General features: G+C 62.9%; 56 protein-coding genes and 1 riboswitch (2 of these 57 running past the window's edge). Of the genes, 31 read left to right on the forward strand and 25 right to left on the reverse strand.

Going from position 1 to position 56635, the window contains the following annotated elements:
• The 4 genes from ISP15_RS03245 to ISP15_RS03260 form a co-directional block, all read right to left on the reverse strand.
• Positions 1-86: the 5' end (the start) of an NAD(P)/FAD-dependent oxidoreductase gene (locus tag ISP15_RS03245; protein ID WP_404545023.1), read on the reverse strand. It extends 1147 nt beyond the left edge of the window; 86 of the gene's 1233 nt are visible here — the first part of the coding sequence; the start codon lies at positions 84-86; its stop codon lies off the left edge, out of view.
• A gap of 20 nt (positions 87-106) precedes the next feature.
• Positions 107-805 (reverse strand): YoaK family protein, encoded by a 699-nt coding sequence (locus ISP15_RS03250; RefSeq protein ID WP_404545025.1) that lies wholly within the window; start codon positions 803-805, stop codon positions 107-109.
• On the reverse strand, positions 792-1655 hold the full coding sequence (locus ISP15_RS03255; protein WP_404545027.1) for an SDR family oxidoreductase: 864 nt from the start codon (positions 1653-1655) through the stop codon (positions 792-794). Before ISP15_RS03255 ends, ISP15_RS03250 begins: the two co-directional genes overlap by 14 nt.
• 144 nt (positions 1656-1799) lie before the next feature.
• The gene (locus ISP15_RS03260; protein WP_404545029.1) at positions 1800-1976 is read right to left on the reverse strand and encodes a hypothetical protein; all 177 of its coding nucleotides are present in this window, start codon (positions 1974-1976) and stop codon (positions 1800-1802) included.
• Between the two features lie 247 nt (positions 1977-2223).
• Here ISP15_RS03260 and ISP15_RS03265 point away from each other — a divergent pair, with 247 nt between their 5' ends.
• Together ISP15_RS03265 and ISP15_RS03270 are read left to right on the forward strand one after the other, a co-directional pair.
• Positions 2224-3159 carry a peptidylprolyl isomerase gene (locus ISP15_RS03265; RefSeq protein WP_404545031.1) on the forward strand — a complete coding sequence of 312 codons (936 nt, stop codon included), beginning with the start codon at positions 2224-2226 and terminating at the stop codon, positions 3157-3159.
• Between the two features lie 151 nt (positions 3160-3310).
• Entirely contained in the window at positions 3311-5443 is a 2133-nt protein-coding gene (locus ISP15_RS03270; RefSeq protein WP_404545035.1) for an AsmA family protein, read from the forward strand.
• A 36-nt stretch (positions 5444-5479) separates the two neighbouring features.
• Here the strand turns inward: ISP15_RS03270 and ISP15_RS03275 are convergent, their stop codons facing one another.
• Positions 5480-7369, reverse strand: coding sequence for an ABC transporter ATP-binding protein (locus tag ISP15_RS03275; RefSeq protein ID WP_404545038.1), 1890 nt, complete (start codon positions 7367-7369; stop codon positions 5480-5482).
• 213 nt (positions 7370-7582) lie between these two features.
• Between ISP15_RS03275 and ISP15_RS03280 the strand changes: the two genes are divergently transcribed.
• From ISP15_RS03280 to mfd, 6 genes are all read left to right on the forward strand, one after another.
• Positions 7583-8509: a DMT family transporter gene (locus tag ISP15_RS03280; RefSeq protein ID WP_404545041.1), complete on the forward strand. Its 927-nt coding sequence runs from the start codon at positions 7583-7585 to the stop codon at positions 8507-8509.
• A gap of 134 nt (positions 8510-8643) precedes the next feature.
• On the forward strand, positions 8644-9582 hold the full coding sequence (locus ISP15_RS03285) for a 23S rRNA (adenine(2030)-N(6))-methyltransferase RlmJ (RefSeq protein WP_404545043.1): 939 nt from the start codon (positions 8644-8646) through the stop codon (positions 9580-9582).
• 53 nt (positions 9583-9635) lie between these two features.
• Entirely contained in the window at positions 9636-10142 is a 507-nt protein-coding gene (locus ISP15_RS03290; RefSeq protein WP_404545045.1) for a Slp family lipoprotein, read from the forward strand.
• A 59-nt stretch (positions 10143-10201) separates the two neighbouring features.
• On the forward strand, positions 10202-11110 hold the full coding sequence (locus tag ISP15_RS03295; RefSeq protein ID WP_404545047.1) for a cation diffusion facilitator family transporter: 909 nt from the start codon (positions 10202-10204) through the stop codon (positions 11108-11110).
• Between the two features lie 139 nt (positions 11111-11249).
• Positions 11250-11861 (forward strand): GNAT family N-acetyltransferase, encoded by a 612-nt coding sequence (locus ISP15_RS03300; RefSeq protein ID WP_404545048.1) that lies wholly within the window; start codon positions 11250-11252, stop codon positions 11859-11861.
• A 384-nt stretch (positions 11862-12245) separates the two neighbouring features.
• The gene (gene mfd / locus ISP15_RS03305) at positions 12246-15695 is read left to right on the forward strand and encodes a transcription-repair coupling factor (protein ID WP_404545051.1); all 3450 of its coding nucleotides are present in this window, start codon (positions 12246-12248) and stop codon (positions 15693-15695) included.
• A gap of 113 nt (positions 15696-15808) precedes the next feature.
• Here the strand turns inward: mfd and egtD are convergent, their stop codons facing one another.
• Together egtD and egtB are read right to left on the reverse strand one after the other, a co-directional pair.
• On the reverse strand, positions 15809-16786 hold the full coding sequence (gene egtD, locus ISP15_RS03310) for an L-histidine N(alpha)-methyltransferase (RefSeq protein ID WP_404545053.1): 978 nt from the start codon (positions 16784-16786) through the stop codon (positions 15809-15811).
• The gene (gene egtB, locus ISP15_RS03315) at positions 16783-18030 is read right to left on the reverse strand and encodes an ergothioneine biosynthesis protein EgtB (protein WP_404545054.1); all 1248 of its coding nucleotides are present in this window, start codon (positions 18028-18030) and stop codon (positions 16783-16785) included. The genes egtD and egtB overlap by 4 nt, the downstream gene beginning before the upstream one ends.
• Before the next feature lie 185 nt (positions 18031-18215).
• On the opposite strand from egtB, the gene ISP15_RS03320 reads away from it, so the two are divergent.
• Positions 18216-18638 carry a DUF6491 family protein gene (locus tag ISP15_RS03320; RefSeq protein WP_404545057.1) on the forward strand — a complete coding sequence of 141 codons (423 nt, stop codon included), beginning with the start codon at positions 18216-18218 and terminating at the stop codon, positions 18636-18638.
• A gap of 79 nt (positions 18639-18717) precedes the next feature.
• Here the strand turns inward: ISP15_RS03320 and ISP15_RS03325 are convergent, their stop codons facing one another.
• From ISP15_RS03325 to ISP15_RS03335, 3 genes are all read right to left on the reverse strand, one after another.
• Positions 18718-19089: a hypothetical protein gene (locus tag ISP15_RS03325; protein WP_404545059.1), complete on the reverse strand. Its 372-nt coding sequence runs from the start codon at positions 19087-19089 to the stop codon at positions 18718-18720.
• A gap of 64 nt (positions 19090-19153) precedes the next feature.
• Positions 19154-21337, reverse strand: a complete 2184-nt coding sequence (rlmKL, locus tag ISP15_RS03330) for a bifunctional 23S rRNA (guanine(2069)-N(7))-methyltransferase RlmK/23S rRNA (guanine(2445)-N(2))-methyltransferase RlmL (RefSeq protein WP_404545061.1) — start codon at positions 21335-21337, stop codon at positions 19154-19156.
• Positions 21334-21861 carry an alpha/beta hydrolase gene (locus ISP15_RS03335; protein ID WP_404545063.1) on the reverse strand — a complete coding sequence of 176 codons (528 nt, stop codon included), beginning with the start codon at positions 21859-21861 and terminating at the stop codon, positions 21334-21336. The genes rlmKL and ISP15_RS03335 overlap by 4 nt, the downstream gene beginning before the upstream one ends.
• Positions 21862-21948: 87 nt before the next feature.
• Here ISP15_RS03335 and ISP15_RS03340 point away from each other — a divergent pair, with 87 nt between their 5' ends.
• From ISP15_RS03340 to ISP15_RS03355, 4 genes are read left to right on the forward strand one after another with little or no spacing between them, the layout of a single operon-like run.
• Positions 21949-22530 carry an N-acetylmuramoyl-L-alanine amidase gene (locus ISP15_RS03340; RefSeq protein WP_404545345.1) on the forward strand — a complete coding sequence of 194 codons (582 nt, stop codon included), beginning with the start codon at positions 21949-21951 and terminating at the stop codon, positions 22528-22530.
• Between the two features lie 30 nt (positions 22531-22560).
• Complete coding sequence (locus ISP15_RS03345; protein WP_404545065.1) at positions 22561-23427, forward strand: acyl-CoA thioesterase; 867 nt, start codon at positions 22561-22563, stop codon at positions 23425-23427.
• A 9-nt stretch (positions 23428-23436) separates the two neighbouring features.
• Positions 23437-23835, forward strand: a complete 399-nt coding sequence (locus tag ISP15_RS03350) for a hypothetical protein (protein ID WP_404545067.1) — start codon at positions 23437-23439, stop codon at positions 23833-23835.
• A 43-nt stretch (positions 23836-23878) separates the two neighbouring features.
• Entirely contained in the window at positions 23879-24589 is a 711-nt protein-coding gene (locus ISP15_RS03355) for an arginyltransferase (RefSeq protein WP_404545069.1), read from the forward strand.
• A 42-nt stretch (positions 24590-24631) separates the two neighbouring features.
• On the opposite strand, the gene ISP15_RS03360 is transcribed toward ISP15_RS03355, so the two are convergent.
• The 6 genes from ISP15_RS03360 to purT all read right to left on the reverse strand — a co-directional run bounded on the left by ISP15_RS03360 (position 24632) and on the right by purT (position 32207).
• Positions 24632-26068, reverse strand: a complete 1437-nt coding sequence (locus ISP15_RS03360) for a c-type cytochrome (RefSeq protein ID WP_404545071.1) — start codon at positions 26066-26068, stop codon at positions 24632-24634.
• Positions 26069-26078: 10 nt separating this feature from the next.
• A complete protein-coding gene (locus tag ISP15_RS03365; RefSeq protein ID WP_404545074.1) occupies positions 26079-27752 on the reverse strand; it encodes a GMC family oxidoreductase in 1674 nt (557 codons plus the stop codon).
• An 87-nt stretch (positions 27753-27839) separates the two neighbouring features.
• The gene (locus ISP15_RS03370; protein ID WP_404545076.1) at positions 27840-28364 is read right to left on the reverse strand and encodes a sugar dehydrogenase complex small subunit; all 525 of its coding nucleotides are present in this window, start codon (positions 28362-28364) and stop codon (positions 27840-27842) included.
• Between the two features lie 169 nt (positions 28365-28533).
• The gene (locus ISP15_RS03375) at positions 28534-29289 is read right to left on the reverse strand and encodes an SDR family NAD(P)-dependent oxidoreductase (protein WP_404545079.1); all 756 of its coding nucleotides are present in this window, start codon (positions 29287-29289) and stop codon (positions 28534-28536) included.
• Positions 29290-29429: 140 nt separating this feature from the next.
• Positions 29430-30944 (reverse strand): FMN-binding glutamate synthase family protein, encoded by a 1515-nt coding sequence (locus tag ISP15_RS03380; protein WP_404545082.1) that lies wholly within the window; start codon positions 30942-30944, stop codon positions 29430-29432.
• Between the two features lie 81 nt (positions 30945-31025).
• Entirely contained in the window at positions 31026-32207 is a 1182-nt protein-coding gene (purT, locus tag ISP15_RS03385) for a formate-dependent phosphoribosylglycinamide formyltransferase (RefSeq protein WP_404545084.1), read from the reverse strand.
• Between the two features lie 212 nt (positions 32208-32419).
• Here purT and ISP15_RS03390 point away from each other — a divergent pair, with 212 nt between their 5' ends.
• The 3 genes from ISP15_RS03390 to ISP15_RS03400 all read left to right on the forward strand — a co-directional run bounded on the left by ISP15_RS03390 (position 32420) and on the right by ISP15_RS03400 (position 35052).
• Positions 32420-33847 (forward strand): transglutaminase-like domain-containing protein, encoded by a 1428-nt coding sequence (locus ISP15_RS03390; protein ID WP_404545086.1) that lies wholly within the window; start codon positions 32420-32422, stop codon positions 33845-33847.
• Between the two features lie 146 nt (positions 33848-33993).
• Positions 33994-34854 (forward strand): SPFH domain-containing protein, encoded by an 861-nt coding sequence (locus ISP15_RS03395; protein WP_404545089.1) that lies wholly within the window; start codon positions 33994-33996, stop codon positions 34852-34854.
• A gap of 6 nt (positions 34855-34860) precedes the next feature.
• Positions 34861-35052 (forward strand): Arc family DNA binding domain-containing protein, encoded by a 192-nt coding sequence (locus ISP15_RS03400; protein ID WP_404545091.1) that lies wholly within the window; start codon positions 34861-34863, stop codon positions 35050-35052.
• A gap of 28 nt (positions 35053-35080) precedes the next feature.
• On the opposite strand, the gene ISP15_RS03405 is transcribed toward ISP15_RS03400, so the two are convergent.
• Positions 35081-35461, reverse strand: a complete 381-nt coding sequence (locus ISP15_RS03405) for a DUF423 domain-containing protein (protein WP_404545093.1) — start codon at positions 35459-35461, stop codon at positions 35081-35083.
• A gap of 82 nt (positions 35462-35543) precedes the next feature.
• Here ISP15_RS03405 and ISP15_RS03410 point away from each other — a divergent pair, with 82 nt between their 5' ends.
• The 4 genes from ISP15_RS03410 (at position 35544) to ISP15_RS03425 (ending at position 38194) form a co-directional block, all read left to right on the forward strand.
• Positions 35544-36164 carry an SCO family protein gene (locus ISP15_RS03410; protein ID WP_404545095.1) on the forward strand — a complete coding sequence of 207 codons (621 nt, stop codon included), beginning with the start codon at positions 35544-35546 and terminating at the stop codon, positions 36162-36164.
• Complete coding sequence (locus ISP15_RS03415) at positions 36161-36607, forward strand: copper chaperone PCu(A)C (RefSeq protein ID WP_404545098.1); 447 nt, start codon at positions 36161-36163, stop codon at positions 36605-36607. Before ISP15_RS03410 ends, ISP15_RS03415 begins: the two co-directional genes overlap by 4 nt.
• 201 nt (positions 36608-36808) lie before the next feature.
• On the forward strand, positions 36809-37399 hold the full coding sequence (locus ISP15_RS03420; RefSeq protein WP_404545101.1) for a 4'-phosphopantetheinyl transferase family protein: 591 nt from the start codon (positions 36809-36811) through the stop codon (positions 37397-37399).
• A 21-nt stretch (positions 37400-37420) separates the two neighbouring features.
• Positions 37421-38194, forward strand: coding sequence for a metallophosphoesterase (locus tag ISP15_RS03425; protein WP_404545103.1), 774 nt, complete (start codon positions 37421-37423; stop codon positions 38192-38194).
• Here ISP15_RS03425 and ISP15_RS03430 read toward each other — a convergent pair.
• From ISP15_RS03430 to ISP15_RS03460, 7 genes are all read right to left on the reverse strand, one after another.
• Positions 38191-39063: a cytochrome c oxidase assembly protein gene (locus ISP15_RS03430; RefSeq protein WP_404545106.1), complete on the reverse strand. Its 873-nt coding sequence runs from the start codon at positions 39061-39063 to the stop codon at positions 38191-38193. The two genes, ISP15_RS03425 and ISP15_RS03430, sit on opposite strands and share 4 nt — an antisense overlap.
• Before the next feature lie 87 nt (positions 39064-39150).
• Entirely contained in the window at positions 39151-41070 is a 1920-nt protein-coding gene (locus ISP15_RS03435) for a GldG family protein (RefSeq protein WP_404545108.1), read from the reverse strand.
• A 3-nt stretch (positions 41071-41073) separates the two neighbouring features.
• Complete coding sequence (locus ISP15_RS03440) at positions 41074-41808, reverse strand: ABC transporter permease subunit (RefSeq protein WP_404545111.1); 735 nt, start codon at positions 41806-41808, stop codon at positions 41074-41076.
• Positions 41805-42743: an ABC transporter ATP-binding protein gene (locus tag ISP15_RS03445; protein WP_404545113.1), complete on the reverse strand. Its 939-nt coding sequence runs from the start codon at positions 42741-42743 to the stop codon at positions 41805-41807. Before ISP15_RS03445 ends, ISP15_RS03440 begins: the two co-directional genes overlap by 4 nt.
• A 137-nt stretch (positions 42744-42880) precedes the next feature.
• Entirely contained in the window at positions 42881-44284 is a 1404-nt protein-coding gene (locus ISP15_RS03450) for an SRPBCC family protein (RefSeq protein ID WP_404545115.1), read from the reverse strand.
• 434 nt (positions 44285-44718) lie between these two features.
• Positions 44719-45360 (reverse strand): response regulator, encoded by a 642-nt coding sequence (locus ISP15_RS03455; protein ID WP_404545116.1) that lies wholly within the window; start codon positions 45358-45360, stop codon positions 44719-44721.
• Positions 45361-45493: 133 nt separating this feature from the next.
• Positions 45494-46717 carry a sensor histidine kinase gene (locus ISP15_RS03460; protein WP_404545119.1) on the reverse strand — a complete coding sequence of 408 codons (1224 nt, stop codon included), beginning with the start codon at positions 46715-46717 and terminating at the stop codon, positions 45494-45496.
• A gap of 226 nt (positions 46718-46943) precedes the next feature.
• Between ISP15_RS03460 and ISP15_RS03465 the strand changes: the two genes are divergently transcribed.
• The 10 genes from ISP15_RS03465 (at position 46944) to ISP15_RS03510 (ending at position 54434) form a co-directional block, all read left to right on the forward strand.
• Positions 46944-47567: a GNAT family N-acetyltransferase gene (locus ISP15_RS03465; protein WP_404545121.1), complete on the forward strand. Its 624-nt coding sequence runs from the start codon at positions 46944-46946 to the stop codon at positions 47565-47567.
• 168 nt (positions 47568-47735) lie between these two features.
• A complete protein-coding gene (minC, locus tag ISP15_RS03470) occupies positions 47736-48524 on the forward strand; it encodes a septum site-determining protein MinC (RefSeq protein WP_404545122.1) in 789 nt (262 codons plus the stop codon).
• A 38-nt stretch (positions 48525-48562) separates the two neighbouring features.
• Positions 48563-49378 carry a septum site-determining protein MinD gene (gene minD / locus ISP15_RS03475; RefSeq protein ID WP_404545125.1) on the forward strand — a complete coding sequence of 272 codons (816 nt, stop codon included), beginning with the start codon at positions 48563-48565 and terminating at the stop codon, positions 49376-49378.
• A gap of 5 nt (positions 49379-49383) precedes the next feature.
• A complete protein-coding gene (minE, locus tag ISP15_RS03480; RefSeq protein WP_404545128.1) occupies positions 49384-49659 on the forward strand; it encodes a cell division topological specificity factor MinE in 276 nt (91 codons plus the stop codon).
• Positions 49660-49836: 177 nt separating this feature from the next.
• Positions 49837-50304 carry a hypothetical protein gene (locus ISP15_RS03485; protein WP_404545132.1) on the forward strand — a complete coding sequence of 156 codons (468 nt, stop codon included), beginning with the start codon at positions 49837-49839 and terminating at the stop codon, positions 50302-50304.
• 31 nt (positions 50305-50335) lie between these two features.
• Entirely contained in the window at positions 50336-51445 is a 1110-nt protein-coding gene (locus ISP15_RS03490; RefSeq protein WP_404545135.1) for a glycosyltransferase family 9 protein, read from the forward strand.
• Between the two features lie 91 nt (positions 51446-51536).
• Positions 51537-51612: riboswitch (Fluoride riboswitch) on the forward strand.
• A gap of 74 nt (positions 51613-51686) precedes the next feature.
• Positions 51687-52067: a fluoride efflux transporter CrcB gene (gene crcB / locus ISP15_RS03495; protein WP_404545137.1), complete on the forward strand. Its 381-nt coding sequence runs from the start codon at positions 51687-51689 to the stop codon at positions 52065-52067.
• Positions 52068-52084: 17 nt separating this feature from the next.
• Positions 52085-52447 carry a DUF190 domain-containing protein gene (locus ISP15_RS03500; RefSeq protein ID WP_404545139.1) on the forward strand — a complete coding sequence of 121 codons (363 nt, stop codon included), beginning with the start codon at positions 52085-52087 and terminating at the stop codon, positions 52445-52447.
• Positions 52444-53562, forward strand: a complete 1119-nt coding sequence (cfa, locus tag ISP15_RS03505) for a cyclopropane fatty acyl phospholipid synthase (protein WP_404545141.1) — start codon at positions 52444-52446, stop codon at positions 53560-53562. Before ISP15_RS03500 ends, cfa begins: the two co-directional genes overlap by 4 nt.
• Before the next feature lie 5 nt (positions 53563-53567).
• A complete protein-coding gene (locus tag ISP15_RS03510; protein ID WP_404545143.1) occupies positions 53568-54434 on the forward strand; it encodes a TraB/GumN family protein in 867 nt (288 codons plus the stop codon).
• Positions 54435-54515: 81 nt separating this feature from the next.
• Here the strand turns inward: ISP15_RS03510 and ISP15_RS03515 are convergent, their stop codons facing one another.
• Positions 54516-54977 (reverse strand): hypothetical protein, encoded by a 462-nt coding sequence (locus tag ISP15_RS03515; protein ID WP_404545145.1) that lies wholly within the window; start codon positions 54975-54977, stop codon positions 54516-54518.
• A gap of 253 nt (positions 54978-55230) precedes the next feature.
• Here ISP15_RS03515 and parC point away from each other — a divergent pair, with 253 nt between their 5' ends.
• Positions 55231-56635, forward strand: partial view of a DNA topoisomerase IV subunit A gene (gene parC, locus ISP15_RS03520; RefSeq protein ID WP_404545148.1) — the 5' portion only. 836 nt of this gene lie beyond the right edge of the window; only the first 1405 of its 2241 coding nucleotides appear in the window; its start codon is at positions 55231-55233; its stop codon lies beyond the right edge, outside the window.

Genomic DNA, 56635 nt, shown 5'->3' on the forward strand with positions numbered 1-56635 from the left:
CTGCGATCGATAACCGTGATATCAACCGCTTCATGGCCCAGGTTGCGGGCAGCTTCGAGCCCGCCGAAACCGGCTCCGACGATCACGATCCGCTGGCGCCTGGCGTTCAATCCGAGGCGCCCCTGCCCGGCCCGGCGCTTGGTCCGAGCATGATGGAGATAATGAGAAAGACGAGCAACAGGCCGCAAGCCACCGCGATCGCAAGTGGCGCGCTCTTGCCGGCGGTGAAGCCACCGGCAAATGCGCCAGCGGCGAGTGCCAGCCAAAGGCCCGCGTACTTGAACACCTCGTTCCAATCGCCCCCGCCGGCCAGCGTCGAGGCCAATACGCGCCCCAGATGCACTAGCGTTCCGGTGACATAGGTCAAGGCGATGCCGATGCCTTCGGCGCGGTGGATCACGGCGTTCTGCGTACCCATCGCAAAACTGAGCAGTAACAGGATGACCGTGCCGTCAGAGCGAAAGGCCAGCGCTGTCGCCACCGCAAGCACAAGCGCTTCCCATGCCAGCACTGCGGTGCGATGCCAGCGGCCGGCAAGTGCCCGCAGGCTTTCTCCGGTGATGACCCCTGCCACGAATGCTGCCATCACGCCGAAAAGCTTTTCTATCGCTGCGCCCTGCCCCTGCGTTACGGCGACACCCAGATGGGTGGTGTTTCCGCTCATGAAGGAAGAGAACGTACCGCCCCAGTGCACGAAGCCCACCGCATCCACCCAGCCGGCGACGGCCAGCAGGGCGACTCCCAGCGCGTACAACAGGGCTTGCTTCTGCGGTGCCGGCGGATTGGCAGGATCAGGCGACGCCATGCGCGCTATCGCCGCCGGTAACGGCGAGCGTGGTGCCGGTAATCATCCTGGCGGCATCCGAAGCGAGGAAGACGACCGCAGGCGCAACGTCTTCCGGTTCGATCCACGGCACGCCGAGCGGGGTCTTGGCTTCCATGGCCTTGATTGCAGCCTGTTCGTCCTTGGCTACATCGCCGGAAGGCTGCTTGCCGCCTTCCTGCAGCGCCTGCGCGTAGCGGTCTTCGTGCCGGGTGAGCGCGGTGTTGATCAAGCCCGGAATCAGCGCGTTGACCGTGATGTGATGCTCGCCCAGTTCCAGCGCCGCTGATTTCATCAAGCCAAGCAGACCCCATTTGGAAGCCGAATACGAAGCGCCGGATTTGGTTCCGTGCTGTCCCTGCGTCGACGAGGTAACGATGATGCGGCCACCGCCACGCTTTACCAGCATCGGCGCGAACACGCGCAACACGTTGGCGGTACCGCTGAGATTGACATCGATCTGGTCATGCCAGTCGGCATCTTCCATCGCCAGGATCGGCTTGAATGCCTGGATGCCGGCGTTCGCAAACAGAATGTCGATGCCGCCCCATTGTTGCTCGATGGACTGCGCCACCGCACGCAACGCATCGATATTGCGCTGGTCGACGATATGCGAAAGCCAACGCCGTCCGCACGCTTGCACGTGCTTGCCGGTATCGGCGAGCTGTTCGGGCGTCGCCGGCGCGAAGTCCAGGATGTCGCTGACCCGCGCCGCGATATCGATGCCCACCACGTCGGCGCCGGCCTGCGCCAGCGCGATGGCGCCTGCCCGCCCAATCCCGCGCGCCGCACCGGTGACTACCGCGATACGGCCTTTCAATAGCTCGTTCAAGGTCTTGATACTCCGCGTCGTAAGCGGGTCAAGCTAATGCAGCCGCTGTCTCGCTGGCGTCGCCGCAGGGCGGGCTTGCGTTCACCTGGGCGCGACGCAGCTGGCCTGCTGCGCGCATAGCAGCCTCGCGGCGGCGCGTTGTGATCAACGCACCTCGAACTGCTCGTTGTATTTTTCGTGATGGCGAACCAGGTACGACTCAAAGAAATCCTGGTCGCTACCGAACTTGTTGTCTTCCAGTTCTTCAAGCAAGCTGGGGTCCAGCTGGTCGCGAATTTCGTTGAAGTCGTAGGATTTGTCGTTGTAGGTGATTTTGCTCATGAAGTCCTCCGGCATGGTCGCTCGATCAAGTAATCAGGGCGCCCGGCGTCGTTGCCGCACAAGCGAGCCTGTGTTTTCAAGCTAGGATCGGCACCGCTGCAGGCGCGTGAAGGGCCGGTGACCTCATCCATCACGCTGCCGGGTGATTGACGGCCCAGCGCAGCTTCTAAAGCCCAGGCGGACGCACTGCCATGTGCAGTTGGGCTCTGCTAACGTTGATGACGATTTTGTCGATAAGGGGACTTCCATGCACCTGCCTCATCTGCCGGCAGCGCTGGCCGTTGCGCTCGGCCTGCTCGCCTTGCCCGCCTTGGCCGATACGCCAAAGCCGACACCAACCGCCAAGGAACTGCTCGCCGCCTCGAAGCCGGAAGAGTGGCGTACCCCCGATCCGTCCAACCTGCTCTACATGCAACTGCCGCAGGGGCGCGTGGTGATCGAACTGGCGCCGGATTTCACGCCGCTGCATGCGGCCAATATCCGCACGCTGGCGCGCGAGCATTATTTCGACGGGTTGGCGATCATTCGCGTGCAGGATAATTTCGTAACGCAGTGGGGCGATCCCAACGACGATGACAGCGGCGACACGAGCAAGCTCAAGCCGCTAGGCAGCGCGAAAGCCACGCTGCCTCCGGAATACACGCGCACGATCGATCCGCGCCTGCCGTGGACGCCACTGCCCGACGGCGACGTCTACGCGCCGAAGGTGGGTTTCAGCGAAGGTTTTCCAGCCGCACGCGATCCATCCAGCGGCCGCGAATGGCTGACGCATTGCTACGGCATGGTCGGCGTGGCGCGCAACGTGCCGCCCGATAGCGGCAACGGCAGCTCCCTGTATGTCGTCATCGGCCAGGCGCCACGCGGGCTGGATCGCAATCTGGCGATTGCCGGCCGCGTTATCGAAGGCATGCCTTACCTATCCGGACTGCCGCGCGGTACCGGCGCGCTCGGGTTCTATGACAAGGCAGAACAGCGCGTTCCAATCCTTTCGGTAAAGCTGGCCGCGGACCTGCCGCCGGCGCAACGCGAGCCGTTGCAAGTGCTGCGGACTGACAGCGCCACCTTCGCGGCCATTGTCGAGGCCAAGCGCAATCGCCGCGACACGTTCTATACCGTACCGGCCGGAAAAATCGACCTGTGCAGTATCGATATACCGACACGCACGCTGGCGGCCAAGCCTTGAGCAGGCCATGGGCAAACGCCGCCACAGGCTTGATCGCATGAATCCGCCCTGAGCGGTGCGGCAGGTATATACATCCTCTTCGCCTGCAACATAGTTTCTTTGGACGCGATGCCGGTCGCATGCGGCCGGCGCGCAGCGAAGGCTAAGGATGATGAAGCGCAGCCACAAGATACTGGCTTGGATCGCAGGCGTGCTGCTGGTACTGGTCATCGCGGTGATACTGTTCATCGTGTTGTTCGACTGGAATCGGCTCAAGCCCTATATCGACGATAAGGTCAGCGCGGAAATCGGCCGGCCGTTCGTGATCCAGGGCAACCTTTCGGCGGCATGGCGGCGCGAGCCGGCCGAACACGGCTGGCGCGGCTTGCTGCCCTGGCCCACCTTCACCGCGCGCGATATCCGCATTGGCAATCCGTCGTGGACTCACCAGCCGCAATTTGCCCAGCTCGACGCGCTGCAACTGCGGCTGGCCCCGCTTCCGCTGCTGATCCACCACGTCGACGTGCCCAGGGTGCAGCTGACTGGCGCCCGGATCGATCTGGAACGCACCGCCAGCGGCCAGGCCAACTGGTTGTTCAACCTGCCGCAGAGCGCCACGCCGTCGAGCTGGAAGCTCAACCTTGGCGCCATCGGTTTCGACCGGGGCCAGATTGCGCTGGACGACGCCAAGAGCAACTTGCAGTTGCACGTGACCGTCACTCCGCTGCGGCGGGCAATTCCCTATGATCAGATCGTGGCGCAGGCCACCACGAATGCGCGCAACGACGTAGGCCATGACGTCGGCAAGGTGGCTGACTCCGACAAGACCAAGCCCGACGACTCGGCCAACGCCAGGCACAGTAGCTATCAATTCGCCTGGGCCGCCCACGGCAGTTATCAGGGAGCGCCGGTGACCGGCCAGGGAAACATCGGCGGCGTGCTGGCCCTGCAGCAGGCCGACCAGCCTTTCCCGGTGCAGGCGCGCATGCATATCGGCGACAGCAAGATCGCGTTGGTCGGCACGCTGACCGATCCGATGCATCTGGGTGCGCTGGACCTGCGTGTGTGGTTTGCCGGCAGCAGCATGGCGAAGCTGTATCCGATCCTCGGCATCACCTTGCCCGACACGCCGCCCTACGCAACCGAAGGCCATCTATCGGCGGAATTGCATGCGCAAGGCAGCCGCTTCAGTTATCGCAATTTCAAAGGACGGGTGGGCGAAAGCGACCTGGGCGGCAACCTGCTGGTGCTGACTGGCGGCGCGCGTCCGAAACTGAGCGGCGATCTGCATTCGCAGCTATTGCGCTTCGTTGACCTCGCTCCGCTGATCGGCGCGGACAGCCAGGCACAGAAACAACAGCGCGGCGACACCACGCCGCAGCCGTCAAACAAGGCGTTGCCGGTGGAGCAGTTCCATACCGATCGCATGCGCGCCATGGATGCCGATGTAACCTTCGACGCGGCACGCATCGAACATCCCGCCTCGATGCCCATCGATACATTGAGCACGCACATTTATCTGGACAACGGCGTGTTGCGGCTTGACCCGCTGACGACGAGCGTGGCCGGCGGCACGATCGCTGGCCGCCTGAGCATCGATGGCAGCAAGCAGCCGATGCATACCGCGATGGACCTGCGCGCCCGCCATCTGCAACTCAAAAAGTTGTTCCCGACCGTAAAATCCATGCAAACCAGCTTCGGCGAAATCAACGGCGACGCGGGATTGAGCGCCAACGGCAACTCCGTAGCCGCCTTGCTGGGCGATGCCAACGGCGAATTGAAGCTGCTGATGAACGATGGCGTGATCAGCAAGACGCTGCTCGAAACCGCCGGCCTGAATGTCGCCAACGTGGTGCTCGGCAAACTGTTCGGCGACAAGACCGTGCAGATCAATTGCGCCGCGACCGATCTGGTCGGCACCGACGGCCTGTTCACCAGCAGGCTGTTCGTGCTGGATACCGCTGACGCTACCATCAACGTCACCGGCACGATCAATTTTTCCGATGAGCACCTGGACCTGGACGTGGTGCCGCACACCAAGGGCCTGCGCATCTTTTCGCTGCGCTCGCCGCTTTATGTCAAAGGCACCATGAAGAATCCGGACGTGGGCGTACAACCGGGCCCGTTGCTGCTGCGCGGCGGCGGCGCGGTGGCGCTGGGCGTGGTGGCCGCGCCACTGGCCGCGTTGCTGGCGGTGATCGTGCCCAGCCATGACCAGCACGCCACCAATACCTGCCAGCAGGTGCTGACGGACATGCGCAATGCGCCGCCACCGCCAGGGGTGAAGAAGAAAGTCGTGGAGTGATGTCGCGTTACGCCGCTTCCCGGCGCATCCGGAGCATTACCGATATCCCGCGGCCTGCAGCTCGAACAGCTCCGCATAATGCCCATCCGCGGCGAGCAATTGTTCGTGGCTGCCGATCTCGCTGATCTGCCCATGCCGCATCACGATGATGCGGTCGGCCATGCGCACGGTGGAAAAGCGGTGCGAGATGATGACCGCGCTGCGCCCGGAGGAAAGCTCCTTGAAGCGCTGGAACACCTCGAATTCCGATCGCGCATCGAGCGCCGACGTGGGTTCGTCCAGCACCAGCAATTGCGCATCGCGCATATAGGCGCGGGCGATGGCGATCTTCTGCCACTCACCGCCGGACAAATCGATGCCCTCCTTGAAGAACTTGCCGAGCATCTGCGCGTAACCTTTGGGCAGGCGCGCGATCACCGCATCGGCAATGCTCCGGCGGGCGGCGTCGGCGATGCGGGCATCGTCGTCGCGCGCTTCGATACGGCCGACGGCAATGTTGTCCGATGCCGTGAAGTAGTAGCGCACGTAATCCTGGAAGATCACCCCGATATGCGCGCGCAATTGGGCCAGGTCGTATTCGGCCAGCGGATGGCCGTCGAGCAGGATGCGGCCTTCGTCCGGGTCGTAGAGGCGCGAGAGCAATTTCACCAGCGTGGTCTTGCCGGCGCCGTTCTCGCCGACCAACGCCAGCACTTCGCCCGCGCGCAAGGTGAACGTGAGATGGCGCACGGCCCAGCGTTCGGCGCCCGGGTAGCGAAAGCCGACATCCTCGAAAGCGATGCCTTCGCGCAGCGACGCCGGAAAGGGACGCGGGTTCGCCGGCGACAAAATTTCCGGCTGGATGCGGAAGAACGAAAACAGGTCATCCAGGTACATGGCTTGCCCCGCCACCTGCGAAAAACCGGTCAGCAGGCTTTCGAGCAAGTTGCGCAAACGCCGGAAGGAAGCGGCCAGGAAGGTCAGGTCGCCAATGCTGAAATCGCCCCGCACCGTGCGGAACGCGACCATTGCGTAAGCGGCGTAGTAGCCGATCGTGCCGATGGTGGTGAACACGCCGCCCCAGCCGGCGCGCCGGAACGCCACGCGCCGGTTGGCGCGATAGATCGACTGCGAAAGTTCGGCGTAACGGTCGATCAGGAATCGGTTAAGCCCGAAGCTTTTCACTTCCTTGGCGGTCTGCGCGCTGGCGCCGACCATGCGCAGGTAATCCAGCTCGCGGCGCTCCGGTGTCCATTGGAAATTCACGGCGTAGCTTTGCGCGTTGAAATGCATTTCGCCGGCAAACGATGGCACCAGCGCTACCAGCAGCAGCACGATCAACCATGGCGCATACACCAGCAGGCCGACGGCGAAGCTGACGATGGTGATGCTGTCCTGCATCTGGCCCAGCAGTTGCGAGAGCAGCATGCTGCGGCCGGCCACCTGGCGGCGGGCGCGATCCAGGCGGTCCTGCAGGTCGGCGTCTTCGAAATCCTCCAGGTCCAGCGAAGCGGCGTGTTCCATCAAGCGCACGCTGGTGCTGTTGGAATAGAGCTCGGTGAGCAATGCATCGCACATGGCGGCGACGCGCCCGAGCAGGTCCGCACTCACTGCCAGCGTGAATTCCAGCGCCAGCAGCATCCACAGATGATGCAGCATGCCGTTGCCGAACCATGCCGCCACGCCTTCATGGACGCCCCCGGCGCGCAGCAAGTGCGTAACTTCGTCGATGATCAGCTTGCCGACGTACAAGGTCGCCACCGGCAACACCGCGCGCAACAGGCGCAATACCACGCTGGCTATCGCCAGCCAGCGGCTGGTCCGCCAGATGCTGAGCAGGAATGGCGGCACATTGCGCAAAGCCGTCAGGCGCTCGCGCAGAGTCGATGGCTCGGGTAGCGGCTCGTTCCGGCCTGACCGCACCCTGCCGGCGTAATGACGCGACATGACCGCTCCTTGGGACATTGCCTGGGTAGCATGCCATGGACGCCCCATCAAGGTCGCCAGTCCCGGCCGGGAATCCATCGGCTTGCTTTCCGGCAGGCACATAGCGATGGCCTTTACCGCCATCGCGGCGCGCGGGCACGCTCATTTCGCTACCAGCGCAAGCGGCGCGCACGAAACGGCTAGAATGCGTGTTCCTCATCCATGCGTCCTGCCATGCAGCCCGTCACCAAGGCCCGTCTGCAAATCCATTTTTGCGTGCTGCTTTGGGGCTTCACCGCCATCCTGGGCAAGCTGATCACGTTGCCGGCGATGGCGCTGGTGTGGTGGCGCATGGTGCTGGTGGCCGGCGCACTGCTGTTGATGCCGCCGGTATGGCGCGGCCTGCGCGCCATGCCGATGAAACTGCGCCTGGCCTATGCAGGCATCGGCGTGCTGGTCGCGCTGCATTGGCTGTCGTTCTACGCAGCCATCAAACTCGCCAACGCATCGGTCGGCGCAACCTGCATTGCACTGGGGCCTGCGTTTCTGGCCTTGATCGAACCGTGGCTGGCAGGTCGGCGCTTCGACCCGCGCGAGCTGCTGGTCGCCATGGCGGTCGTGCCAGGCGTGGCAATGGTAGCTGGCGGCGTGCCGGGACATATGCGTGCCGGCCTTGCGGTAGGCGTGCTGTCGGCGTTGTTCGTGGCGCTGTTCGGCTCGCTCAACAAGCGCCTGGCCGGCAATGGCGATCCGCTCACGGTGACCTGCATCGAGCTGGGCACCGGCGCGCTGTTCCTCAGCCTGCTGGCGCCGCTGCTGCCGCACACCGGGCCGGCGTTTCCATGGCCGGACGCGCACGATGCATGGCTGCTGCTGGCGTTGTCGTTCGGCTGCACCCTGCTGCCGTTTACGCTGGTGCTGGTGGCGCTGCGCCATGTCACCGCCTTCGCGATGCAGATGATCACCAACCTGGAACCGGTCTATGCCATCGTGCTGGCGATGCTGCTGCTGGGCGAGCAGCGGCAGCTGGATGGCTGGTTCTACGCGGGCGTGCTGGTGATCCTGGCCGCGGTGTTCGCGCATCCATTCCTGCACCGGAAGGAATTGGCTCCGGCGGCCGCCGAACTACTGGGCACGTCCGAAGGGCACCAGCTCGACTGAGCTGCCGGCGATTCCTGCTGTCCCGCGCGGCGTGGCGGGCCTTTCCGTGCATCGGCGGCACGTGAACAGCCATGGGAAGTGAGAGAATGCCTTGCAGCAACTCCACTCTCCGTCCCACTTCCGGCCGCTCATCCATGAATTATCGCCACGCCTATCACGCCGGCAATTTCGCCGACGTACTCAAGCACAGCGTGCTGTTCGCGCTGATCCAGGCGTTGCAGGCGAAAGGCACACCCTTCGCGCTGATTGATACCCATGCCGGCAGCGGCTGCTACGCGCTGGACGGCGAGGAGGCAGGCAAGACCGGCGAGTATCGCGACGGTATCGAACGCTTGCTGTTTCCGGATCTGCGCCGCAATGGCGAAGCTGTCCAGCACGCGCTGCCGCCGCTATTGCGCCATTGGCTCGACGCCATCCTGGCGCTGCCGGGCAACGAGCATGGCTTGAAACTCTATCCCGGCTCGCCGTTGCAGGCCGCGCGCGCGATGCGTGCTACCGACAGTGCGCAGCTTTGCGAATTGCATCCGGATGAGGCCGCGCTATTGCGCGAACTGTTCCGCCAGGACCCTCGGGTGCATGTGCACCAGCGCAACGGTTACGAGGCGCTGAAGGCGCTGCTGCCACCGAAGGAAAAGCGCGGGCTGGTGCTGATCGACCCGCCCTACGAAGCACAGGATGCAGAGTACCGCCTGATCGAGTCGGCCTTGAAGGCGGCGCTGCAGCGCTGGCCTACCGGCATCTATGCGGTCTGGTACCCGATCAAGCAGCGTAGCCAGGTGCAACCCTTCCTGCGCTGGCTGCAGCATTGCGGTGCCCGGCGCGTGCTGCGCGCGGAACTGTTGGTGCGTCCGGACGATTCGCCGCTGCGCTTGAATGGTTCGGGCATGGCCATCCTCAACGCGCCGTGGCAGTTCGACCAGGTTTTACGCGAACCCTTGCAGGCGATGGCGCGGCTGCTTTCGCACGAGCGCGCCGCCGAATGGCGGCTGGACTGGCTGGCGCAGGATGAGGATACCTCCGCGTCACGGCCGCCTCACACCAAGCGGCTACCGCCCTCCGGCCGGCCCCGCTAAGCTCGAATCAACGGCGATCGCGTGTCGCCAAGTTCGACGCAAGGACCATCATCATGCACATCCGCACTTCGTTCCGTTGCATCGTGGCGTTCGGCGCACTGCTATTGGTTGCATGTGCGCCGGCACCCATCTACAAAACCGCGCCAGGTACGCTGGCCGTGCTGCCGGCCCAGGTGGCGCAGGCGCCGGAGCACTATGGCAAGGCGGCGGTGATCTGGGGCGGCAGTGTGGTTGGCGTGCGCAATTTCCAGGATCACAGCGAAATAGAAATCCTGGCCTATCCGCTGGACGGCTCGCAGCGTCCGCAACCCAATACGCACGGTGCCGGGCGTTTCATCGCGATCGTCCCGGGCTATCTCGAACCGCTCAGTTATCCCAATGGCGCGTTGATCACGGTAAGCGGACAACTCGACGGCAGCCGCGCCAGCGCGGTGGATCAGGCCGCTTATGTGTATCCGCTGGTCAGCGTGGCGCAGTCGCACGTGTGGACGCCGGCGGAAATGCGCCAGGGCCATCCGGACATCCATTTCGGCGTTGGCGTGGGCGTCGGCATCCGCTGACACATTTCCCGCTGACGCAGCCTGATAGGATCGAGCGCTTCCACCACAGGAAGTGATGCATGTCCGGCCATGCCAATTCGCTCAAGGCGATCCTGCTGGCGCTTGGCGCCAACTTCGCCATTTTCGCGGCCAAACTGGTGGCCGCGATCATCACCGGCTCCGGCGCGATGATGGCGGAAGCGGTCCATTCGCTTGCCGACTGCGGCAACCAGGGCCTGCTGTTGCTGGGCATGCGGCAGGCCCGGCGGCCGCCTTCGGATGAGTACCCGCTGGGTTGGGGACGCGCGCTGTATTTCTGGTCGTTCGTGGTGGCCGTGCTGCTGTTCGCGGTCGGCGGTTTGTTCTCGGTCTACGAAGGCGTGCACAAGCTTACGCAACCGGAACCATTGAAATGGCCGTGGCTGGCCCTGGGTGTGCTGCTGTTCGCCATCGTGATGGAAAGCATTTCCATGCACGGCTGCCTGCACGAGGTGAATCGGGCGCGCGGAGAGCAAAGCCTGTGGCGCTGGTTCCGCGAAACGCGCTCCAGCGAGCTGTTGGTGATCTTCGGCGAAGACCTTGCCGCCCTGTTCGGCCTGGGTCTGGCGACGCTGGCGGTCGGCGCCACCATGCTTACCGGCAACCTGCTGTTCGATGCGCTCGGCACGATCGCCATCGGCGTACTGTTGGTGGTGGTGGCGACCGCGCTGGCGATCGAGGTGAAGGCCTTGCTGATCGGCCAAGGCGTGGAGCCACGCCGGCGCGCGGCACTGCTGGCCTTCCTCAACAACCGTGCGGAAGTGGAAGAGGTGCTTAACCTGATCACCTTGCAGATGGGCCCAGACGTGATGGTGGCGGTCAAGGCGCGCATGGCGCCGACGTCCGATAGCCTTAGCCTGATCGAGGCCATCAATGTCGTGGAGCGGGACATGAAGGCGGAGTTCGGCGACGTGCGCTGGAGCTTCTTTGAGCCGGACGTCACGGATTAGCAGCCAGCCGCCGCCGTGTCGCAGCGCGTCATTTTTGCCGCAAAAAGTCTTCGCGCATCCGGCATTACTACCTCCAGCCTGGCCAATAGCGGCTCCAGCCGTTAATGCTGCATTGCAAACAATACGCTAAAGTATGGCGATGTTGACGCCTCCTGCCTGCGACGCCGGCTCCCTTTCCCGGCATGCCCAGCCGCCTCCGCCCAGCCGCGAGCGCTATCCCCGTTCGCGCATCGTCGTGTCGCCCGGGGGCGAAACGGTGCAGACGGCCGATGGACGCGAGTTGGTGTTGCGCGACATCGGGCCCGACGACGTCACTGCCGTGCAGCGCTGCTTTGGACGCCTGTCGCCGCAAGATGTGCGGCGTCGCTTCATGCATGCGATGTCCGAACTCCCTATGCCGATGGCGCAGCGCCTGTGTCGCATCGATCCGGCCGTGGAAGCCGCCTATGTATTGATGGACCAGACGGTGAAGCCCGCCGAACTGCGTGGCGTCGGCCGCATCTTTGTCGATGAGGCGAGCAATAGCGCCGAGTTCTCGGTATTGGTGGAGCGGGAATGGACCCGCATCGGCCTGGGCGCGCTGCTGATGCAACGGCTGGTTGACGAATGCCGCCGTCGCGGCCTGGGCGAGTTGTGGGGCTACGTGTTGATGGAAAATCGTCCCATGTTGCAGTTGTGCAAGGAACTAGGCTTCGTCGCCACGATGCTGCCGGGCGAAGGCGGCACGGCCCAGATCCGCCTCACGCTCTAGCGCTGTTTTTTTGACGGTCTTCCGGCCTTACTGACCCACCATCGAATCCGGGACCACAGGCCTGCTCGCCCTATTCGCGTAGCCCGCATTAGCGTCGCGTGGCTGTCAGCCGTTGTCCGCGGCGCAGGCTTGGCTGGCTGCCAAGGCAAGCCGCGCTAGCGCATGCCAACCATGCAACGCCGGCCCGAAGGGCCGGGTCTGTTTGCCCGCCAGACGGCGTTATTACCTGGTCTGGCGAGCCAACAGCTCTCGACGCGGGCCACGCCAATAGTGTGGAAAAGTTCTAAGCACACGCATCGGCAACAAGCACACGCAAGCGGCGCGCTACACTTGCGCGCTCGATCGGCGCGGCAGCAGGGCTGCGCCCCTCCACGCAGTGATCCCATGCCGAATCCGATCAGTCACCCCCCTCTTCCCACCACACCCAAGCAACGCCGCTTCTGGACCCCGCCGCACGGTTCGGCACGGGCCCTGCTGGTGGCGGAGGCCGCCAGGTCGCACAGCGGCCTGCTGGTGGCGGTGACGCGCGATACCCAGCGCGCCCATGCGCTGGAAGATGAACTGCGCATCTTCGCCGGCTCGTTGCCGGTGCTGCATTTCCCGGACTGGGAGACCCTGCCCTACGATGTCTTCAGTCCGCATCCGGATATCGTTTCCCAACGCATTGCCACCCTTTACCAGCTACCCGGCGTGAAGCGTGGCGTGCTGGTGGTCTCGGCCGCCACGCTGATGCAACGCATCGCGCCGCGTTCGCATATCACCGGTGCGGGACTGATGCTGCGCAAGGGCCAGAAGCTCGACCTCGCCGCCGAGCAACGCCGCCTCGAAGCCTGCGGCTATCGGCACGTGCCGCAAGTGGCCGAACCCGGCGATTTCGCGGTGCGCGGCGCCCTGATCGATATCTTTCCGATGGGCGCCGCCGAGCCCTATCGCATCGAGCTGTTCGATGACGACGTGGATTCGATCCGCAGCTTCGACCCGGACACGCAACGCTCGCAGCAGCAGGTCGACAAGGTGGAACTGCTGCCCGCACGCGAATTTCCGGTTACCGATGAGGCTGCCAAGGGTTTCCGCAGCCGCCTGCGCGAACGGTTCCCCATCGACGTGCGCCGCTGTCCGCTGTATCAGGACATGAAAGAAGGCGTAACGCCCGGCGGCGTCGAATACTACTTGCCGCTGTTCTTCGACGGCACCGCCACCTTGTTCGATTATCTCGCCGAGGATGCGCTGTTCGTGCTCGGCGAAGGCACCGGCGAGGCCGCGGAACAGTTCTGGCTGCAAACAGCCGGGCGCTACGATCAGCGCGCGCACGATATCGAACGCCCGGTACTGCCGCCAGCGGAGCTTTATCTGCCGCCGGAAGCATTGCGCGAACGACTCAACAAACGCTTGCGCGTGGAAGTCGTGGACAGCGGCCATGAGCACGCCGTGGCAGCCGGCACGCAACCGGCGCCGGAGGTACCGCTCAATCGCAAGGGCGAGGAGCCCGGCACGTCTTTGCGGCATTTTGTCGAGAACTATCCAGGCCGCATTTTGATCGCCGCCGATTCGGCCGGTCGCCGCGAAGCGCTGCTCGAGCAGGTTGCCACCGCCGGCTTGCGGCCGCACAACGTGGAGAGCTGGCAGGCGTTTCTCGACGACGGCAATCGTCTCGCCATCGCCATCGCGCCGCTGGAGCAAGGCTTCGCGCTCAGCAAGCCCATGCTCACCGTATTTACCGAGCGCGAGCTGTTCGGCGAGCGCGTGCGCACGGAGCGGCGACGCCGGCGCGGTGCCGCGCGCGATCCGGAAGCGATCATCCGTGACCTGACCGAGCTGTCCATCGGCTCGCCGATCGTGCATGTCGATCATGGCGTGGGCCGTTACCAAGGCCTGGTCTCGATGGAACTGGGCGGCATGGCGGGCGAATTCCTCACCATCGAATACGCCAAGGGCGACAAGCTCTACGTGCCAGTGGCACAGCTGGGCCTGGTCAGCCGTTATTCCGGCACGGCGCCGGAGCTTGCCCCGCTGCATTCGCTCGGCGGCGACGCCTGGGAACGGGCGCGCAAGAAAGCGGCCGAGAAAGTGCGCGATGTGGCGGCCGAACTGCTGGCGATCTATGCGCAACGCGAAGCGCGCGGCGGCGAATCGCTGCCGATCGATCGACAGCTGGTCGAGGAATTCGGCAGCAGCTTTCCGTTCGAAGAAACGCCGGACCAGTCGCAGGCCATCGATGCGGTCCTGGCTGATCTGGCCGCGCCACGCGCGATGGACCGGGTGATCTGCGGCGATGTGGGCTTCGGCAAGACCGAAGTGGCATTGCGGGCCGCCTTCGCCGCCGCGACCGCCGGCAGGCAGGTGGCCGTGCTGGTGCCGACCACTCTGCTCGCGCAGCAGCACTACCGCAACTTCGCCGATCGCTTCGCCGATTGGCCGGTGCGCGTGGACGTGCTCTCCCGCTTCCGTTCCAGCAAGGAAGTGAACGAGGCGCTCAAGCGCCTTGCCGACGGCCAGATCGACGTGATCGTGGGCACGCACAAGCTGCTGCAGCCGGACATCAAGTTCAAGCAGCTGGGCTTGGTGATCGTCGACGAGGAACAGCGGTTCGGCGTGCGCCAGAAAGAACAACTGAAAAAATTGCGCGCGGAAGTGGATCTGCTGACCATGACTGCGACACCCATCCCGCGCACGCTGAACATGGCGATGAGCGGCCTGCGCGACCTGTCGCTGATCGCCACTCCGCCGGCGCATCGCCTGGCCGTGCGCACGTTCATTTCCGCCTGGGAGCCGGCGCTGATCCGTGAAGCGTTCCAACGCGAATTGCAGCGCGGCGGCCAGGTGTATTTCCTGCATAACGAGGTGGACAGCATCGAGCGCACCGCGCGCGAAGTGCAGGAATTGATCCCTGACGCGCGCATCAGCGTCGCCCATGGCCAGATGCCTGAGCGCGAGCTGGAACAGGTGATGGCGGATTTCCACCGGCAGCGTTTCAACGTGCTGGTCTGCACTACCATCATCGAGACCGGCATCGACGTTCCTACCGCCAATACGATCATCATCAATCGCGCGGATCGTTTCGGACTGGCGCAGTTGCATCAGCTGCGCGGGCGCGTTGGGCGCTCGCATCATCGCGCTTATGCGTACTTGATCGTGCCCGATCGCAAGGCGATCACCGCCGATGCGGAGAAGCGGCTGGAGGCGCTGGCATCGCTGGAGGAACTGGGTGCGGGTTTCACGCTGGCCACGCATGACCTGGAGATCCGCGGCGCGGGCGAACTGCTGGGCGACGAGCAATCGGGCCAGATCCAGGAGGTCGGCTTTGGCCTGTATACCGAGCTGCTGGAGCGCGCGGTGCGCGCGCTGAAGTCCGGCAAGGTGCCTGATTTCGACCTGAGCAGCGAACACGAAACCGAGGTGGAACTGCACCTGCCCGCCCTGATCCCCGACGATTACCTGCCCGATGTACACGCGCGCCTGACGCTCTACAAACGCATCGCCAGCGCGCGCGACGAAGATGCCCTGCGCGAATTGCAAGTGGAAATGATTGACCGTTTCGGGCTGTTGCCTGATGCGGTAAAAAACCTGTTCGCTATCGCCAGCCTGAAACGGATGGCCACGCCATTGGGCATCCGCAAACTCGATTTCGGCGCGAACGGTGGGCGCGTGACATTCCGCGACAAGCCGGAGATCGATCCGATGGCAATCATCCGCCTGATCCAGAGCCTGCCCCGTGTGTACAAGCTGGATGGTCAGGACAAGCTCAAGGTCACCCTGGAACTGCCGGGCGCCAGCGAGCGCATACGCGCAGTCGAGGACATCCTGGGACGGCTGGGGGCACGTAAAGCGGCATGATGCCCTTTCCTCCGCAGCGCGGAGGAAAGGACAGGCACGATTTCCCATGGGCGACGAAAAAGCCGTCTGCACTTGGCGACGCGCACCATGTGGCGTGCGTTTGGGCGCCCGCGTCAGGCGCCGTTTGCGCGCGTCAGGTATTGCAGGCTGAACAGGCCTTCCGGATCGAGCCAGATCTGTTGCACGGCAAGGCCGGCAAGCGTGGCGAGCGCGGCAAATTCTTCCAGGGAATATTTACAGCTGTATTCCACCAGCATCGCTTCATCCTCGCGGAACAAGGTCTGCAAGCGCCCTACCCGTATGCGCTGTTCCTTGTTGCTGACGATGTGCGTTTCGATGCGCCCGGCCATCGCGTTGTAGCGCGCGCGATGGCGGAACGCGCCCAGCTCGAAATTGCAACCCAGTTCGCGGTTCAGCCGCGTCAGCATATTGAGGGTGAACGCGGCCGTGATGCCGGCGCGATCGTTATAGGCGGCCTCGATCGTGGCGCGGTCCTTTTTCAGGTCTACGCCCACCAGGATGCCGCCGTTGTCGCCCATCTCGCCGCGCATCTTGCGCAGCAGCTGCGCTGCTTCGCGCTCTTCGAAGTTGCCAATGGTCGAGCCGGGGAAATAAAGCACGGTGTGCCGCGGCGCACGCGGCGGCACTGGCAGGCGCAGCGGCCGGGTGAAATCCGCGGCCAGCGGCTGGATGGGCAATAGCGGAAAATGCGCCTGCATCTGCTGCATGCTTAGCCGCAGCGGTTCGCTGGACAGTTCCACCGGCACCCACGCCACCGGCGCGGCCAGTTGCTGCAGCAGCAGGCGAGTCTTGATTGCATGGCCGCTGCCGTATTCGACCAGCCGCACATCCGGGCCGAGCATTTCGGCGATATCGCCCGCGTGCGCGGTCAGCAGCGCGATCTCGGCGCGGGTAAGGTAGTACTCCGGCTGTTCGCAAATCTGCTCGAACAACGCCGAACCATGGTCGTCGTAGAACAGCCACGACGGCAGTCGCTTGGGCCGCGCGCCCAAGCCGCGCTGGACGATCTGCAATAGTGCGTTGTCGGGTGGGCGCTGTTCGTCACGCACTGCGTAAGCTTGCACGCTCATCGGTCCTGTCCCAGTCGGATGCCCGTGAACTGCCAGCGGGCATGGGGCGGAAAAAAGTTGCGGTAGCTGGCCCGGATGTGATCGCGTGGCGTCACGCATGAGCCGCCGCGCAAGACCCATTGGCCATTCATGAACTTGCCGTTGTATTCGCCCAGCGCGCCGGGCAGCGGTTTGAAACCGGGATAGCTGACGTAAGGCGACGCAGTCCACTCCCACACATCGCCATACATCTGCAACAGGCCATCGCCATGCGGCGCCCCCGCCGGATGAAATCGGCGGCTTTCCTGAAAATTACCGGTAACCGGCCGTGACGAAGCGAAATCTTCCCATTCCGCCTCGGTCGGCAGGCGTGCGCCGGCCCAGCGCGCGAACGCATCTGCCTCGAAGTAGCTGAGATGGCAGACCGGCGCCTGTGGATCCAGCGGACGGATGCCGGCAAGCGTGAACTCGCTCGACAGATCTTCCTGCCAGTACAAAGGTCGCTGCCAACCTTTGCGCTGCACGGTAGCCCAACCATCGGCGAGCCAGAGGCCGGCTTCTTCATAGCCACCATCGCGCACGAAAGCGAGGTATTCGCTGTTGGTGACCAGCCGGTTGGCCAGGGCGTGCGCAGGCAGCCACGTGGTGTGGCGCGGCGTTTCGTTGTCGTAGGTAAAGCCGCGCCCCTCGTGGCCAACCTCGACCGGTCCTTCCCGTCCAGGCAGGAAACGCATCGGCAACGACCGGCTCTCGCTGGCCGATGCATGGCCAAAAGCCGGCCGCAACGGATTGCACCAGAACGCATGCTTGATATCGGTAAGCAGCAATTCCTGGTGCTGTTGTTCGTGTTGCAGGCCGAGTTCGATGCTTGCCGCCAGCGTGGCATCCACGCCGCGCGCGATACGCTCGCCCATTGCCTCGTCAATCCGGGCGCGGTAATCGCGGATTTCCTCCAGCGAGGGCCGCGACAGCACACCTCGCCGGGGACGGGCATGCATGGGGCCTACCGACTCGTAGTAGGAGTTGAACAGGTAGTGCCACTCGGGATGGCGCGGCCGGTAGGCAGGATCGTGGCCCAACACGAATTGTTCGAAAAACCAGGTGGTATGCGCCAGGTGCCATTTGCCGGGGCTGGCATCGGGCATCGACTGCACCTGGAGGTCCTCGCCGCTCAGTCCGGCGCAAAGCCCCAGCGTCTGCCGCCGGATACGCATGAAACGCGCAAGGCCATCCTCGGTGTGTACTTCGAATGCTGGAACATTCATGACGCAGGCACGATAAGGGCGGGCTTGCTGCAATACACCTTGTGGAGCGCAAAACAGCGAACGATCATAGTCCAACCATGCCGTAACTATCGTTCATATTATGTGATGCGGGCATGGCAGGAGTATGGCCGCCGCGGCCGCCCATCGCTATCGCGGCGCATCAATACAGTCATGAGGTGACTTCCATGAAATCCGTCATTTCTGCAATGCTGGCGATAACCCTGGCCATGAGCGCACAAGCCGCGCTGACCCAGTCGACTCCTGCGCGCAAACCGTTACCCGATAGCGACTGTCTTCGTATCAGCCAGATCAACGAATGGCATGTAGTGAATCCACGAACCGTCATCGCCCGGACCGGGCCCTACAAACGATATCTGGTGACCCTGCAGGCCGACTGCCAGAAGCTGGGCATAGGCAATCCCGGCCTGATGTTCATCGGCAGTTTGTCTGACAAAGCTACGCAGCCCGATCGTATCTGCGGGACCGTCGGCGAGAAGGTGCGCTCGCGCTATCAACCGGGCTGCGCCATCCAATCGCTTAGCCTGATCGACGAGGCCACTTTCGCCAGCTATCGCGCCAAGGCCATCAAGTCCAGCGTACGCCACTGAACAGATCGATCCAACGTGATGCAACAAAAAGAGCCCGGACAAGCCGGGCTCCCTTTTCTTCTTCAACGTGTTCGATCGCTCAGTACGCCGGACCGACGTACCGCGTCTGGTATGGATCGGAGGTGACCACCGTGGTGGTCACTACCGGCGGCGGCGCGGTCTGATACACCACCGTGCCCGGTGCGTACACCACCGCCGGCGGCGGCGCGTAATACACCGGCGGACCGGCGACTGCACCGGCGACCAGGCCGGCCACCGCACCGCCTACGATAGCGCCGGCAATCCAGCGGCCGCCGCTCCAGTAGCCACCGCGGTAACCACCATGGTAATAACCACCACCGTGATAATAGCCACCGCCCCATGGGCGGGCCGATGCACCAACCGGCAAAGCTGCCGCTGTGGCAAGGGCCAGGCCGATCGCAACGAACTTGCCAACACTACGCTTGGACATGACACACCTCCGTCAAGATGGAATGAATGGTGGTCCTGCCGCACTTAATCTGTACTGAAGGGTTTCATTTTTTGGGACGGGCATCCGCCCACGGATTAAGCTGGCCCTCAGCCGCGCGCAACCGCAGCAGCCAGCAATCGTGAATATTTGCGCGGCGCGAGAAATCGAAGGGAATGCTTGCAGCGCCCCAGTTCTCGATGATCAGGCGTTCTTCCAGCGCAACGCGGTCGAGCGTGAAGCGACGGAAGTTATTTGAAAATACGATCAGGCCGTCAGCAGTCAGGCGATCGGCGCAGGCCAGCAACAACTTGACGTGATCGCGCTGCACATCGAAATCATCCGCGCGCTTGGAGTTGGAAAAGGTCGGCGGATCGACATAGATCAGGCCGTAGTGCTCGCGCGCGTGTTGCAGGAAATGAGCGGCATCCGCTTGTACCAGGCGATGCTTGGCGCCGGCAAATCCGTTCAGGGCAAGATTTCGCGAAGCCCATTCCAGATAGGTACCCGACAGATCCACGCTGGTGGTATCACGCGCGCCGCCGGCAGCCGCATACACACTTGCCGTAGCGGTATAGGCGAACAGATTGAGGAATCGCCGGCCGCGGGCCAGCTCGCGCAGCCTGGCGCGAACCAGCCGATGGTCGAGGAACAGGCCGGTGTCCAAGTAATCGTGAAGATTGACCAGGAACGTCAGCCCGCCCTCCTCCACTTCGATATGTTCGCCACGCTGATCGAACTGCCCGTACTTGGAGCCGCCCTTGCCACGCTCGCGCGTCTTCAAGGCGATGCGCGTGCGCGGTGTTTCGAACACTTCGCCGGCCGCGCGCGCGATCTCGCGCAAGCGTGTTTGCGCCACCTCCGCCGGCACGTCCGCGGGCGCCCGATACTCCTGGATATGCAGGTGCGTGGCACCGGCGGTATCGGTGTACACATCGATGGCGGCGGCGTACTCCGGCAGGTCTTGATCATAGGCGCGCCACGCATGGATGCCTTCGCGTTCCAGCCGCTTGCGCAGATGCCTGACGTTCTTCTCCAGCCGGTTCTTCAGCATCTGCGCGCCGGCCGACAGCGGTGGCCGTTCGCGAGGCGCGTCCTCGCGCGGATGCAATTGGAAAATCAGCAGCACGGTTTCCAGTGCGCCGTTGTAAAGCGTGTATTTCTTTTCTGCGCGCAGTGTCGTTGCGCGGCCGAGTTCCGCGTCGCCTGCCAATATCGCCGCGCGCCAGCCGGTAAAGCGCTGGCGCAGGGCTTCGCCCAGCATGCGGTAAAGCCTTGGCATGCTTTCGCGATCGCCCAGTCGTTCGCCGTAGGGCGGATTGGTGATGACCAATCCGTATGTTTCCGGCGGCGGCGCGACATGCTGCGCATCGTGCCGATCCAGCGTGAAGAAGCCGGCCACGCCCGCCTCCTGCGCGTTACGCTTGGCGGTCTGCACCATGCGCGGGTCGGCGTCGGAACCGAAGAAGCAGCTGCGTAGCGCCGACAGCCCCGTGCTGGCGCGCTGGCGCGCTTCTTCAAGCAGCGCACGCCACAAGGCGATGTCATGCTGCTGCCAGCCCAGGAACCCGAAATAGGAACGGCGTAGACCGGGTGCGGCATCGGCCACCATCAGCGCGCCTTCGATCAGCAAGGTACCCGAACCGCACATCGGATCGAGCAACGCACCGCCTTGCGCATACATTGCCGGCCATCCTGCGCGCAGCAGCATCGCCGCGGCCAGGTTTTCCTTCAACGGCGCCTCGCCCTGCTGCTCGCGCCAGCCACGCCGATGCAGGGGCGCGCCGGCAAGATCGATCGATACCGTCGCACGATCGCGCCGCAGCCGCAGGTTGATGCGCACATCGGGTTCTTCCGTATCCACGCCTGGGCGATCCTGGCCGCGCTGCCGGAATTGATCGACCACGGCATCTTTCACCCGCTGGGCCAGGAACTGGCTGTGCGCAAGCTTGCTTTGCGCGGTATTGGCATCCACCGCCAGCGTGCCGTGCGAGGCCAGGTGTTGCGACCAATCGATGGCTTGCACGCCGGCGTACAGAGCATCGTCGGATTCGGCCTCGAACTCGGCAACCGGCAGCAGAATGCGGCTGGCCAGGCGCGACCACAGGCAGGCGCGGTAGGCGGTTTCCAGGTTGCCGGAAAAGCGCACCCCGGCGAGCGCTTCATGCACATCGGCAGCGCCCAGCGCGATCAACTCGTCGCGGAGGAGGTATTCCAGGCCCTTGGGGCAACTTGCGAAGTAATGGCTCAAGCGTGCGGCGCCAGCTGTTGCAGGAATAGGGTGAACTGCCGGCGGATGGCGTCGATGTGCGCGCCGAGCCGATGGTCGTCGTCGACCACCAGCAAGGGCAGCTGGCGACGGCCGGCGAATTCGTAGAGGTCATCCAGCGGACAGACGTCGTCCTGCCAGCCATGTACCAACAAGGTGGGCATATCCAATCGCACGTCGAAGGCCCGTTCGCTGCCGGGGATCATGGCCGGCGTGGCGAGCAGGAACAGGCCCGCGACCGGCAGTTCCAGCGACGCCAGGCCGGAAACGAAGGCGCCCATGCTCGAACCCACCAAGACCGGCGGCACCTCGCTCGCGGCGATGCGCCGATGCAACTTGGCGATGCGCGGCGCTATGCAGCCGGCATGGCCCAGCGCATCGTCTTCGCGGTAATCCGGCCGCTCAGTGCTCCACCCCAACGCTTCGGCGGCCTTTGCCAGCACGCTGACCTTGGTCGCATCCGGCCCGGCATCCGAACCATGGGAAAGTATGACGTGTCCAGGCATGGAGCCTCCTTGAGAACGCAACAGGACGCGCATGATAGCCCCCTCGGCGTGGATGCTGCGCCGCTATGCGACACTGCCCGCATGCCGATGCTCGCCATTCACGACCAGCTCTTGCCCTATGTCGCCAAGCTGCCTGAGCGGCCGGCCAGCGCGGTCACCCTGGTGGTCATCCATTGCACCGAACTACCCGATCTGGCAATGGCCCGCGAATACGGCGAGAAAGTGCTGTACGAAAGCGGCACCGGCGCCAGCGGGCACTATTACATCGACCGCGACGGCGCGATCTATCGCTATGTGCCGGGCACTCGCGTGGCCAATCATGTGCGCGGCCACAATCCGCCGTCGATCGGGATCGAACTGGTCAACCAGGGGCGCTACCCTCACTGGTTCGATTCACGCCGGCAAAGCATGACCGAGCCTTACTCCGCCGCGCAGATCGCATCCCTGCTGGCGCTGCTGGCGCAACTGCGGAAGGAATATCCCAACCTGCGCAATATTGCGGGCCATGAGGACCTGGACACGGCACATGTGCCGGCCAGCGACGACCCTGGCCGCGAGGTGCCGCGCAAGCTCGATCCAGGCCCGCTGTTTCCCTGGAGCGAGGTACTTGCCGGCAGCGCGCTGACGCGGATCGGCACGGAGCGTGAGTCACGCGGCACGCCGGTATAATCCCCCGCTCTTCAATCCGGGGGTGGCCGCATGCGCGACGCACATGTCAAGGAACTGGTCGAACTGCTGCAACTGGAGCGGCTGGAGGACAACCTTTTCCGCGGCCAGAGCCGCGATATCGGCACACGTTTCGTCTTCGGCGGACAGGTGCTGGGACAGGCACTGTCCGCGGCGCAACAAACCGTCGACCCGAGCCGTGAAGCGCACTCGCTGCACGCCTATTTCCTGCGCGCCGGCGACATCGAGGCACCGATTGTCTACAGCGTCGAGCGCGCCCGCGACGGCGGCTCGTTTTCGTCGCGCCGCGTGGTGGCGATCCAGCACGGCCAACCCATCCTCAATGGGGCGATTTCATTCCAGCTTCCCGAAAAGGGCGTGGAACACCAGTCGACCATGCCCGAAGTACCCGCTCCGGAAGACCTGGAGCCGATGCATCGGGTGCCGCCGGATGAGCTCGCTCGCCTGCCGGTGAAGCTGCAACGCTGGCTGGGCAGCGACGGCCCGTTCGAATTCCGCCAGGTATGGCCGCGCGATGAGCTGCATCCCGCCAAGCGGCCGCCGATCCAGCACATCTGGTTCCGCATCACCGCACCGGTCAGCGATTCGGCCATTCTGCACCGCGCCCTGTTGGCCTATGCCTCGGATTTCCACCTGATCGGCACCGCCACCCTGCCGCACGGCATTTCCTACCTCACGCACAACATCCAGATGGCCAGTCTCGACCATGCCTTATGGTTCCATCGCACGTTCAGGGTCGACGAATGGCTGCTTTACTCCTTCGACAGTCCGACGGCACAGGGCTCGCGCGGGCTGGCCCGAGGCCAGATCTTCAGCCGCGACGGCCGCCTGGTAGCTTCGACCGCGCAGGAAGGGCTCATTCGCCTGCGGGACGATTAGACTATCCCCATGCGCCTGCTCTATACCTCTCCCCGCCAGGAAAACATCGACCGCGTCGTCGCGCTGATGGCCGAAAACGATGTCGAAACCACCATCACCAATCGTTCCAACTGGAATCGGCCCAGCTACCAGCGCTTCAGCTATTCCCAGCGCAACGAAAACCGGGACAGCTGGCCCCAGGTATGGATCAGCCGGGCGGACGACTACACCCGGGCGCGCGAATTGCTGCGCCAGCTGGGCATCGAGCCGGTCATCCGCCATGGCGAGGAGCTGCGGATCGCGCGCGACCCCGCCGCCTCGGTCTACGTCCGCCGCGAGCATACGGTGACGCGGGTCCGGCGCATTGCGTTGCTGGCGATCCTGGGGGTATTCGTGGTGCTGGGGCTGCATTACCTCCATTTCATCTGAAGACCATTGCCACGGTGCCCCATGGCGGTCATAGAATCGCCTCATGCGCTCCGACCATGTCCGACTGTTCCAGACGCTGCCGCACGCCTGCGGTTATTTCGCCGGGCGCACGGCGCAGAACCTGGTTATCGATCCGGCCGCCCCGCAGTTGGACCGCTTGTACGGCGCGGCGCTTGATCACGGTTTCCGCCGCGCGGGCGGACACCTCTATTTCCCGCATTGCCCGAGCTGCCATGCCTGCACGCCATGCCGCATCGACGTGGCGAACTTCACGCCCGACCGCTCGCAACGCCGCTGCCTGAAGCGCAACGCGGACCTGGTCGTCAGCGAGCGCATGGCCGGCTACAACAGCGAGCGCCATGCGCTGTATTCACGCTACCTGCGCACCCGCCACCCTGGCGGTGGCATGGACGAAGCCGAAGCCAGCGACTTCCGGCGCTTCCTTACCGCCCCGTGGAGTCCCACGGTATTCATCGAGCTGCACCTGGGCGAGCGCTTGCTCGCCGTGGCCGTGACGGATGTGTGCGCTACCGGCATTTCGGCCGTCTACACGTTCTACGATCCGGACGAACAGGAGCGCGGCCTGGGTACGTTCGCCATCCTGCAGCAGATCGAACTGGCCAGGCGCCGGGACATACCGTGGGTCTATCTCGGCTTCTGGATCGAAGGCCATCCCAAGATGGATTACAAGCGGCGCTTCCGGCCCTTGCAGGTGCGCACGGCGAAAGGCTGGACCGACCTGCGCCGCGACTGAGGCGAGGCGCCCGATGAGGGCCTCTGCCAAGCGTGGCAAGGCTCAATGCATGCGCTTGCGGCGAGCGACGAATCGCGCGAGCCAGGCCAGGACAAAAGCGAGCAGCACCGCCGCCGCGATCATGGCCGGCAGCAGTGCCGCTGCAGGATTGGGGCCACCGCGGCGTAGCATGGCGACATGATCGGCGGTGACCGCCGCATCCGGATTACCGTAGTGCTGCATCACGAAGTTCGCCAGCGTGGCCACCTGCTTGTCATCAAGCTCGTCAGCGAAACCAGGCATCAGTTGCTCGTTACCTTGCGTGTCGATGTGCGCACCGCCAAGGATGACCATGACCAGATTGTCCGCATTGCCGCGTCCTAGCACCGAGTTATGCGTCAGGCTGGGAAAAGCGGCATCGGGTGTGCCTTCGCCCCGGGTCTGGTGACAGCTTGCGCAATAGCCGCTGTAGAGCTGCGCCCCCGTGGTCAGCGCAAGGTAGCCAGGACCGGGCTGGTCCAGGCCGATACCCGGGTTATGGCCGCGCAAGCCAGCTTCGTAGCCTTCGCCATTGCCGGCGTACTGAAATGCCGGCCGGACGTCCTTCGGGTTACGTACCGGCGTTGAATCCTTCAGGTAAATGGCAATCGCCGAAAGATCGTCATCGCTGAGGTATTGCAGGCTCTTTTCGATGGCCTCGGCCATGCCGCCGGCAGCCTGTCCTTTACCGGCGACGGAGCCAGTACGCAGGTATTGCACAAGTTCTTGGTGCGACCAGGCACCGATACCGCTGATCGGATCGGATGTAATGTTCGGCGCCTGCCAGGGACCAATTTGGCCGCCGGACAGGCCAAGGCTGGTCTTCTCGCCCATGGCGGCATTGCGCGGCGTATGGCACGCATCGCAGTGCCCGAGGGTTTCTACCAGATAGCGCCCGCGGTTCCATGCCGCGTTCTTGCCGTTTATCGGTGCGCCGGGCTTGCCGCCGGCAAAGAGCAGATTCCAGCCGCCCATCAGCCAGCGCTGGTTGAACGGAAATGGCAATTGCGTGGCGGGCGGTGCTTTATCGACGGGCTCGATGCCCTGGGTGAAATACGCATACAGCGCTTTCATGTCATCGTCAGTGATGCCCGCGTAGGAGGGATAAGGCATCGCAGGATAAAGATGCGTGCCATCTGCGCGCACGCCTTCGCGCACGGCACGCGCAAACTGCGCCTGGCTGTAGTCGCCGATGCCATGGGTTCTGGATGGTGTGATATTGCTTGAGTAAATTTGCCCGAACGGCGAATCGATCGGCAGGCCGCCCGCCATCGCCTCGCCGCCGGGAGCGGTATGGCAAGCAGCGCAATCGCCGGCCTTAGCCAGGTATTCTCCCCTGGCCACCAAGTCATTCGAGCTTGAGTGCGCGGTTGTCTCCGCTGCGCGCGCAGTGGCTGCATGGATGCCGGCGATCCCCAGGGCAACGGCAAGCAGCGCGTTGAACGGCGATACGTTCCTCATGAGTCGCCCCTTAGCCATGCGCCAGTTCGGCCTTGATCGTGTCCGCGATGCGCAGGCTGATCGCGGCGATCGTCAAGGTGGGATTCGCCGTGCCCGTGCTGACGAACACTGCACTGGAGGCTATGTAGAGATTTTTAAGCTCGTGCGAACGGCATTGCGCATCGACCACGGATGTATTCGGGTCGTCGCCCATCAAGGCACCACCCATGGGGTGGTCTTCGGCGGCAAACTTATAGGGGTTGGTTGGGTCCGGAATGTACAGTACGTCCGTGCCGCCCATGCCTTCGATCAACGGCTCGTAGAGTTCCTTTACCGTGCGCACTGCACTGCGCCGCGTGTAGTCGTCGATCGAATAGTGAACGCTTGGATAGTTGATGCCTAGCATGTCTTGCTTGTCGGCAAGGGTGAGGCGGTTTTCCGGATTGGGAAGTACCGCATGATGCGAGGAAATCTCGATGCGCCGCGCCGTGCCGTGACGGATCGCCTGGTCGAGTGGCTTGCCGACCCATCCCTTTTTCAAAGCTGCCTCGGTGACTTGCGCAGTCATATTCACTTCGTCGATGCGGTGGATCGAAGCCGACATCCCGTTACGCCACGGGCCATCGCGCCAGGTATCCACGGCGGCGTTGTGCTGCGGACCCTGCCCCATCCAAACCGGATCCTTGCAGGTGAACTGCACTTCAGTGCCTGCGTGTTCCATCATGCAGCGGCCAACCTGGTCGTTCTTGTTGGCGATGCCGTTCGGATTCTTGCTGTCCTTGGAGAACAACATCAGCTTCACGGTTTCGATGTTGTGCGCCGCCAGAATGAATGTCTTGCCAGTGACGCGGAAGCTTTCCCGGTTCGGGTTGTAGAAATGCACCGCCACCACTTCGTTGTTCGCAGGATTGGTTTCGATGCGGTAGACCACCGAGTTTTCCATCACGCGGGCACCGGCCTTCTCGGCCTTGATGACGGTTTCCATGGCGTTGTACATCGCGCCGATCGGGCAGATCGGCATGCAATTGTTGTTGCCCGCGCACGTGGGGCGCCCCTCGTAAGGCCGCGTGTTGCGCGCCTCTGGTTCGTGCACGAGGCGGCATGCGGTGTAGTTGCGCACCGCCTCGTCGAAGATGCGGCTGGTATAGGTCCATGGCATCAGCTCCATCGGATACTTTTGCTTGCGTGGAGAGCCCAGGAATTCCTGTCCCGCACCGTTCAGCGGGTCCGGCCCACATACGCCCCAGATCTGTTCGGCGCGGTAGTAATAAGGCTCCAGGTCGTCGTAGCCGATCGGCCAGTCGCGACCGACACCGTAGGTCGATTTCAAGCGGAAATCATTGGGCAGGTGACGCCATGCGCACCCTGCCCAGTGCCACGTGGTGCCGCCGACCAGGCGCATGTAATCGGTCTGGTAGGCGTCACCATCCGGGCCGGACACCTGCAGGTAATCCAGCACCGTGCCATCCACGTTGTAGAACGTCGACGACAACGCCCATGGCTTGGGCGGGTAAGGCGTGGTGAGGGCACGGGTAGTGATCGGCGCATTGCGAAAATTCTCGACGATCTCGCCTCGAGTAACGCGCGGGCCGGCGTCCAGTACCAATACCGACAAGCCGCTGTTGGCCAGCTCAAGGGCAGCGATACTGCCAGCAGCGCCAGCGCCGACAATGACGACATCAGCGGAAAGCGAAGTGCTATTCATGCAGCCATCTCCTTGGACGCATTTCTGAACGTGAATCGATGCGCTAAGCGCCCGGCATATCGGTCAGCCGGTAAATGAGCGGGCTGATCAATTGGGCGGCAATTGGATCGAAGCCGCCCAATAAAGCGGTCCGCGACGCACGTAGCTGGGCGGGCTCAGCACGTCATCGGTCGGCCGAAACATCAAGGCCGATTCGTAAGCGCAGGTCTGGAAGCCCACCACGCCCAGATACCAGGCCGACACTATCTTGTTCAGCGTATCGCGCATGACGGCTTGCCTGCCGCCATCAAGGCTCTCGGCCAGCGCCTCGATCGTCGTGCCTGGCGTTGACGCAATCCACGTGACCAGCCTGCCGAGATTGGCGTCGAATTCCCGGTCACTTCGCTTGAGTGCCTGGTAGAGCGCCGCGCCCGTCATGGGATTGGAGGCATCCTTGGAAACCAGCTTCGACACCCGCATGAAAGCATCCAGTCCGGCATCACCACCGGCTGCATGCACAACTGCCCACGGATCGAATACTGCCAATGAAGCCAGCGACAGCGCCGCGACAAGAAATTTTCGACGGCTGACCTGGGGCAAGAGAAAATCAGGCGCAATCAATGACGCATCCATGTGGATAACCTCGGTGGGTTTTCAATCGTTGAGTGCGACAACGCCGCAAGCATCCCGGGGCTGCGCACACCCTGACACGACTTACACATCAATGCTTGGAACAACGATCTGGCAAGTACCGGACCATAAGGCCCGGCCGATATGAATGGCACTGCAAAAACGTGCTCTGTCAGCCCTGGATCGAATAGCCGCCATCGACGGGGATGGCCGTTCCAGTAATAAAATTGCACGCCGCGGAGCATAGCGCAACCGCAATACCTGCCAAGTCCTCGGGGCACCCCCAGCGGCCCTGTGGCGTTCGCGCAAGAACGCCCGCCTCCAGGTCTGGAAAAAGCTCTTTGGCTTCAGCCGTGAGCTCGGTTTCGATCCAGCCCGGAAGCAGCGTATTAACCTGGATATTTTGAGGCGCCCATTCCACCGCCAGCGCACGGCCAAGCTGCACAATGCCACCTTTGCTTGCCGCGTAGCCGGCGCCATGCGTGGTACCAAACAGGGACAGCATCGAACCGATGTTGATGAGCTTTCCACCGCCGGCGCGGACCAGCGCAGGATATACCGCCTGGGCGCAATAAAAGGCGCTGCTCAGGTTGGTATCGATAATCCGATGCCATTGCGCATGGGAATAATCCTGCGCGTGATGGCGGATATTCATGCCGGCATTGTTAACCAGAATGTCGATGCGACCGAAGTATCGCTCGATCTCCTCGACCATGTCCTGGCACTGCCCGCCAACGGAAATATCCGCCTTGATGTAAATGGCAGCATCCTTCGCTTCCAGCGCTTCGAGCGCCTTCCGGCCGCGCGTCTCATCCCGGCCAATCAAGGCCACCCGCGCCCCTGCACGCACAAATCCCCGAGCGATACCAAGACCGATACCGCTGGTACCACCGGTAACAATGGCCACCTTGTTTGCGAGGTCGAACATGAGAGCACTCCATGCTTTCAGAGAATCGCTCATTGTAGACAACGGCTTTCGCCTATTTGCCGGATTTAACGCGATTCAAGCACAACGTTTTCGCAGGAAGGGCGTGCATTTTTCTTTGCTCTCAGGAATAGCACTGGAAATCAGGCCTCCTGGACGACCGCTTTCGGATAGGGGAACAATTTGATCAGCGGCACCGAGATGCCATCGTCGCCAACGACGCGGCAATGCGTGCGGTCCAGCTCGCGCGGATCATCCACGCCGCAACTGTGCGCGATGATGCCGACCTCATGCATGACGTTCTTCGCATAACTGGCGACACGTTCGCTCTTGTCGGTAACCACCAATCCTCGCTGCAGGCGGATATTTTGCGTAGTGATGCCGGTGGGACAGGTGTTGCGGTTGCATTGCAGCGACTGGATGCAGCCCAGCGCCAGCATGAAGCCGCGTGCGGAATTGACGAAATCCGCGCCCATCGACAAAGCCCATGCAACGTCATAGGCGGTAATGCATTTGCCTGAGCAGATGACCTTGATACGGTCGCGCAAGCCTCTTTCCATCAACCTGTTGACCAGGTCCGGCAAAGCTTCGCGCAACGGCAAGCCGACGCCTTCCATCAAGGTTTGCGGCGCCGCGCCGGTACCACCTTCGGAACCGTCGACGATGATGAAATCCGGCGCGCTTTCGATACCGCGCCTGCTTACTTCGTCGCACAGCTCCTCGATCCACTCCATGTTGCCGAAGACGGCCTTGAAACCGGTCGGCTTACCGGTGAGGCGGCGGATATGCTGGATCGCATCCACCAACTGCGGCACGTTCGCGATATCGAGGTGACGGTTCGGACTCTGCGAATCCTGGCCCACCGGTATGCCGCGGATCTGTGCGATTTCCGGCGTGACCTTGGCCGCCGGCAGCAAGCCGCCCATGCCGGGCTTGGCGCCCTGCCCAAGCTTGATGCTGACCATCTTGACCTGCTTGTGCGCGCAGATCTCCAGCAATTTCTGATCGTCCAGCCTGCCGTCGGGCGTGCGCACGCCGTACTTGGCCGTGCCGATCTCGAACACGATGTCGCAACCGCCTTCCAGGTGGTACGGCGCCAAACCGCCCTCACCCGTATCCATCCAGATACCGGCCTTGGCCGCGCCATGCGACAGCGCCCGCACCGCCGGAGCGGAGAGCGCGCCGAAACTCATCGCGGAGATATTGAAGAACGCGGCATGATCGTAGGGCTCGCGCGCATAAGGCCCGATGCGCACCGGACCGGGCTCGACATGGTGATCTCCCAGCGAGGGAAACGCCGCATTGATGAAGAACGGCACGCCCTCGCCCCGCAGGTCGCGCGTGGAGCCGAACGCATTGGTGTTCTCGGAATTCTTGGCCGCGCGATACACCCACATGCGCTGGGCGCGATTGAACGGCAATTCCTCGCGATCGCTGGAATAAAGGTATTGCCGGAAGAACTCGCCAAGGTGCAGGAACCAGTAACGGAAGTGCCCGACCACCGGATAGTTGCGCAACACGGAATTGTGCGTCTGGTTGCGATCGAGCACCCACACGACCAATACGACCAGAATGACGATCACCAGCAGCATGACGAACAGCACTGCGAACGTTTCCACCAGCACTACCAGCCAATGCGCAAATCCTGTCGATTCCATCCTTGTTCTCCGTTGTGCGGCCGTGGCCGCCGTCTGTGAGGTAACCGGTTGCGGGCGGTGCGAAGCGCCGCTGCACGAATACTAAAATTCGGTGCGAATGATGCTGGCGGCACGAACCGCCTTGGCCTTGGCCGACTCGATATCGGTATCTCGCGCCAGCGTTACCGCCATGCGACGACGCCCTTTCACTTCCGGCTTGCCGAAAATGCGCAATTGCGTGTCCGGCTCTGAAAGCGCCTCGGCAATGCCGTGATAACGCGGCGCCCGGCCCTCGCCCTCCACCAGCACCGCACAGGACGCGGAAGGTCCATTGTTTCGAATAACCGGCACCGGCAAGCCAAGGATCGCGCGCGCATGTAGCGCGAATTCCGATAGCTCCTGCGAAACCAGCGTAACCAGCCCGGTGTCATGCGGCCGCGGGCTGACTTCGGAAAAGAACACGCTGTCCCCTTTTACAAAAAACTCCACGCCGAACACGCCCCAGCCACCCAGCGCCTGCGTGATCGCAGCGGCCTGCCGCTGCGCCTCGGCCAGGGCGGCCACGCTCATCGGCTGCGGCTGCCAGGACTCCCGGTAATCGCCGTCCTCCTGGCGATGGCCGATAGGTGCGCAGAAGCTGGTGCCGTCTTTGTGCCGCACGGTCAACAGCGTGATTTCATAATCGAAAGGCACGAAGCCCTCGACAATCACCCGCCCCTTGCCGGCACGACCGCCGGACTGAGCGTAATCCCAGGCTTTTCGCAGCCCCGCTTCGTCGCGCACGATGCTCTGGCCCTTGCCTGACGAGCTCATCACCGGCTTGATCACGAAGGGGTAGCCGATTGCTGCGACCGCGCTGTGGTATTCGGCCTCGCTGTCGCAAAACCGGTAGGGCGAAGTGGGCAGGCACAAGTCTTCGGCGGCCAGCCGGCGGATGCCTTCGCGATCCATGGTCAGCCAGGTGGCCCGCGCGGTCGGCACGACCTTCAGGCCATTCCGTTCTAATTCGACCAGGGTGAGGGTATGGATGGCCTCGATTTCGGGCACGACCAGATCCGGCTGTTCCTGCTCGATCAGCGCACGCAACGCGGCGCCGTCCAGCATATCGATCACGTGGCTGCGATGCGCCACCTGCATGGCTGGCGCATCGGCGTAGCGATCGACCGCGATGACTTCAACCGCGTAGCGCTGCAGCTCGATCGCCACTTCCTTGCCAAGCTCCCCAGCTCCAAGCAAAAGCACCTTCAGGGCATGATCGGAATGGGGGGTGCCGAACGGCTTCATCGCGGTCTCCGGTAAAAGTCCATTGTACGTCGAACCGACTGCGGCACCGCAGATTGACGCCAGCCCAAAGCAGGTATCCACTAGTCTCGTCTCCGTCCCCCACGGACTGACCTATGCGCAGCTGGACCGCCCTGCTTTTGCTGGTGCCAACGTTGTGTGTTGTCCCGGGCTTTGCCGGGGCAGAAACGGATGCTGCGTCCGAAACCACTTGGATGACCGTGCTACTCAATGGCCGAAAGATTGGCCATGAGGTCATCCAGCGCCAGCAAGCGGGCGATACCGTGACCACGACGCAGACCCTGGTCATGAATATCCAGCGCAACCACAAGGATGCTCCCTACACCAATGTCAGCCGCAGCGTGGAAACCGCAGAAGGTGTGCCGCTCAGCTTCAGCATAAGTACCCCGGCCTCGACGAATGAAACCCGGATCGAAGGCCAGAGGCTTCCCGATGGAAAATTGCAACTGACCAGTACCGTAGGCGGCGATATCCGCCGGTCGACGACAACGTGGCCAGTCGGCGCTGTGTTGGTCGAAGGCCAGCGAAAAGCCATGCAGGCGGAAATCCATCATCCCGGCACGCGCTACAACCTGCTCGCCTATAACCAGGCGAGCGAGCAGGCGATGAATCTGGTTGTGGAGGTGTTGGGCGAAGAGCAGGTCACGTTTCCCGATCATGTCGAAACACTCAGTCACCAGCGCGAAACACTGCAACGTCCTGGCAGCAAGCAAGTTGTCGACCTGTGGCTGGATGACCGGGGTGCCATCCGCAAGGGTTCGCTTTCACTCCTGGGCAAATCGATGGATATGATTGCTTGCAGCGAGGCTTGCGCCGAGGCGCCGTCCCAAGGGCTGGACATGATGGATTCGGCGATAATCGGTTCGCCGCGCCTGCTCACGCCGGAAATGTTGAACGATTTTCTCAGTTACCGGGCACACGTTACCAATAAGGCGGTCATCAAGCCCTTCATCGACACCGATGAGCAGTCCGTTACCGATCTTGGCCGTGGGGAATGGCAGATCACCGTCTACCGCAGCGTGCTGAATGAGCTTTCGCCACCTACCCTGGCCGACATCCAGCCCAATGCCTGGCTTCAGTCCGACTCGCCGCAGATAAAGCAGCTTGCAGCCATCGCCGCCGGGAATAGGGAAAATGCATTGCACATCATGGGCAGCCTCAGTACGTTCGTCGGCAGCTATCTCTCGCAGCGCGGCCTGGACATAGGTTATGCGTCCGCACTTGAAGTAGCCCGGGACCGGCGTGGCAACTGCGCGGAGTTCGCGGTGCTGCTCGCAGCCATGGCCCGTGCAGAGAGAATTCCGGCTCGCATCGTGGCCGGCATGATCTATACCGATCGCTACGATGACAAGGACCGCGTTTTCGTACCCCATGCGTGGGTGATCGCCTGGGTCGGCGGCCGCTGGCGGAGCTTCGACCCGGCGGCTACACGGTTCGATACTGGCCACATCGCGCTGGATATCAGCGACGGTAATCCATGGCATTTCTTCAATGCCGCTAATGAATTCGGCAGCATCCAGATCGATTCCGTGTCGACGTTTGCGGAAATGTTCATGATGCCGAGCCCGGGAGCCAGTGGCGGGGCCGCCATCGGAGGTAACGGCGCAGGAGGTGCCAAATAACTTCCTCCAGACCCGACCATGCAGGTGAAACCCGGCGCCATGGATTTTCACTCCCGCGCAGCGTGTGCTGATTCGCCGGCTCCCTTCTTGCACTTGAAATAGATATCATTTTGATATCTACTCTCGCCATTCGAGAGGGACACGCCATGAACGAACAGACAGGTTTTTCGATCGCCGGCATACCGTTCGTATTCGTCTGCCTGGTGCTTGCGCTGCTTGGGCTTGCCCTGGAAGCAGCCGGCGGACAAGCCCCGATATGCGCTGTCGGCGGGGTGCTGGTGCACGTGCTTACGCTCTGGTCCTTGAAAGGCTTTTTTCAAGTCGCACCCAATGAAGGGCTGGTAATGCAACTGTTTGGCAAATATGCCGGCACGGTGCGCCATGAAGGCCTGCGCTGGACCAATCCGTTCTACAGCAGACGACGTGTCTCGTTGCGCGTGCGCAATTTCGAGAGCGGCAAGCTCAAGGTCAATGATAACGACGGCAATCCGATCGAGATTGCCGCGATCGTCGTCTGGCAGGTGATGGATACCGCCGAAGCCGTGTTCTGCGTCGACGACTACGAGAATTTTGTGCATATCCAAAGTGAATCCGCGCTACGGCAGATGGCGCAGAGCTATCCCTACGATGCACAGGACAATCACAAGCCTTCGCTGCGCAGCCATGGCGAGGAGATCAACAACCATCTGCGCGATGAAATCCAGGCGCGCCTCGGCAAGGCCGGCGTGCAAGTCATGGAAGCGCGCATCAGCCATCTGGCCTATGCGCAGGAAATCGCCCAGGCGATGCTGCAACGGCAACAGGCCGGCGCCATCGTTGCTGCGCGCGAGCGGATCGTGCAAGGCGCGGTGGGTATCGTCGGCATGGCGCTCGAGAAACTGCGCACGCAAGGCGTGGTGGACCTGGACGAGGAGCGCAAAGCCGCGATGGTGAGCAACCTGCTGGTGGTATTGTGCGGCGAACGCGGAACGCAGCCGGTAGTCAACGCCGGCAGCTTGTATCACTGACCGTTCATGCCGGCTGAAAAGAAAGCCTATCCGCTGCGCATCAGCGCCACCGTGCTGGAAGCCATGCAGCGCTGGGCCGACGATGAATTGCGCAGCGTCAACGCGCAGATCGAGTTCGTATTGCGGCAGGCGTTGCACAACAATGGTCGCCTGAAGCCTGCCAAAGTAAAGCCATTGACCGACGACGATACGCGCTAGGCGGCAAGCATGGTGAGCAGCCCGAAGTTCAGCCGGCAGTCCTGTGCTTCAAGGCCATGCCCAAAGCTATCCAGCCGATGATCCATGCCACGCCGCCGAACGGCGTCACCACGCCTGTCCATCGCGCGGCACCAAGCGCCAATGCGTAGAGACTACCGCTGAACAGCACGATTCCCAGAGCCAGCGCGCCGATGGCAACACGGCGAGCCTTGCCGTCGCCGCCCATGACCGCCACAGCCAACGCCAATACATGCCAGAACTGGTATTCCACCGCGGTATGCCAGAGCGCCGCGTGCGGCGCATCGAGCCTGCCTTTGAGTACATGCGCACCGAAAGCGCCCAGCAACACCGCGCTGGCACCGGCGATGCCGACTAACCAAGCTTCCCTGACACGGACAAGTTGTCGCATGGCTGCGGTTTTTCCTCGATAAACAAACGATGAGCACGCACCGGTGGCGTATGCTGGCGAAGTTCATTACCGAGATTCTTGCATGAAGCTGCCGCGCCTCGCCCGCCTGGCCTGCCTGTCAATCATGGTTGCCGCCAGCCTGCCGCTTGCCGCCTGCCAGCAGACCGCACCGCCTCCCTGGCAACTGTCCGATATTTCCGGTCACATGCCGGACTTGTCGTTCCAACTGACCGATGATCAAGGCAAGACGGTAACGGCCAATGATTACCGAGGCAAAGTTACGTTGCTTTACTTCGGCTATACGCATTGCCCGGATGTTTGTCCGCTGACCCTGGCGCATCTGCACGCGGTGATGCAGCGGCTCGGCAAGCTGGCCGATGGCGTGCGCATTTTATTCGTGAGCGTGGATCCGGCTCGCGACACCGCCGCCGTACTGCACGGCTATGTCACCGCATTCGATTCCCATGCCGTCGGACTCACCGGCTCGCCATCGGATATCGAAGCACTCAGCAAGCGCTATCGCGCCGCATTCACCCGCGAGCCGGGCCAGGCCAGCGAAGGCTACGAAGTGAGCCACAGCTCCGGCATCTATATTTTCGATGCCCACGGCAAGGCCCGCCTGCTGGCTACGCCTGCGGATTCGCAAGACAAGCTCGTCCATGATCTGCGCTTAATGCTGAGCCCTGGCGGAGATGCGCCGTGACCGGACGCGCCGTGCTGTTGCTGATCGTGGCCATCGGGTTGCCAGGTTGCCTGCATGCCGCACAGTCCGCCCATGTCGAGGCCAGCCACGCCTGGATCCGTCTGCTGCCCGCTGATTTGCCGGCGGGCGGTTATGTCAACCTGAAGAACGACAGCCCGTCTGCGGTGGTGCTGGTGTCGGCGCATAGCGATACCTATGCGTCGGTGATGCTTCACCAAAGCTCCATGGGTCCTGGCGGCCAGAGCAGCATGGCCATGATCGATCGGCTGGCCATTCCCCCGCAGGGCGGAATCGATCTTGCGCCGGCTGGCTACCATCTTATGCTCCAGCGGGCCCGCCATCCGCTGAAGCCCGGCGACACCGTCGATATCACCCTGGATTTTGCCGATGGCAGCCATCTTCCGGTGCAGTTCCTGGTACGGCCCGCCAATACTGTCGAATAGCGGTATCCATCGTGTACGCTCGCGTCAACATGCTCGTAATCGCGATCCACGATGATCCAGCTCGGCACACCAAACGCAGATGCGAACCCAGCTCCGGGAGCGGCGCCGATGGACCCGGGCAACCTGTCCAGCCGCTTGCGATTGCCCGATGAATGCGGACTTTCGATCCGGTCGGTCCATGCTGTCCAGATCGAATCATCCATGCTCCCGTTGTCGCTGAGCAACGCGGTTCCGAAGCGAAAACGCGAATATCTCGCCGGCCGTCTTTGCGCGAGCGAAGCCCTGATGCGCGCGGGCTATCCACAGCCGTACTTCCCGGCCATGGGAACGGATCGCCTGCCGGTCTGGCCGCAAGGCTGGCTGGGCAGCATCAGCCATAGCGGAAACTACGCGACCGCGGCAGTGGTACGCCAGGAATGCCATTTGCTGCTGGGGATCGACATCCAGCAGCAGGTTTCCGAAAAAACCATGCACGCAGTTCAATACTTGATCGCAAAGCCCGAAGAACTGTCGCTGATCGAAGGACTGGATGACAGCCGCCGGCTCACCCTGATTTTTTCGGCCAAGGAATCGCTTTACAAAACCCTCTATCCGCAAGTGCGGCGCATCCAGGAATTCGATGCAGCCAAGCTTGTCCAGGTCGATGTCCACACGCTGACATTCGCACTCACTCGCGATTGGTCCGACGCCTGGAAGGCGGGCACTTGCATCGGGGTGAACTATGCCGAGGTGAGCGATTACATGTTCACCGCTGCCTGTATCGGAAACGACGTTTCCGGCTCGCTTGCGTAGCCATTCAGGGATCAGCAGACGATGCGCCTGTTTGCGATCTCCGACTTGCATCTGGATTATGGCCCCAATCTCGAATGGCTTGAGCGGCTGCCGCTGCACGAATACAACGATGACGTATTGATCCTTGCCGGCGACCTGTCGGACCGGCTGGCGCTGCTGGAAGCTGGATTCAAAGCTGTCGCGCAGCGCTTCTCTGTCGTGTTGTATGTGCCTGGCAATCACGACCTTTGGGTGACGCGCGAGGGCATGCGCGATTCCTTCGAAAAGTGGCAAGCCGTATGCGACGCCGCAACCGGCTATGGCATTCGCATGGACGTGTATCGCCACCACGATCTTGCGATCGTTCCACTGCTCGGCTGGTATGACTATTCGTTTGGCATCGCGAGTGACTGGCTCAAGGGGGCGTGGGCCGACTATCGCGCCTGCCGCTGGCCGGCAGGCTACGACGAGGTGTCGATTACGCGCTTCTTCACCGAGCGCAATCCGGACGCCTCAACGCCTGCCCTGCAGGGAGCGCAACAGATCATCACCTTCTCGCATTTTTTGCCGCGCATCGATCTCATGCCTGCGCGAATTCCCGAACGACATCGCAGGGTCTATCCGGTGCTCGGCACGTCGACGCTGGAACATCAGCTACGGACGCTGCGATCCCGCATGCACGTCTACGGCCACAGTCACGTGAATCGTCGCGTGACGCTCGATGGCGTTACCTATGTCAACAATGCTTTCGGCTATCCATCGGAAGCGCATTTCGCTGCGCGAGAACTGCTCCAGGTGTATGGCGACGGAGCTTAATGCCCGTTCGCAGGTACGGCGGCGCGAAGCATTCGTGCATCCCGGGATTCGCGCCGGATACGGCCACTGCGCGAGAGCCGCAGCCATTGGCGCATGGCGAGCAGCCCGCCGATCGTCTCGATCGTGGCGGCCGGCACCCAGATGATGATGCCGCCGATCAGCTGCCCGGTGAATACATTGATATTGAATGCGCGACCGCAGATTTCAAAAATGGGATAGAGATCGGTCCTGGAAAAGGTAATGATCGCGCCGGCAAGGATCTGCGGCGCCATGGTGATCCCGGGAGATAGCACCCGCAGCCCTGGAATCATGCGCCCCGGCGGCCTTGGTCGGTGGTCGAGCACCAGCGACCAGTACATGAAGCCGCTGATGATCATCGACCAGTTCATGAAGCGATAGATACGCCAGTCGAGCATCGCCATGGTCTGCATCGACGGCACCAGCCAGATCAGGATGAAAACCACGAACAGTACCGTCGCCACGGCAGGGTTCAGCAGCACCCCGCTGGTCAGCCGCCACGGCCACGAGCGCGAGGCCGGGCGCAAGGCATGTACGCGCCACCTCAACGGGATGCCCGCGCGCAAGACCGCTCCCGGATAGGAAGCCACGATCATCAGGGGGGCCAAATGATGCAGCAGCAGTTGCTGGATGCGGTGCATGAAAAATTCATGCTCGGCATAGAAGTCCAGATAGGTATGCAGGCTCAGGTAAACGATCGCCATGCCTGACCAGAACGCCAGCCGGCGGCCAACGCTGACCCGGAGCCTTGAGCAGCCGCGCCAGTACAGTACGCACGCTGCCAGGAAGCTCGCGAGAAATACCCACGAAAATTCCCAGGGAACGATCCATTTCAGCAATATGGCGAACATCGACCCCACAACGGCTTTTCGCGGCAACGGCCCAGCTTATCAGGATGCCCCTGACAGGCAGCAGAGCTTGCGGCAGATTGCCGCTTGCTACGTCCGTTCACGGCGATTGCGCCGCGTGCGCCGCCAGCCGTACAACAGGCCGCCGAGGATGATCAGTAGCGGCAGCGCCACGATGTTGAGCACTTTCAGCCGCGTGCCCAGCGCGTCGATCTCCGCGTTGAGCTGGTGCTGCACGTCGCGCAATTCCTTGCTGATGGCCAGTTCACGCCGCAGGAACTGCTCGATCTCCTGCTTCTGTTCCGTGCTGGTCGAAGTGTCGCGCGCATTCTTGGATGGCTGCAGTTCGTCGAGCCGTTGCTTGGTGTCGGCCAGCTCGCTCTGCAGCTCTTGCTGCTTCTGCAGAAATTTCCGGTCGGCGGCCCGCTTCAGGCCCTGCACGCGGGTAAACGGGCGCTGCGAACTGGAACGCCCGCGAATCGACAACAAGGCGGACGAGCCGCTGAGGTTGTCGACCAGATTGTTGATGAAATCGCCATTGTTGGCGAGCGCAGTGAGCATGGGTTGGCCGAGGAAGCTCTGCGTTTCCACCCACAAGCGGTCGGTCAACAGATCCGTGTCGGCCACCAGGATCACCTCCGCGTTCGGAGCCGATGTCGCCAGGTGTCCCTTTCGCTTGGCGAATTCGGGAAAGGCGCTGGTGAAGGTGCCGCGCAAACGCGCGGCGATCACATAGTTCTGGTTCTGCGACTGGTAACCGTCGAGCAAGCTGGTCGGGTTGCTGCTGGCATCGATCACGCGCTGGGTCGGCACGATCTCGGCATCGCCGCTGCTCTGCAGCAACGGTATCAGCCGCGTACTGGCACTGGGCAGCAAATCGAAATGGCCGGCGGTGGAAACATTGATGCGTTGCAGGCTTGCCGTAATCACATCGTCACGATTGAGCTCGGAAGCGCCCAGCCCAAGCATGGCCGGATGTGCCAAATTGGCGCCGGCCAATTCGATCTGCAACGCACGCGCCCGATCGAGCACAATCTGGTCGGGACTGAAGCCCACGCCCCAATCGGCAAACAGGCGCGGCAGGTTGGAGCTATGGTTGTTGGTCGCGCTCGTTGCATCGTCCAGCAGCGGCGCGGGATCGGATTCCGCGAACGGATCGACGAACACCGCCAGGTGACCGCCCCTCAGCACATATTGGTCGAGCGCATATTGCACGTTGGCCGGGAGGTTCTGGGGATGGATCAACAGCAGCACTTCGATGCTCTTGTCGATCTGCCCGAGCTTGTCGGTGTTGATCATCTGAACATCGAACAGCTGTTGCAGTTGGCGCATCACTGTCCAGGCTTGCGTGCCCTGGATCGGATCGCCCATCACTGGCAGATCGGTGATCACGCCAATGCGCGGCTTTTCCGCTTCGCTCAGCTGGTAGAGCAGCTTGGCGATGTCGTATTCCAGAAAGGTCTCCCGGCCTGGATCGAAGAACGGAATCGGCAGCGTTCGGTCGGCGAGCTTCCCGCTGCTTTTGTCCGAGGCGTCAGCCAGCAGATCCGCTGCGGCATCGCTGTTGGGCGGGCGCGTGGTGCCGACCAGGCCAAAAAAAATGCGCTCGCCGTTGCTGCCGCCGTTCACTGGTGTCAGTCCGTTGCCTTCGGCGCTCGCCTCGTCGTCGGAATAAGGCACCGGATCGACGATCTGCAAGCGGATGCGTCCATGCGAACGGGCGACCATTTCCTGCAGCATTTCGGCCACGCGCTGTTCGTAGCTGCGCAGCTGCGGCAAATCCTTGGTCGCATGCTGGGAGAAGTACAGCGTCAGCCATAGCGGACGGTGTGCGTTGTCGATGATCTGCCGTGTCCCGGTTGACAAGGTATAGAGCCGGTCCGCGGTGAGGTCGAATCGTTCCGGCGCCAGCCAGCGGCTGGTGACCAGGGCAAGCCCGCAATACGCCAGCACCAGCGCGACCAAGGCACTGATCAGGACGGTGCGCCGACGTAGCTGGAAGCGCGCCATGGCTCAGTGGCTCCGCTTCAGGTCGAGCACCAGCACGCCGGCGGTCAGCCACGCGGCAATGGTAAGGACGAAATACAACAGATCGCGCACATCCAGCACGCCGCGGGCGATTCCTTCGTAGTGGCGCAGCATCGACAGGTGCGCCACCGCGTTGACCAGCTTGCGCGGTAACGCGCCCTGGAAAAAATCCAGCACCTCCGATTGGCCGGCGAGGATCAGCAGCACGCACACCACGGCGGTAAGGATGAAGGCCACCACCTGGCTGCTGGTCAGCGTGGACAGGCACGCGCCGATCGCCAGGAACGCACCGGCCATCAGCCAGCTGCCGATATAGCCGGCGATGATGATGCCGTTATCCGGCGAACCGAGATAGTTCACGGTGATCCAGATCGGAAAGGTCAGCAGCAGCGCGAGGCCGACGAAGAGCCACGCCGCCAGGAATTTGCCCAGCATCGCCTGCCATAGCGTCATCGGCAGCGTCAGCAGCAGCTCCAGCGTTCCCGACTTGGCCTCTTCGGCCCACATGCGCATGGATACCGCGGGTACCAGGATCAGGTAAAGCCACGGATGCATGGCAAAGAACGGTTGCAGGTCGGCGATGCCGCGGTCGTAGAAGTCGCCCGCGTAAAAAGTGAGGATGCCCGACAGCACCAGGAAGATCACCAGGAACACGTATGCCACCGGCGTGACGAAATAGCTGCGCAACTCGCGCCGCGTGACCGCCAGCGTGGGACTCATGCGTTGCCCCTTGTTTCGGCGCCCAGGGTGATCTGGCGGAATACTTCGTCCAGGCGCCCGCGCTCGAGCTGGATTTCGGAAACCTCCAGGCCCTGCTGGCGCAACAACGATTCGACCGGCTCCAGGATGCGCTCGCCAGGCTTGGGGAAGACGGTGACACGGCCGTCCAGCGGATCCACCTCGATGCCTGCCGCCTGCGGCAGCCGGCCGAGCATCTCCTGCGACAATCCACTGCCCGGCGCGCTGAAAGACACCGCCCCGTGGTAGCGCGATCGGGCTTCCAGCTCCGCCGGGGTGGCGTCCGCACGCAGCTTTCCGCCGGCAATGATCACCACCCGGTTGCACAGCGCGTGCACTTCTTCGAGCAGGTGCGTGGAAATCAGGATGGTGCGTTCGCGCGCCATCGCATCGATCAGCTGGCGCACCGTGTGTTTCTGATTGGGATCGAGGCCATCGGTAGGCTCATCGAGCATCAAGACCGGCGGATCATGCAGGATCGCCTGCGCCAGGCCGACGCGCCGGCGCAGGCCCTTGGACAAGGTTTCCACGCTCACATGCAAGGCATCTTCCAGTTGCAGGCGGCCAACCACTTCGTCGAAGCGGCGACGGCCCACGTCCGAACGCAATCCGCGCACGCGCAGGATGAAGAGCAGGAATTCGCGTACCGTCATTTCGCCGTAGCTCGGCGCGCCTTCTGGCAGATAGCCCAGGGCACGCTTGGCTTCGAGCGGCTGCTTGCGCACGTCGTAGCCGCAGACGTGCGCGGTGCCGGCGGTGGGCGCGAGGAACCCGGCGATCATGCGCATCGCCGTGGTCTTGCCTGCGCCATTGGGACCGAGCAGGCCCAGCACCTGGCCCGGTTCGGCGTAGATGCTGAGCGCATCCACCGCGGTCAAATGGCCGTAGCACTTGGTGAGCTTGTTGGTCTCGATCATGTCCGGTCGGGAAAAGGACTGCGCTGCAATGTACCGCAAGCAAGCGACAAAGTTCGTGGCTCCCGCGCGTTGCGGCGAACGGCGAAACAAAAAGCCCTCCGCGCGGGAGGGCTTTTTGCAGCAATGGTCGCCTGAGTCTACTGGCCGTTGGCCGGGGCCGCGGTGCTGGCCGAAGCCGGAGCGCTGCTGGCCGGAGCCGGGGCAGTGCCGCTGGAGGCCGGCTGGCCGTTCGCGTTGATGACCGGCGGCTGCTTAATGCCCGCCTGCTGCTCCGGCGTCTGCTGCGGCAATGTTCCGCCATCGGGCGAATCCATGATCGGCAGATACACGTCGTACTGCGCATAGGTCTGGATGTTGCCGCCGTTGTCCTTCACTTCCGGCTGGGCCAGGATGTCGTACAGGCGGTTGGTCACTTCGTCGTATTTGTAGCCATGCGTCTGCGCATAGGCCTTGAGCATGTCGCGGGTTTGCGGCACGCCGGCAGCGGTACCGTTCCACGGTGCTTCCAGGGCCGGGCCACCGAACACCAGCGCGCCGCGCACGTTGTTGTCGATAATCAGGCGGCCATAGCGATCCTTGCCGCCAGGCTGTGCGTTGTCGTCCGCATTGGCGGGCGCCGCGGCGGTGCTGCTGGCGGCCGGTGCGGCCTGGTCGTTCAACGATGGCGGAGTGGCGGCAGCCAACTGATAGCTCTGGCCGGCCACGTTGAGGCTGGCCGAATCGATCGGCTCGGCCACGTCGAAGGTATAGGTCTCATCACCGTAGTTGGTGGTGAAGATGATGCGCGGACCGGTGGTATGCACGCCCAGCTTCTTGGCCGCGTCCTCGATCTGCTTGGTGGCGGCATCGGTTGCCTCGTTCAGGCCGTCCAGGCCGTCCTTGCGCTTCATCGAGGTCGACACGATCAGCGCCGGCGTCGGCTTGGTCTGCACGATGTACGGATTGAGCGCGCTGTAGTCGATGTTCGGCACCGCCGCCAACACGTTCTGCAGGTTGTTCAGGCTGTACTGGATGAAGGCATCCGGCTGGCCGTGGATGTACATGTTGGAATAGCGGTCGAGCAGGTTGAAACCGTAGCTCACGTCATATGCCCAGGTGACCTTGGTCAGCTTGCCGGTGTTGCCCTGGCGCAGCAGGTCGAGGGTGAAATGCTTGTCGCTACCGCGCCAGGCGTTGTCCACGTTCCAGATGATCTGGGCGCTGTTGACAGTGCTGTCGATCTTGTTGAATTCCGGCTGGGCGCTGGCGATGGTCAGCTTGCCGTCGCCCACTTTTTCGTCCTGGCTGCTCCAGCTGATCTCGGAGCCCGGGCCATAGGCATTGCCGGACAGGGTGTACTGGGTCTTCGGATCGTAAGCGCGCAGTACGCCGTAATCGGGGAAGGTACGGAAATTGGCCACTACGTCGTAGACCTGGCGCAGGTCCTTGCTGACCACCAGTGACCGCTCAACGTGGCCGCTACCAGGCATGATAATGCCCACCACGACGCCGACGACGGCGACGATGATCAGGGCAACGATGAATTCCAGAACACGCGTCATTCCAGGGCTCTCCGAGACGTCTCTTTAGTGCAGCGGAAAGCGCAGGTCGTAACCGGACCGCCACGGATAGCTTTCCCTGGAGGGAAACTGCATCAGGACGGGGGTTCGGCCGGCGCCTAAGCTGCCGATGGTACTTGCTCGCGCGCAGGAACGCTACGGGCCGGCAAGGCCCTCAGCCGCGTTGCTAAGCAGCATTTTCCGACGCTTCGCCAGGGCCTGTCGACGCTCTTCGCGTGACCCGCGCCGAGAGTCGTTTGCTCGCCAGACCTAAGGAACAGCGAAGCAGTGATGACACTCTCTGGCGGGTTGGCGTTGCGCCGCCACCATGCGGTAGCGCCGCTTGCCTGGCAGCCAGCCGACGCGCACTACCCCCTGATCGCCACGCAATGCTGACGCGGGCTACGCCAATAGTGCGAACAGGCCCACCCGGGTGCTTAGACGATGCCCAGCTCCAACGCCTTGAGCACCGCTCTCGTGCGATCGCGCACGCCGAGCTTGGACAGGATATTGGAGACATGGTTTTTTACCGTGCCCTCCGCCACCTTGAGGGAATTGGCAATCTCCTTATTGCTGTAGCCACCGGAAAGCAGCCGCAGAATTTCCGTCTCGCGCTCGGTTAGCGGATCGGGCTGCTCCAGGCTTGTGAACTGGTTATGGATCCGGCCCACGCCCGCCAGCAGGCGCTGGGTCACCATCGGTGCCACCAGCGAACCGCCGCCGGCAACCGTGCGCACCGCTTCGACCAGTTGCTCCAGCGATACATCTTTCAGCAGGTAGCCGCGAGCGCCTGCCTTCAGGCCCTGCAGTACCAGCTGATCGTCATCGAACGTGGTGAGGATGATGGTCGGCGGCAATTCGTTGCGCGCCGACAGCGCCTGCAGCACTTCCAGCCCGCTCATGTTGGGCATGCGCAGGTCCAGCAACACTACGTCCGGCTTGATGCGCGGAATGTCCTGCACGGCTTGCACGCCATCGGCGCATTCGGCAACCACGCGGATGTCCTCGGCCAGGTCAAGCAGGGAACGCACCCCTTGGCGCACCAGGTTCTGGTCGTCGACGAGACAAACGGAAATCATCGTGGATCCTCGCAGCGTTGGTGGCCCATCGCTGGCCACATGCGTACAACGAACAAAGAAGCAGCGCTGCCTTGATCCCGTCGCGCGGACCACGCGGCAGGACTGGGCATGCTGCTGGAATTTTTGCAGGCCATTACGTCAGGCTCAATGCAGGGGGCTCGAAACGCGACGGCGTATGAGCCAATACCGAAGCCTCCCCCAAGGGAAGACGGATGCTGAGGGCAAAACCCTGCCCTGCACCACTGTGCAGGGATACATCGCCGCCGAATTCGGCCAGCCTCTCGCGCATGCCCGAGAGCCCGTTGCCGGGCAGGATGGCGGTAGCACCGCGACCGTCATCGCGGGCATTGAGGCTCATCAGGTTTTCGTCTTCGTAGGTAAAGGCCAACCACAGGTTGCGCGCGCCGGCATGTTTGGCCGTATTGGTAATGATCTCCTGCACACAACGCAGCAGCACCTGTGCCCGGCGCGGATCTTCCACACTGAAGCGCGGCGGCGTGGCAATGTGCACATGCAGGCTGGGCACGCCATCGATCAGGCTCTGCAGCGCCTGGGTGAGATCGATCGCATCATCTTGCCGCAACTCGCTGACCGCTTCGCGCACGTCGGCCAGCAACAGCCGCGCCGTACTCTGCGCCTTGCGCACATGCAGCGAGGCGGCTTCGTTGCTGAGATGGCTGGCCACTTCCAGGTTGAGGCTCAGCGCGGTGAGGTGATGGCCGATGAGGTCGTGCAGCTCGCGCGCGATGCGCATGCGCTCGGCAATGCGGGTGGATTCGGCGAGCAGGGCCCGGGTAGCGCGCAGTTCGGAGTTGAGGCGGCGCTGGGCCTCGCGCTCCTCGGCCTGTTGGCTGGCCACCATCGAGGAGACGAAGCCGAGCATCGAGAAAGCGGTGTAGAGGCTCGCCTGCAACACGCCCAGCGTAAAGCTGTGCTTGAACTCGGCAAAAGTGGAGAACAGTACGGAAAGGCATAGCGTCTGGAACACGATCCAGGCCACTCCGATCCAGAACGGCACCAGCCAGGGCAGCACCACGGCCACGACCACCATCAGGATCGCCGCCAGGCCACTATGGCTGTACCAGCCCACCAGCAGCGCCGCCGCGGTCATCAGCAGCAGTCCAACCAGACGCGAGCCTACATGGGTGCGAGAACCGAGATTCTCGGTGACCAGCAGATACAGCACGCCGAACACCAGGTAGAACAGCGTAAACAGCAGCAGCGCGAAATTAGGCCGGTGCAGCAAGTCCAGGCGCTCCACCGCCCAGCTCGTGAACAATGGGGTGCCGACGCAAAGATAGACGATCAGCCCAGTGATGCGCAGCAGCCGGATATGGTTGAAGTTGGTTATCGCCATGGCCCCATCATAGGCCTGCGCCCGGACGGTGTAATGCGCGGGAAGTCATCCCTCCCGCCTCGACGGCGACCACAGCGATCCGTCCGGGATATCTCCAGGCAACCGCATTTACAAAGGTTTTACATGCCGCAACACGGGATGTGCCGCCAGTTGCCACATGCCATAATGCGTCCGATCTGGGCCGTCAGCCGGTCTTACCAGCAACCACTTTACTGCGGAGCAACGAATGGCCCTTGCCATCCGCGACGTGCACGAGCACGACCTGGATGCCGTACTGGCGCTCAACAATATCGCCGGTCGCTCCATTCTCGCCCTGGACGCCGCGCAGTTGCGCTACTTCTACGAGCACGCCGATTACTTCCGCGTGGCCGAAATCGACGGTCAGCTGGCCGGTTTCCTGATCGCCCTGCGCGACGGCGGCGACTACGCCAGCCCCAACTACCGTTGGTTCAGCGCGCACTATCCGTCGTTCGTCTACATCGACCGCATCGTCATCGCCAACGCCTACCGCCGGCACGGCTTGGGGCGCATCTTTTATTGCGACGTGAACAGCTTCGCCGAAGTGCGGGTACCGCTGCTGACCTGCGAGGTATTCCTGGAGCCTTGCGACGATGTGGTGGTGCTGTTCCACGGCACCTATGGCTTCCAGGAAGTCGGCCAGCAGCGCATGGGCGAGCATGGGCCACAGGTAAGCTTGCTCGCCAAGGATCTGCCGAGCTATGCGTTCGTGCGCGATACCTATCTTGAACACAGCGGCCTGCCCGACCTGCCCTGGCTGGCTGGCCGCGGACCTCAATTCACCCACGGCTCCCAAGCGCGTCGCCTTCCCGGGAGCGGCCCCCATGAATGAGAACCGCCCCGCATACGCCGCGTGCTCCACGCAGAAACCATCCTGCGCGCCCGATCCGTTTGCCCATATGCCTATGCCCAGGTCATCACTTAGCCACCTCTCGCCATACGCTTCCTGGTTCTTCCTCAACCTGCCCACAGTCCGCTTCCGGCATGGGGTACGTAGCGTATGAAGGCGGGTTCAGTGGTGGAATCCAATGAAGCTTGCGACTTGCGCTTCGGCCAGGTGGGCATCGCCTGCGTGCGCGTTCGCCGGCCCGACGCGGCGAGCTTGTGCGAAGAACTGGAACGCCGCGTGCGTTCCGCGCCGCAGTTGTTCTCGCGGGCCGCGGTGGTGCTGGACCTGAGCCACCTGCTCAACCTGCCCGATGACGGCACCGTCGATGCCTTGCTCGAAGCCGTGCGCAGTGCCGGCATGTTGCCGGTCGGTCTTGCTTACGGCACCAGCGCCACCGAAGCGCTGGCGCAGCGCATGGGCCTGCCGCTGATTGCCAAGTTCCGCGCTGCCTACGAACCTGCCGATGGCGGCAATATGCCGTCGCCGGCGCCGAGTGCCGCGCCGGCGGCCGCCGCGCCCGTGCCCGCCGCGCCGATTCGCGAACCGGTCCTGTCGCCCCAGGCGGGCTCCATCGGCGCGCAGCACCATGAAGGCGCGGTGCGGTCGGGCCAGCAGGTCTATGCGCGCGATCGCGACCTGGTGATTGCCGGTGCGATCGCCAATGGCGCCGAAGTGATCGCCGATGGCAGCATCCACGTCTATGGCAGCCTCAAGGGTCGCGCCATGGCCGGCGCGCAGGGCGACGTGAAAGCGCGCATCTTCGTCTCGGACTTCCGGGCTGAACTGGTCGCCATCGCCGGCCATTACCGCGTGTTCGAGCAGATACCGAAAGACCTGGAGGGCCAGTCTGTGCAATGCTGGCTCGATGGCGACAAATTGCTGATTGCGCCTTTGAAATAACTACGACTAATTATAAAGAACACCAGCGGAGATGAGCCTTGAGTGCTGAGATTATCGTTGTAACGTCCGGCAAGGGTGGTGTCGGCAAGACCACGACCAGCGCCTCGCTTGCCACGGGCTTGGCGATGGCCGGCAAGAAGGTGGCGGTGATCGACTTCGACGTCGGCCTGCGCAACCTCGATCTGATCATGGGCTGCGAACGCCGCGTCGTGTACGACTTCGTCAACGTCGTGCATGGCGAGGCCACGATCAAGCAGGCACTGATCAAGGACAAGCGTTACGACAACCTCTATGTGCTCGCCGCCAGCCAGACGCGCGACAAAGATGCATTGACCCAGGAAGGCGTGGAAAAAGTGCTCGAGGACCTGTCCAAGGACGGCTTCGACTACATCGTCTGCGACTCGCCGGCGGGCATCGAGAAAGGCGCGCACCTGGCCATGTATTTCGCCGACCACGCCGTGGTGGTGGTCAATCCGGAAGTATCGTCGGTGCGCGACTCCGACCGCATCCTTGGCCTGCTCGCCAGCAAGACGCGCCGCGCCGAACGCGGCGATGGCGCCATCACCCAGCACCTGCTATTGACGCGCTACAACCCTTCGCGGGTGGACCAGGGCGAAATGCTCAGCGTGAAGGACGTGGAAGAAATCCTGGGCATCAGCGTCGTCGGCGTGATCCCGGAATCGGAAAACGTACTGGCTGCATCCAACGCGGGCGTGCCGGTGATCGTCGACGAAAACTCCCACGCCGGGCAGGCCTATCGCGACACCGTGGCCCGCATCCTTGGCGAAGAACGCCCGATGCGCTTTCTCGACGCACCCAAGAAGGGCTTCTTCCAGCGCGTATTCGGAGGTTGACCGCCATGGGTATCCTCGATTTCCTCAAGCGCAAGCCAGAACCGACCGCCGTCGTCGCGAAGGAGCGCCTGCGCATCATCGTCGCGCAGGAGCGCTCCACTCGTGGCGCCCCCGATTACCTGCCACTGATGCGCAACGAATTGCTCGAGGTCATCAAGAAGTACGTCAACGTCGACCTGGATGCGATCAACATCAATGTCGAGCGCGACAGCGGGCACGAGGTGCTGGAACTGTCGGTGGCGTTGCCGGACGGGAAGCCGGCGGGCGGCGCCGCGACCTGATGTTTTTGTTCCCGCTCCTTTCAGGGAGCGGATTGGGCTAAGCGGCTACTCTGACCCCCGGTTTTTCCCAGCACGGAAGGGTTTCGACCCTTTCACATGACTGCGCCAAGGTCAGCCTTTCGCGAGGGAAACCCCTCAACCCTGCCCGCTCTCGGCAGAAAGCATCATGCATACGCCATGCTCCGTCTCGCCGACCTCGACACTGCCGCCATCGAAGCCCTGCTCGCCCATTACGGCCTGAACCTGGTCCGCGTGGCCGACGGCGAAGCCATTCCCGGCAGCTACTGGGGCGAGGACGAAGCCGGCATCATCGGTAGCACGGTCTACGCGCGCGGCGACACGCCCGTGCACTCGGTCCTGCATGAAGCCGGCCATCTGATCGTGCTGCCGCCGGAACGCCGCGCCGGCGTGCATACCGATGCCACCGACTCGATCGCCGAAGAAGATGCCGTTTGCTACTTGCAGATCGTGTTGGGCGGCATGTTGCCCGGCGTCGGCAGCGAACGGGTAATGATGGACATGGATGCCTGGGGCTATTCGTTCCGGCTCGGCTCCGCCCGCGCCTGGTTCGAGCACGATGCGGAAGATGCCAGGGCCTGGCTGATCGACCACAAGCTGCTTACGCGAGGCGGCGAACCGGTATAGTCGCCGTCGCCCTGTTGCCATCCAGATTGCCGTGCTGAAGAACACCCGTTACTACGACCCCATCAATGACCTGCGTCGCCGCGCAGCGCGCCGGCTGATGCGCCTGGTTTTCGGCAGCCACGGACAGCCGACTGCCGAACCGTTGCCAGCCAAGGGCATCTACCGCATCCTGGTCTGCCATGTCAGCCACAGCCTCGGCAATACATTGTTGCTGACGCCGCTGCTGTCGGAACTGGAAAAGGTCTATCCCGCCGCGGAAATCGACATCCTCACGCGCAGCCCGGTCGCCGGCGGCGTCTACGGCCATTTCTTCAACGTGCAGCGTCTCTTTCGCCTGCCGGCACATGGGGTCGGGCACCCGTTCCAGTTCTTCGGCACGCTGCGGCGCATGCGCAAGATCCGGTACGACCTGGCGATCGATGCCGATCCGTTGTCGCAAACCGGCCGCCTGCTGATGCTGCTGTCGAATGCCACCTACACCCTCGGCTTCAGCAGCCCGAAAAAACATGGCGAAATCACCCACGCGGTTCCACTGCCGCCGGACGAGAGCAAGGGACGCCGCCCGGTCTACTTGCTGCGCAGCGCCATGGGCCGCGATACCACGGCGGATTATCCAGTCCCGGACATTCGCCTGGATGCCGTCGAACGCGAGCACGGCCGCGCCGCGCTGATCCGTTCGCTCGCCGCCGGCGGCTCGGCATCGCCAGGCCATGGCGTGATCGGCATCTTTGCCAATGCAACCGGCAACAAGCTGCTCGGCGAAGACTGGTGGATGCGCTTCATCCGGGGATTGGAAGCGCACCATCCGGCGCACCGCATCGTGGAGATCCTGCCAGCGTCGGGCGCATCGATGCTGGGCTCACGCTATCCCGCCTATTATTCCAGCGACCTGCGCAAGCTCGCCAGCGTGCTGTCCGGTTTGGACGTCTATATCAGTGCAGACTGCGGCATCATGCATCTGGCCTGCGCGTCGGAGGTTCCCACCATGGGCATCTTCACGGTAACCAATGTGGGCGAATGGGGGCCTTATGGCCCCTCTCGCCATGCGGTTGCCGCGCAAGGCGTCGCGCCGGAAGAGGTGGCGCGTACCATCGCAGCCATGCCGGAGTTCAACCACGTACAGCAAGCGACGGACCGCTAGCGAAGCATCCGATCGCAGGTCACGAACAGGCGCGCCCGCCATCTGCGCAGGCATGCGCTGTTCAGCCGGCCATGGCATCGGCTAGCATGTTCAACATGAGGGAGATGGCATGCCTCCCGTCCCGAGCCGGGGCGAACCACCGAAAGGTTGATGATGCCTGCACTACCGGATTCCGGCGGCGCAGGCGTGCCTGTTGCCGTGGAACCGATCTATCGCTATCGGGAGACCACACAACGTGAGCATGAGCGGATTTCTTGCCGTCGGCCTGGGCGGCGCGATCGGATGCTGGATGCGCTGGCTGCTCAGCATCCTGCTCAACCCTCTTTTTCCCACCCTGCCCCTGGGCACCCTGGCCGCCAACCTCAGCGGCGGCCTGATCATGGGTTGCATGATGGGCATCTTCGAACATTTCCAAGCCCTGCCGCCGGAATGGCGGCTGTTCGCGATGACCGGCTTTCTCGGTGGCCTGACTACATTCTCGACCTTCTCCGCCGAGGCCAATACATTGCTGCTGCGCGGGCAATTGGCCTGGTTCGGGGCCCATGTCGCGGTGCATCTGGTCGGCAGCCTCGCCATGACCATCCTGGGCATCTTCCTGACGCGCGGATTACTGCGCCATTGATAAGGATCGAGCAAGCCATGAGCATCGAAACTTCGTTCGACCACGATCCGGGCAAAGGCGTCTTCCTGCGTTTCTATACGCACGTGCGTGCCAGGCACGATGGGCTGCTGGTATCGGAGTGGCTGCTGGAACTGGCCAAGCGCCATCGGCTGGGCGGAGGCTCGGTATTTCGCGCCACGGCCGGATTCGGGCGGCACGGCGTGCTGCACCAGGAAGCTTTTTTCGAACTCGCTGACGACCTTCCGCAAAAGATCGAATTCCTGCTCAGCGAACCGAACGCGCAGACCTTGCTGCGGCTCGTGCGCGAAGCCGGCGTTGACCTGGTCTACGCATGGTCGCCGGTACATTTTGGCGTCTTGGGCAAGGAAGTGAACGGATGAATCAGGATTCCTTGCGGCAACGCGCCGCCGATCTCCTGGACACGGCGGGCGTGCGCATCGACGGACCCGCTCCGACGGATCTTCAAGTCCATGATGAGCAGCTGTATGCACGTGTATTCGCGCACGGCTCGCTAGGCCTGGGCGAAGCGTATATGGATGGATGGTGGGATGCGCAGGATCTTCCCGGCATGTTCACCAAAATCCTCAGCAGCCATCTGGACGAACACCTCAAGTCGCTGGATACGCTGATCGCCCATCTCAAGGCGCGCTTCATCAATCTGCAACGCGGCCAGCATGCGTTCGAGATCGGCAAGGTGCACTACGATCTTGGCAACGATCTGTTCAAGGCGATGCTCGGCAAGCGGCTGGTTTATTCCTGTGGCTACTGGGCAAAGGCCGACAACCTCGACGATGCGCAAGAAGCCAAGCTCGACCTGATCTGCCGCAAGCTGCGCCTGCAGCCTGGCATGCGCGTGCTCGACATCGGCTGCGGCTGGGGCGAGGCGCTGAAGTTTGCGGCCGAACGGTATGGCGTCACTGGCGTTGGCATTACCGTCTCCAATGAGCAGGCAGCCTTCGCGCGCGAACTGTGCCAGGGCCTGCCGGTCGAGATTCGCCTGCAGGATTATCGCGAGCTCGACGAACCCTTCGATGCGATCATGTCGATCGGCATGTTCGAGCATGTCGGCGGCAAGAATTACCGGGAGTATTTCGAGGTCGCGCGCCGATGCCTGAAAGAAGACGGCTTGTTCCTGCTGCACTGTATCGGCACCAACCAGGCACCCGGGCGGCCTGATCCGTGGATCGAGAAATACATCTTTCCCAATTCGATGATTCCCGCTGCCAGCCAGGTTACCGCAGCACTGGAAGGCCTGTTCGTCGTCGAGGACTGGCACAACTTCGGCACCGATTACGATCGCACCCTCAGCGCCTGGCACGCGAATGTCGAGGCCGCATGGCCTGGCCTCCCAACGAGTTACGACGAGCGCTTCCGTCGCATGTGGCGCTTCTATCTTTCAGTATCGACGGCCGTCTTCCGCAGCCGGCGCGACCAGCTTTGGCAGCTCACGCTCAGCCCGAACGGCGTGCCCGGCGGCTACCGCGTTCCGCGCTGAGCCCCATGCGTGCCTATCGAAAATGGGCCGTACTGCTGCTGTTCCTTTCCTGGGGCACCGCGCTGGCGCATCCAGCCTTGTGGCGAGTCAGCAGCGGCAATAGCACGGTCTATCTGTTCGGCACCGTGCACCTGTTGCCAAACGATACGGACTGGCGCTTTCCCGCCTTGAATCAGGCGCTCGCACAAAGCCAGTCGCTCTGGATCGAATTGACCGATGACGACCAGGCGAGCATGGCTCCGCTGGTGCTGCGTTACGGGCTGGATAGCGCACATCCGCTTTCGAGCCAATTGAGCGAAAGCGATAATGCTGCGCTGGCGAAAGCTGCGCAGCTGGCCGGATTGCCCGGCGGTGCCGCGACGCTGCAACCGATGAAACCATGGCTGGCCGCGCTGACGCTATCGGTAGCGCCGCTGCTCAAGGCTGGCCTCGATCCAGCCGCGGGCGTCGACAACCAGCTGCGTGCCCAGATGGCTCGCGCCGGCAAGCCGGTCCATGGCCTGGAAACGGCCCAACAGCAGATCCGCTTCCTCGCCGAGCTGCCGATGCCGTTGCAATGGGCGTTTTTGCGCGATGCCCTGCGCGACGCAGACAAGGACAAGGATGAATTGCTGGCGCTGGTCGATGCCTGGAAACAGGGCGACGTGGCCGCCATCGCCAAGCTGGAAAACGATGAATTGAAAACCCGCCAACCACAGGTCTACCAGGTATTGCTGGTGAGGCGGAATCAACACTGGGCGGTCCAGATCGAGGCCATGCTCAAGCAGCCTGGAACGACCTTCATCGCGGTCGGCGCGGCGCATCTTGCCGGTCCGGACAGTGTGCAGGCGCAACTGGCGAAACGGGGCGTAGTCGTGCAAGCGGACAATTAAATCGGCGACCGGCTTTTGCGGCAATCGTGCATCAGCCGGTGGCGCTGCGCCAACCTACCCGCTTTTTCTCGCCTCACGCACTCAGAAGTGCGCCGTGATCGGCTTGGGGGACAACGGGAAACGCGGCATATGGATGGTGTAGGAATCCAGCTTGCCCAGATCCTTATAAGTCGCCGTGAGCACCGAGTTGGCAAGGGCGACATCGATACGGTAAACGTGTCCGGCCTGCGCATTGTCGATCTTGATCCACGGACGGTTGATGATGTGCAAGTTGGACAAGGTCAGCCTGATGACCTGCTTGCCCGGCAGCACGCGCACCCATGGCGTCTTGCCGCCGTTGAGTTTCTCCCAGGTGCTCTTGTCGTTCACGCCGGTGATGCCGCACACATAGTCGGGTTGCTCCGCGCACACGACGATGGCGGTATCCGCGTGTGGATGATCCTTGTCCGAGTAGCCCAACAGGGGATGCCGACCCGCGAAGTGCGCGCAGCCTGCGACCAGGACAACAGCCATGGCAACCGCGGCATTGCGTAGAAAATGCATGACTCACCCTGGGATCCGTGGCATGCGGGCATTCTAGCCCAAGCGGCTCGGCATCTGGCACCATCTGTCCCGGTCGGGGAGCGGGAGCCGCATGCGGACCTGCGCTACCGCATGAAGCTCGATGATCCGCCGGAAAAGCGATCACGACCTGGCCCGGCCCCTTCCATTCCCTGTTGCCTTTGCTCCACTTTCCTGGTCAAAACCGAAACATTCCGCCGTCACGGCGTTGCCCCCGGCAGTCGATATCATTCCCATGAACCTGCAAGCCAATTACGAACAGATCCCGCTCAAGGAATACGCCGAGCGGGCCTATCTCGATTATTCGATGTACGTGGTGCTGGACCGCGCCCTGCCCTTCGTCGGCGATGGCCTCAAGCCGGTACAGCGGCGCATCATCTACGCGATGAGCGAACTGGGCCTGGCCGCCAGCGCCAAGCCGAAAAAATCCGCGCGCACCGTCGGCGACGTGATCGGTAAATTCCATCCCCATGGCGACAGCGCCTGCTACGAGGCGATGGTGCTGATGGCGCAGCCGTTCTCGTACCGCTATCCGCTGATCGACGGCCAGGGCAACTTCGGCTCGCCCGACGATCCGAAAAGCTTCGCGGCGATGCGCTATACCGAATCCAAGCTCAACCCGATCGCCGATGTGCTGCTCGGCGAGCTGGCCCAGGGCACGGTGGATTGGGTGGCTAACTTCGACGGCACGCTGGAGGAACCCAGCTGGCTGCCGTCGCGCATGCCGCACGTGTTGCTCAACGGGTCGATGGGCATCGCCGTGGGCATGGCCACCGATATCCCGCCGCACAACCTGCGCGAAATCGCCAGCGCCTGCATCCGCTTGCTGGACGATCCGGACGCCACCGTCGCCGATCTGTGCGAGCACGTGCGCGGCCCGGACTATCCGACGGAAGCGGAAATCATCACCTCGCGCAACGAGCTGCTGGCGATGTACCAAAGCGGCGGCGGTTCGATCCGCGCCCGCGCCGTGTACCGGCGCGAAGATGCCAACATCGTGATCACCGCGCTGCCGCACCAGGTCAGCCCGTCGAAGATCCTCGAGCAGATCGCCGCGCAGATGCGCGCGAAGAAGCTGCCGATGATCGAGGACCTGCGCGACGAATCCGATCACGAGAACCCGATCCGCCTGGTGATCGTGCCGCGCTCCAACCGCGTCGACGCCGACGAGATGATGCAGCACCTGTTTGCCACCACCGACCTGGAAAAGAGCTTCCGCGTCAATCTCAACATGATTGGCCTGGACGGTCGTCCGCAGGTGAAGGATCTCAAGCGCATCCTCGGCGAATGGCTGGGCTTCCGCATCGATACGGTGACGCGCCGCCTCAACCACCGCCTGGCCAAAGTCGAGCGCCGGCTGCACTTGCTGGAAGGCTTGCGCATTGCCTACCTCAACCTCGACGAAGTGATTCGCATCGTTCGCACCGAAGACGAGCCCAAGCCGGTGCTGATGGCGCGCTTCAAGCTCAGCGAGGAACAAACCGACTACATCCTCGAAACCAGGCTGCGCCAGCTGGCGCGGCTGGAGGAAATGAAGATCAATGCCGAGCGCGATCAACTCGAAGAAGAGCGCGCCAAGATCAACGTGCTGTTGAAATCGCCGGCCAAGCTCAAAGGCTTGATCAAGGAAGAATTGCGTG

This window comes from Dyella jejuensis, assembly GCF_044904675.1.
Classification (GTDB): domain Bacteria; phylum Pseudomonadota; class Gammaproteobacteria; order Xanthomonadales; family Rhodanobacteraceae; genus Dyella_B; species Dyella_B jejuensis.

Coding starts and splice junctions, on each gene's coding strand:
- ISP15_RS03285 (WP_404545043.1), top strand. CDS start 8,644: ATGAATTATCGCCACGCCTATCACGCCGGCAATTTCGCCGACGTACTC.
- ISP15_RS03400 (WP_404545091.1), top strand. CDS start 34,861: ATGCCGGCTGAAAAGAAAGCCTATCCGCTGCGCATCAGCGCCACCGTG.
- ISP15_RS03270 (WP_404545035.1), top strand. CDS start 3,311: ATGAAGCGCAGCCACAAGATACTGGCTTGGATCGCAGGCGTGCTGCTG.
- ISP15_RS03335 (WP_404545063.1), bottom strand. CDS start 21,861: ATGCCTGGACACGTCATACTTTCCCATGGTTCGGATGCCGGGCCGGAT.
- ISP15_RS03280 (WP_404545041.1), top strand. CDS start 7,583: ATGCAGCCCGTCACCAAGGCCCGTCTGCAAATCCATTTTTGCGTGCTG.
- ISP15_RS03460 (WP_404545119.1), bottom strand. CDS start 46,717: ATGGCGATAACCAACTTCAACCATATCCGGCTGCTGCGCATCACTGGG.
- minC (WP_404545122.1), top strand. CDS start 47,736: ATGAAGGCGGGTTCAGTGGTGGAATCCAATGAAGCTTGCGACTTGCGC.
- purT (WP_404545084.1), bottom strand. CDS start 32,207: ATGAAGCCGTTCGGCACCCCCCATTCCGATCATGCCCTGAAGGTGCTT.
- ISP15_RS03365 (WP_404545074.1), bottom strand. CDS start 27,752: ATGAATAGCACTTCGCTTTCCGCTGATGTCGTCATTGTCGGCGCTGGC.
- egtB (WP_404545054.1), bottom strand. CDS start 18,030: ATGAATGTTCCAGCATTCGAAGTACACACCGAGGATGGCCTTGCGCGT.
- ISP15_RS03340 (WP_404545345.1), top strand. CDS start 21,949: ATGCTCGCCATTCACGACCAGCTCTTGCCCTATGTCGCCAAGCTGCCT.
- ISP15_RS03300 (WP_404545048.1), top strand. CDS start 11,250: ATGTTGACGCCTCCTGCCTGCGACGCCGGCTCCCTTTCCCGGCATGCC.
- ISP15_RS03395 (WP_404545089.1), top strand. CDS start 33,994: ATGAACGAACAGACAGGTTTTTCGATCGCCGGCATACCGTTCGTATTC.
- ISP15_RS03440 (WP_404545111.1), bottom strand. CDS start 41,808: ATGAGTCCCACGCTGGCGGTCACGCGGCGCGAGTTGCGCAGCTATTTC.
- ISP15_RS03260 (WP_404545029.1), bottom strand. CDS start 1,976: ATGAGCAAAATCACCTACAACGACAAATCCTACGACTTCAACGAAATT.
- ISP15_RS03350 (WP_404545067.1), top strand. CDS start 23,437: ATGCGCCTGCTCTATACCTCTCCCCGCCAGGAAAACATCGACCGCGTC.
- ISP15_RS03465 (WP_404545121.1), top strand. CDS start 46,944: ATGGCCCTTGCCATCCGCGACGTGCACGAGCACGACCTGGATGCCGTA.
- egtD (WP_404545053.1), bottom strand. CDS start 16,786: ATGAGCGTGCAAGCTTACGCAGTGCGTGACGAACAGCGCCCACCCGAC.
- ISP15_RS03325 (WP_404545059.1), bottom strand. CDS start 19,089: ATGTCCAAGCGTAGTGTTGGCAAGTTCGTTGCGATCGGCCTGGCCCTT.
- ISP15_RS03455 (WP_404545116.1), bottom strand. CDS start 45,360: ATGATTTCCGTTTGTCTCGTCGACGACCAGAACCTGGTGCGCCAAGGG.
- cfa (WP_404545141.1), top strand. CDS start 52,444: ATGAATCAGGATTCCTTGCGGCAACGCGCCGCCGATCTCCTGGACACG.
- minE (WP_404545128.1), top strand. CDS start 49,384: ATGGGTATCCTCGATTTCCTCAAGCGCAAGCCAGAACCGACCGCCGTC.
- ISP15_RS03250 (WP_404545025.1), bottom strand. CDS start 805: ATGGCGTCGCCTGATCCTGCCAATCCGCCGGCACCGCAGAAGCAAGCC.
- ISP15_RS03345 (WP_404545065.1), top strand. CDS start 22,561: ATGCGCGACGCACATGTCAAGGAACTGGTCGAACTGCTGCAACTGGAG.
- ISP15_RS03435 (WP_404545108.1), bottom strand. CDS start 41,070: ATGGCGCGCTTCCAGCTACGTCGGCGCACCGTCCTGATCAGTGCCTTG.
- ISP15_RS03360 (WP_404545071.1), bottom strand. CDS start 26,068: ATGAGGAACGTATCGCCGTTCAACGCGCTGCTTGCCGTTGCCCTGGGG.
- ISP15_RS03500 (WP_404545139.1), top strand. CDS start 52,085: ATGAGCATCGAAACTTCGTTCGACCACGATCCGGGCAAAGGCGTCTTC.
- ISP15_RS03390 (WP_404545086.1), top strand. CDS start 32,420: ATGACCGTGCTACTCAATGGCCGAAAGATTGGCCATGAGGTCATCCAG.
- ISP15_RS03420 (WP_404545101.1), top strand. CDS start 36,809: ATGCTCCCGTTGTCGCTGAGCAACGCGGTTCCGAAGCGAAAACGCGAA.
- ISP15_RS03375 (WP_404545079.1), bottom strand. CDS start 29,289: ATGTTCGACCTCGCAAACAAGGTGGCCATTGTTACCGGTGGTACCAGC.
- ISP15_RS03295 (WP_404545047.1), top strand. CDS start 10,202: ATGTCCGGCCATGCCAATTCGCTCAAGGCGATCCTGCTGGCGCTTGGC.
- ISP15_RS03485 (WP_404545132.1), top strand. CDS start 49,837: ATGCTCCGTCTCGCCGACCTCGACACTGCCGCCATCGAAGCCCTGCTC.
- ISP15_RS03275 (WP_404545038.1), bottom strand. CDS start 7,369: ATGTCGCGTCATTACGCCGGCAGGGTGCGGTCAGGCCGGAACGAGCCG.
- crcB (WP_404545137.1), top strand. CDS start 51,687: ATGAGCGGATTTCTTGCCGTCGGCCTGGGCGGCGCGATCGGATGCTGG.
- ISP15_RS03425 (WP_404545103.1), top strand. CDS start 37,421: ATGCGCCTGTTTGCGATCTCCGACTTGCATCTGGATTATGGCCCCAAT.
- mfd (WP_404545051.1), top strand. CDS start 12,246: ATGCCGAATCCGATCAGTCACCCCCCTCTTCCCACCACACCCAAGCAA.
- ISP15_RS03290 (WP_404545045.1), top strand. CDS start 9,636: ATGCACATCCGCACTTCGTTCCGTTGCATCGTGGCGTTCGGCGCACTG.
- ISP15_RS03265 (WP_404545031.1), top strand. CDS start 2,224: ATGCACCTGCCTCATCTGCCGGCAGCGCTGGCCGTTGCGCTCGGCCTG.
- ISP15_RS03380 (WP_404545082.1), bottom strand. CDS start 30,944: ATGGAATCGACAGGATTTGCGCATTGGCTGGTAGTGCTGGTGGAAACG.
- ISP15_RS03410 (WP_404545095.1), top strand. CDS start 35,544: ATGAAGCTGCCGCGCCTCGCCCGCCTGGCCTGCCTGTCAATCATGGTT.
- ISP15_RS03430 (WP_404545106.1), bottom strand. CDS start 39,063: ATGTTCGCCATATTGCTGAAATGGATCGTTCCCTGGGAATTTTCGTGG.
- ISP15_RS03450 (WP_404545115.1), bottom strand. CDS start 44,284: ATGACGCGTGTTCTGGAATTCATCGTTGCCCTGATCATCGTCGCCGTC.
- ISP15_RS03510 (WP_404545143.1), top strand. CDS start 53,568: ATGCGTGCCTATCGAAAATGGGCCGTACTGCTGCTGTTCCTTTCCTGG.
- ISP15_RS03445 (WP_404545113.1), bottom strand. CDS start 42,743: ATGATCGAGACCAACAAGCTCACCAAGTGCTACGGCCATTTGACCGCG.
- ISP15_RS03405 (WP_404545093.1), bottom strand. CDS start 35,461: ATGCGACAACTTGTCCGTGTCAGGGAAGCTTGGTTAGTCGGCATCGCC.
- ISP15_RS03355 (WP_404545069.1), top strand. CDS start 23,879: ATGCGCTCCGACCATGTCCGACTGTTCCAGACGCTGCCGCACGCCTGC.
- ISP15_RS03320 (WP_404545057.1), top strand. CDS start 18,216: ATGAAATCCGTCATTTCTGCAATGCTGGCGATAACCCTGGCCATGAGC.
- ISP15_RS03370 (WP_404545076.1), bottom strand. CDS start 28,364: ATGGATGCGTCATTGATTGCGCCTGATTTTCTCTTGCCCCAGGTCAGC.
- ISP15_RS03515 (WP_404545145.1), bottom strand. CDS start 54,977: ATGCATTTTCTACGCAATGCCGCGGTTGCCATGGCTGTTGTCCTGGTC.